General features: G+C 64.8%; 48 protein-coding genes and 4 tRNA genes (2 of these 52 cut by a window edge). 12 read left to right on the top strand and 40 right to left on the bottom strand.

The genetic code is table 11. The features are described from left to right. Nucleotides 1–638, top strand: the 3' portion of a protein-coding gene (locus ACAW63_RS13420; protein ID WP_371234271.1) for a diguanylate cyclase. It extends 430 nt beyond the left edge of the window; 638 of the gene's 1,068 nt are visible here — the last part of the coding sequence; its start codon lies beyond the left edge, outside the window; it ends in the stop codon at nt 636–638. Between the two features lie 67 nt (nt 639–705). On the opposite strand, the gene ACAW63_RS13415 is transcribed toward ACAW63_RS13420, so the two are convergent. Continuing rightward, a tRNA-Arg gene (locus ACAW63_RS13415) sits at nt 706–782 on the bottom strand. A 93-nt stretch (nt 783–875) separates the two neighbouring features. Here ACAW63_RS13415 and ACAW63_RS13410 point away from each other — a divergent pair. Beyond that, nucleotides 876–1,361 carry a GNAT family N-acetyltransferase gene (locus ACAW63_RS13410; RefSeq protein ID WP_371234269.1) on the top strand — a complete coding sequence of 162 codons (486 nt, stop codon included), beginning with the start codon at nt 876–878 and terminating at the stop codon, nt 1,359–1,361. A 3-nt stretch (nt 1,362–1,364) separates the two neighbouring features. Here the strand turns inward: ACAW63_RS13410 and phnN are convergent, their stop codons facing one another. After that, entirely contained in the window at nt 1,365–1,928 is a 564-nt protein-coding gene (phnN, locus tag ACAW63_RS13405; RefSeq protein WP_371234267.1) for a phosphonate metabolism protein/1,5-bisphosphokinase (PRPP-forming) PhnN, read from the bottom strand. Between the two features lie 482 nt (nt 1,929–2,410). On the opposite strand from phnN, the gene amrZ reads away from it, so the two are divergent. Then, the gene (gene amrZ / locus ACAW63_RS13400; protein ID WP_015476477.1) at nt 2,411–2,743 is read left to right on the top strand and encodes a transcriptional regulator AmrZ; all 333 of its coding nucleotides are present in this window, start codon (nt 2,411–2,413) and stop codon (nt 2,741–2,743) included. A 117-nt stretch (nt 2,744–2,860) separates the two neighbouring features. Here amrZ and mgtE read toward each other — a convergent pair whose 3' ends face one another. Then, the gene (gene mgtE, locus ACAW63_RS13395; protein ID WP_371234266.1) at nt 2,861–4,303 is read right to left on the bottom strand and encodes a magnesium transporter; all 1,443 of its coding nucleotides are present in this window, start codon (nt 4,301–4,303) and stop codon (nt 2,861–2,863) included. Nucleotides 4,304–4,627: 324 nt separating this feature from the next. Between mgtE and bamE the strand changes: the two genes are divergently transcribed. Beyond that, on the top strand, nt 4,628–5,137 hold the full coding sequence (gene bamE / locus ACAW63_RS13390; protein WP_371234264.1) for an outer membrane protein assembly factor BamE: 510 nt from the start codon (nt 4,628–4,630) through the stop codon (nt 5,135–5,137). 68 nt (nt 5,138–5,205) lie between these two features. Here bamE and ACAW63_RS13385 read toward each other — a convergent pair. The 25 genes from ACAW63_RS13385 to ACAW63_RS13265 all read right to left on the bottom strand — a co-directional run bounded on the left by ACAW63_RS13385 (nt 5,206) and on the right by ACAW63_RS13265 (nt 31,506). Then, nucleotides 5,206–5,282 (bottom strand) — tRNA-Arg (locus ACAW63_RS13385). A gap of 98 nt (nt 5,283–5,380) precedes the next feature. Further along, nucleotides 5,381–5,457 (bottom strand) — tRNA-Arg (locus tag ACAW63_RS13380). A gap of 109 nt (nt 5,458–5,566) precedes the next feature. Further along, nucleotides 5,567–5,657 (bottom strand) — tRNA-Ser (locus ACAW63_RS13375). Nucleotides 5,658–5,717: 60 nt separating this feature from the next. Beyond that, nucleotides 5,718–5,903: a carbon storage regulator CsrA gene (gene csrA, locus ACAW63_RS13370; RefSeq protein WP_003085981.1), complete on the bottom strand. Its 186-nt coding sequence runs from the start codon at nt 5,901–5,903 to the stop codon at nt 5,718–5,720. A 185-nt stretch (nt 5,904–6,088) separates the two neighbouring features. Next, nucleotides 6,089–7,324, bottom strand: coding sequence for an aspartate kinase (locus ACAW63_RS13365; RefSeq protein WP_371234262.1), 1,236 nt, complete (start codon nt 7,322–7,324; stop codon nt 6,089–6,091). Nucleotides 7,325–7,569: 245 nt separating this feature from the next. Continuing rightward, nucleotides 7,570–10,194: an alanine--tRNA ligase gene (gene alaS, locus ACAW63_RS13360; protein WP_371234261.1), complete on the bottom strand. Its 2,625-nt coding sequence runs from the start codon at nt 10,192–10,194 to the stop codon at nt 7,570–7,572. A 122-nt stretch (nt 10,195–10,316) separates the two neighbouring features. Continuing rightward, nucleotides 10,317–11,321: a low-specificity L-threonine aldolase gene (gene ltaE, locus ACAW63_RS13355; protein ID WP_371234259.1), complete on the bottom strand. Its 1,005-nt coding sequence runs from the start codon at nt 11,319–11,321 to the stop codon at nt 10,317–10,319. Between the two features lie 164 nt (nt 11,322–11,485). After that, nucleotides 11,486–12,484 (bottom strand): succinylglutamate desuccinylase, encoded by a 999-nt coding sequence (astE, locus tag ACAW63_RS13350; RefSeq protein ID WP_371234257.1) that lies wholly within the window; start codon nt 12,482–12,484, stop codon nt 11,486–11,488. 50 nt (nt 12,485–12,534) lie between these two features. Then, complete coding sequence (locus tag ACAW63_RS13345) at nt 12,535–12,816, bottom strand: GTPase (RefSeq protein WP_275607993.1); 282 nt, start codon at nt 12,814–12,816, stop codon at nt 12,535–12,537. 9 nt (nt 12,817–12,825) lie between these two features. Then, complete coding sequence (gene astB, locus ACAW63_RS13340; protein WP_371234255.1) at nt 12,826–14,172, bottom strand: N-succinylarginine dihydrolase; 1,347 nt, start codon at nt 14,170–14,172, stop codon at nt 12,826–12,828. After that, nucleotides 14,172–15,638, bottom strand: coding sequence for a succinylglutamate-semialdehyde dehydrogenase (gene astD / locus ACAW63_RS13335; protein ID WP_371234253.1), 1,467 nt, complete (start codon nt 15,636–15,638; stop codon nt 14,172–14,174). The genes astB and astD overlap by 1 nt, the downstream gene beginning before the upstream one ends. Nucleotides 15,639–15,663: 25 nt before the next feature. After that, entirely contained in the window at nt 15,664–16,683 is a 1,020-nt protein-coding gene (gene astA / locus ACAW63_RS13330) for an arginine N-succinyltransferase (RefSeq protein ID WP_371234251.1), read from the bottom strand. A gap of 11 nt (nt 16,684–16,694) precedes the next feature. Next, on the bottom strand, nt 16,695–17,711 hold the full coding sequence (aruF, locus tag ACAW63_RS13325) for an arginine/ornithine succinyltransferase subunit alpha (RefSeq protein ID WP_371234249.1): 1,017 nt from the start codon (nt 17,709–17,711) through the stop codon (nt 16,695–16,697). A gap of 152 nt (nt 17,712–17,863) precedes the next feature. Continuing rightward, complete coding sequence (locus tag ACAW63_RS13320) at nt 17,864–19,084, bottom strand: aspartate aminotransferase family protein (protein ID WP_275607998.1); 1,221 nt, start codon at nt 19,082–19,084, stop codon at nt 17,864–17,866. 339 nt (nt 19,085–19,423) lie between these two features. Beyond that, the gene (argR, locus tag ACAW63_RS13315; RefSeq protein ID WP_371234247.1) at nt 19,424–20,407 is read right to left on the bottom strand and encodes a transcriptional regulator ArgR; all 984 of its coding nucleotides are present in this window, start codon (nt 20,405–20,407) and stop codon (nt 19,424–19,426) included. Nucleotides 20,408–20,445: 38 nt separating this feature from the next. Beyond that, a complete protein-coding gene (gene aotP / locus ACAW63_RS13310; RefSeq protein ID WP_371234245.1) occupies nt 20,446–21,210 on the bottom strand; it encodes an arginine/ornithine transport ATP-binding protein AotP in 765 nt (254 codons plus the stop codon). A gap of 17 nt (nt 21,211–21,227) precedes the next feature. Further along, the gene (locus ACAW63_RS13305; protein ID WP_371234243.1) at nt 21,228–22,340 is read right to left on the bottom strand and encodes a succinylglutamate desuccinylase/aspartoacylase family protein; all 1,113 of its coding nucleotides are present in this window, start codon (nt 22,338–22,340) and stop codon (nt 21,228–21,230) included. 10 nt (nt 22,341–22,350) lie between these two features. Then, a complete protein-coding gene (locus ACAW63_RS13300; RefSeq protein WP_275608002.1) occupies nt 22,351–23,049 on the bottom strand; it encodes an ABC transporter permease in 699 nt (232 codons plus the stop codon). A gap of 16 nt (nt 23,050–23,065) precedes the next feature. Beyond that, nucleotides 23,066–23,755 (bottom strand): ABC transporter permease, encoded by a 690-nt coding sequence (locus ACAW63_RS13295; protein WP_152221871.1) that lies wholly within the window; start codon nt 23,753–23,755, stop codon nt 23,066–23,068. 141 nt (nt 23,756–23,896) lie between these two features. After that, nucleotides 23,897–24,676: an ABC transporter substrate-binding protein gene (locus ACAW63_RS13290; protein ID WP_371234239.1), complete on the bottom strand. Its 780-nt coding sequence runs from the start codon at nt 24,674–24,676 to the stop codon at nt 23,897–23,899. A gap of 576 nt (nt 24,677–25,252) precedes the next feature. Continuing rightward, entirely contained in the window at nt 25,253–27,208 is a 1,956-nt protein-coding gene (gene acs / locus ACAW63_RS13285) for an acetate--CoA ligase (RefSeq protein WP_371234237.1), read from the bottom strand. A 162-nt stretch (nt 27,209–27,370) separates the two neighbouring features. Next, a complete protein-coding gene (gene dctM, locus ACAW63_RS13280) occupies nt 27,371–28,651 on the bottom strand; it encodes a C4-dicarboxylate TRAP transporter large permease protein DctM (RefSeq protein ID WP_371234235.1) in 1,281 nt (426 codons plus the stop codon). Then, nucleotides 28,648–29,286 carry a TRAP transporter small permease gene (locus tag ACAW63_RS13275; RefSeq protein ID WP_371234233.1) on the bottom strand — a complete coding sequence of 213 codons (639 nt, stop codon included), beginning with the start codon at nt 29,284–29,286 and terminating at the stop codon, nt 28,648–28,650. The genes dctM and ACAW63_RS13275 overlap by 4 nt, the downstream gene beginning before the upstream one ends. A gap of 61 nt (nt 29,287–29,347) precedes the next feature. Further along, the gene (locus ACAW63_RS13270) at nt 29,348–30,364 is read right to left on the bottom strand and encodes a TRAP transporter substrate-binding protein (protein WP_371234230.1); all 1,017 of its coding nucleotides are present in this window, start codon (nt 30,362–30,364) and stop codon (nt 29,348–29,350) included. A gap of 194 nt (nt 30,365–30,558) precedes the next feature. Beyond that, nucleotides 30,559–31,506, bottom strand: a complete 948-nt coding sequence (locus ACAW63_RS13265; protein WP_371234228.1) for a LysR family transcriptional regulator — start codon at nt 31,504–31,506, stop codon at nt 30,559–30,561. A 348-nt stretch (nt 31,507–31,854) separates the two neighbouring features. Here ACAW63_RS13265 and ACAW63_RS13260 point away from each other — a divergent pair, with 348 nt between their 5' ends. Together ACAW63_RS13260 and ACAW63_RS13255 are read left to right on the top strand one after the other, a co-directional pair. Then, nucleotides 31,855–34,002, top strand: a complete 2,148-nt coding sequence (locus ACAW63_RS13260) for an FUSC family protein (RefSeq protein ID WP_371234226.1) — start codon at nt 31,855–31,857, stop codon at nt 34,000–34,002. A gap of 393 nt (nt 34,003–34,395) precedes the next feature. Continuing rightward, the gene (locus ACAW63_RS13255; RefSeq protein ID WP_371234224.1) at nt 34,396–34,659 is read left to right on the top strand and encodes a DUF2790 domain-containing protein; all 264 of its coding nucleotides are present in this window, start codon (nt 34,396–34,398) and stop codon (nt 34,657–34,659) included. Nucleotides 34,660–34,730: 71 nt separating this feature from the next. Here ACAW63_RS13255 and ACAW63_RS13250 read toward each other — a convergent pair whose 3' ends face one another. Continuing rightward, on the bottom strand, nt 34,731–36,038 hold the full coding sequence (locus ACAW63_RS13250; RefSeq protein ID WP_371234222.1) for a phospholipase: 1,308 nt from the start codon (nt 36,036–36,038) through the stop codon (nt 34,731–34,733). 220 nt (nt 36,039–36,258) lie between these two features. On the opposite strand from ACAW63_RS13250, the gene ACAW63_RS13245 reads away from it, so the two are divergent. Further along, complete coding sequence (locus ACAW63_RS13245; RefSeq protein WP_371234220.1) at nt 36,259–37,923, top strand: MFS transporter; 1,665 nt, start codon at nt 36,259–36,261, stop codon at nt 37,921–37,923. 58 nt (nt 37,924–37,981) lie between these two features. Here ACAW63_RS13245 and ACAW63_RS13240 read toward each other — a convergent pair whose 3' ends face one another. Continuing rightward, complete coding sequence (locus tag ACAW63_RS13240; protein WP_371234665.1) at nt 37,982–39,319, bottom strand: DEAD/DEAH box helicase; 1,338 nt, start codon at nt 39,317–39,319, stop codon at nt 37,982–37,984. A 157-nt stretch (nt 39,320–39,476) separates the two neighbouring features. Between ACAW63_RS13240 and ACAW63_RS13235 the strand changes: the two genes are divergently transcribed. The 4 genes from ACAW63_RS13235 to ACAW63_RS13220 all read left to right on the top strand — a co-directional run bounded on the left by ACAW63_RS13235 (nt 39,477) and on the right by ACAW63_RS13220 (nt 42,841). Then, nucleotides 39,477–40,841 carry an MFS transporter gene (locus ACAW63_RS13235; protein WP_371234218.1) on the top strand — a complete coding sequence of 455 codons (1,365 nt, stop codon included), beginning with the start codon at nt 39,477–39,479 and terminating at the stop codon, nt 40,839–40,841. Nucleotides 40,842–40,938: 97 nt separating this feature from the next. Further along, nucleotides 40,939–41,484, top strand: a complete 546-nt coding sequence (locus ACAW63_RS13230; protein ID WP_371234215.1) for a dihydrofolate reductase family protein — start codon at nt 40,939–40,941, stop codon at nt 41,482–41,484. Continuing rightward, entirely contained in the window at nt 41,481–41,888 is a 408-nt protein-coding gene (locus ACAW63_RS13225; RefSeq protein WP_371234213.1) for an NUDIX domain-containing protein, read from the top strand. The genes ACAW63_RS13230 and ACAW63_RS13225 overlap by 4 nt, the downstream gene beginning before the upstream one ends. 344 nt (nt 41,889–42,232) lie before the next feature. Next, the gene (locus ACAW63_RS13220) at nt 42,233–42,841 is read left to right on the top strand and encodes a C40 family peptidase (protein WP_371234211.1); all 609 of its coding nucleotides are present in this window, start codon (nt 42,233–42,235) and stop codon (nt 42,839–42,841) included. 39 nt (nt 42,842–42,880) lie between these two features. Here the strand turns inward: ACAW63_RS13220 and rarD are convergent, their stop codons facing one another. The 10 genes from rarD to mtnA form a co-directional block, all read right to left on the bottom strand. Continuing rightward, nucleotides 42,881–43,792, bottom strand: coding sequence for an EamA family transporter RarD (rarD, locus tag ACAW63_RS13215; protein ID WP_371234209.1), 912 nt, complete (start codon nt 43,790–43,792; stop codon nt 42,881–42,883). Further along, on the bottom strand, nt 43,789–44,658 hold the full coding sequence (locus ACAW63_RS13210) for a carboxylate/amino acid/amine transporter (RefSeq protein WP_371234207.1): 870 nt from the start codon (nt 44,656–44,658) through the stop codon (nt 43,789–43,791). The genes rarD and ACAW63_RS13210 overlap by 4 nt, the downstream gene beginning before the upstream one ends. A gap of 141 nt (nt 44,659–44,799) precedes the next feature. After that, the gene (gene rpsA / locus ACAW63_RS13205) at nt 44,800–46,482 is read right to left on the bottom strand and encodes a 30S ribosomal protein S1 (RefSeq protein WP_275608017.1); all 1,683 of its coding nucleotides are present in this window, start codon (nt 46,480–46,482) and stop codon (nt 44,800–44,802) included. Between the two features lie 398 nt (nt 46,483–46,880). Beyond that, a complete protein-coding gene (gene cmk, locus ACAW63_RS13200) occupies nt 46,881–47,570 on the bottom strand; it encodes a (d)CMP kinase (protein ID WP_371234205.1) in 690 nt (229 codons plus the stop codon). Next, nucleotides 47,570–49,795 carry a bifunctional prephenate dehydrogenase/3-phosphoshikimate 1-carboxyvinyltransferase gene (locus ACAW63_RS13195; RefSeq protein ID WP_370601030.1) on the bottom strand — a complete coding sequence of 742 codons (2,226 nt, stop codon included), beginning with the start codon at nt 49,793–49,795 and terminating at the stop codon, nt 47,570–47,572. Before ACAW63_RS13195 ends, cmk begins: the two co-directional genes overlap by 1 nt. After that, complete coding sequence (gene hisC / locus ACAW63_RS13190; RefSeq protein ID WP_371234203.1) at nt 49,788–50,900, bottom strand: histidinol-phosphate transaminase; 1,113 nt, start codon at nt 50,898–50,900, stop codon at nt 49,788–49,790. Before hisC ends, ACAW63_RS13195 begins: the two co-directional genes overlap by 8 nt. A gap of 70 nt (nt 50,901–50,970) precedes the next feature. Next, nucleotides 50,971–52,068 (bottom strand): prephenate dehydratase, encoded by a 1,098-nt coding sequence (pheA, locus tag ACAW63_RS13185; RefSeq protein ID WP_243808806.1) that lies wholly within the window; start codon nt 52,066–52,068, stop codon nt 50,971–50,973. Then, the gene (gene serC, locus ACAW63_RS13180; RefSeq protein WP_371234201.1) at nt 52,068–53,153 is read right to left on the bottom strand and encodes a 3-phosphoserine/phosphohydroxythreonine transaminase; all 1,086 of its coding nucleotides are present in this window, start codon (nt 53,151–53,153) and stop codon (nt 52,068–52,070) included. Before serC ends, pheA begins: the two co-directional genes overlap by 1 nt. Before the next feature lie 14 nt (nt 53,154–53,167). Continuing rightward, entirely contained in the window at nt 53,168–55,942 is a 2,775-nt protein-coding gene (gene gyrA / locus ACAW63_RS13175; RefSeq protein ID WP_371234199.1) for a DNA gyrase subunit A, read from the bottom strand. 233 nt (nt 55,943–56,175) lie between these two features. Then, entirely contained in the window at nt 56,176–57,252 is a 1,077-nt protein-coding gene (gene mtnA / locus ACAW63_RS13170; RefSeq protein ID WP_371234197.1) for an S-methyl-5-thioribose-1-phosphate isomerase, read from the bottom strand. A 154-nt stretch (nt 57,253–57,406) separates the two neighbouring features. Between mtnA and ACAW63_RS13165 the strand changes: the two genes are divergently transcribed. After that, nucleotides 57,407–57,671, top strand: the beginning of a protein-coding gene (locus tag ACAW63_RS13165; RefSeq protein ID WP_371234195.1) for a TRZ/ATZ family hydrolase. The gene runs 1,061 nt beyond the window's last position; the window shows 265 of its 1,326 coding nt (coding positions 1–265); the start codon lies at nt 57,407–57,409; its stop codon lies beyond the right edge, outside the window.

Genomic DNA, 57,671 nt, shown 5'->3' with positions numbered 1-57,671 from the left:
TGGTGACCTGGATATTGCTCAACCCGCTGCTGGGCGATGTGCCCGAGTTTGACGTACGGCGCAGCATGTTGATCTGCTATCCAGTCTTCATCAGCGCCCTGTCGGTCTACATCTTCCATCACCTCAGCCAGGCCAAGCTGTACAACTACGCCATGGCCCGCCTGCTGCTCGACCAGGCCTACCTCGACACCCTGACCAATATCCCCAACCGCCGGTCGTTCATGGCCCGTGTCGGCAAACGGCTGGCGGACGACGGCGAGCAGCGTTACCTGGCGATGGTCGACATCGATCACTTCAAACGGGTCAACGACACCTATGGCCACGACGTCGGCGACGAAGTACTGACCCGCGTGGCGCAGACGATCAAGAACGAGATGAAGGACTTCGAGTTCGCCCGCCTGGGCGGCGAGGAGTTCGGCCTGTACCTCTGGGGCATCAGCGCCGAGGAGGCCGGCCGGCACATGGACAAGCTGCGGCACGCCATCGCCGAACAGCCCGGCAACCCGTCGGTCACCATCAGTCTCGGCCTCGCCCACCTCGCCCTGGACGGCAGCCTGAGCCAGGCACTGATCAAGGCCGACCAAGCGCTCTACGACGCCAAGCACAACGGACGCAACCGGGTGAGCTACAGCCCCTGAGGGAGGCCGACAACGCCCGGGAGTCCCCGCAAAAACAAAAGGCCCGCGAGCGCGGGCCTGGGCATGCTGGTGTCCCGGAGAGGGGTCGAACCTCCAACCTTCCCCTTAGGAGGGGGACGCTCTATCCAATTGAGCTACCGGGACACGATCGGGTCGGCATGTTAACGAGCGATGGCGAATTTGTCATGCCGCTGCCACCGGACGGGCCCATAATTTTTTCAACAGGGGAGGAATACCGTGAACACCAGCTCACCGGACCACGAAGCGACACCCGATTCGCCCTTCGCCACCTTCGACGTGCGTGTTGCCACACCGGACGACGCCACCGCCCTTGCGCCCCTGCTGAAACAGCTGGGTCTCGAGGACCCTAGCCCGGACATCGCGCTGCTCGCGCTGGAACTCGGCAACCAGCGCCCGACACGGGTCACGCTGGTGGCCGAACGCGACGGCACCTTGCTGGGCACCTGCACCCTGCACCTCATCGAACACATCGCCCACGGTTTCGCCCGCTCGGCGATCCTCGAAGACATGGTGGTGGACAGCCGGGCCCGCGGCCAGGGCATCGGCCAGGCGCTGATCCGGCGCGCCGTGGAATGGGCCAACGGCTGGGGCTGCTACAAGCTGGCGCTGTCCAGTCACCAGGACCGGGAAATGGCCCACCGCTTCTATGCGGCGATGGGATTCGCCCCCCACGGCGTCAGCCTGTCGCTGCGCCTGGACTGACGCTCAGCTCGCCTCGGCATCCGGCGGATCGAGCAGGTCCAAAAGATGGCCGACAGTGACGTCGAGCGACACCGAGTTGTCCAGCTCCACCAGCGGTCCGGGCAAACCATCGGCGAAGTGCGCGTTGCGGGCCAGGCGCGCCTCGATCTCCGGCAGCGTCTCGCGTCCCCGCTTCAGCAGGCGCTGCCGCAGCACCTCGGGTTCGACCCGCAGCAATACCGCGATCAGCCACGGATAACGACGTCGCGCCTCGGGCAGGTACTTGCGCGAGCCATTGACCAGCACGTCGTGGCCCGCGGCGAGCCAGTCATCGATCTCGCGGGGGATGCCGTAGTGCAGGCCATTGGCGCGCCAGCTCATGGCGAAGGCGCCTGCCAGCTCCAGACGAGCGAACTCCTCGACAGTCACCGAATGCGCCTCTTCCCCGCGCGCCTCGGCGGAGCGGGTGATGACACGCCGGACGATCCGGCAATCCCGCGCCGCCAGGGGAGCACTGGCGGCCTGCAACAGGCTGTCCTTGCCGGAGCCCGAAGGGCCCATCAGGTAAATGAGTCTGCCTGGGGTCATGACACTCTCTGGAGGGGCCGGCGGCTCGGCGCTGCGTCGTTTCTGATCCGCGGGCCAGATAATACCGTCCGCCACGCAGGAGGTCAGGAGAATTGCTGTCGGAATATGCGGTTAACACCGGCCAATCCTGCACCTGGCCTGCCCGCTGTGCCATCATGCGCGTCCCCTCATCGGATACACGCCTCCCCCCGTCGCAGTGACGGAGCGGAGTCGCCCGCAGTTCGGCTACGCTGCCAACATCGGGCCTGACGTCACTTGAACCCGTCGAAAGGAAGGTCTGCCGAGGACGTCGCATTTCGGATGATTGGTGCTGGCATTTAGCCTTCACCCGAGCCACAATAAGTCGCAGATTTGACGTCAAGTTATTGGTTTTTTTTCAAAACCGCTGACGACGCGCTGAACGACCAACGGAAACTGCTGTCAAAGGGCCTGAACGAACGCTGACCCATGGCATCGGCCTCCCTGACTTACAGGTTTAATGTATGCGCCCATTGAAACAGGCAACCCCTACCTACTCCAGCCGCACCGCTGACAAATTCGTCGTACGTCTGCCGGAAGGCATGCGCGAGCGCATCGCTGAAGTCGCTCGTAGCCACCATCGCAGCATGAACTCCGAGATCATCGCGCGCCTGGAGCAGAGCCTGCTTCAGGAAGGCGCATTGCAGGACAATCTCGGCATTCGCCTGGACAGCCCGGAGCTGAGCCTGCACGAACGCGAACTGCTGCAACGCTTCCGCCAGCTGACCCACCGCCAGCAGAACGCGCTGATCGCTCTGATCGCGCATGACGCCGAAATGGCGCAGAACGACGCCTGAGTCGTACGCAGTACCGAAAACAGCCGGCCCTGAGCCGGCTTTTTCATGCGCGCAATTTCCAGGGAAATTCCGGGCACAAAAAAGCCGCCTCGCGGGCGGCCTTTTCGGCGGGGCGGCTTACATCAGGAACAACGTGGCCAACCCGAGGAAGATGAAGAAACCACCGCTGTCGGTCATGGCGGTGATCATCACGCTGGAGCCCATGGCAGGGTCGCGCCCCAGGCGCAGCAGCGTCATCGGGATCAGCACGCCCATCAGCGCCGCCAGCAGCAGGTTCAGGGTCATGGCGCCGGTCATCACCGCGCCCAGCTCCCAGTTGCCATACAGGTAGAAGGCGACCAGGCCGATCACGCCGCCCCATATCAGGCCGTTCACCAGGGCTACGCCCAGTTCCTTGCGCAGCAGGCGGTTGGCGCTGTTGGTCTGGATCTGGTCCAGCGCCATGGCGCGGACGATCATGGTGATGGTCTGGTTGCCGGAATTGCCGCCGATACCGGCGACGATGGGCATCAGCGCGGCCAGCGCCACCAGCTTCTCGATGGAGCCTTCGAACAGACCGATCACCCGCGAGGCGATGAAGGCAGTGATCAAGTTGGTGGCCAGCCAGGCCCAGCGGTTGCGCACCGACTTCCAGACCGAGGCGAAGATGTCTTCCTCTTCGCGCAGACCGGCCATGCTCAGCACTTCGCTCTCACTCTCCTCGCGGATCAGGTCGACCATCTCGTCGATGGTCAGACGGCCGATCAGCTTGCCGTTCTTGTCCACCACCGGGGCGGAAATCAGGTCATAGCGTTCGAACGCCTGGGCGGCATCGTAGCCGTCCTCGTCGGGGGTGAAGGTCACCGGATCGGTCGCCATGACCTCGGCCACGTCCTTGTCCGGATCGTTCACCAGCAGGCGCTTGATCGGCAGCACGCCCTTGAGCACGCCGTCATAGTCGACCACGAAGAGCTTGTCGGTATGACCCGGCAACTCCTTGAGACGACGCAGGTAACGCAGCACCACTTCCAGGCTGACGTCATCACGGATGGTGACCATCTCGAAGTCCATCAGCGCGCCGACCTGGTCTTCCTCGTAGGACAGCGCCGAACGCACGCGCTCGCGCTGTTGCGCATCGAGGCTCTCCATCAGCTCGTGGACCACGTCGCGCGGCAGCTCCGGTGCCAGGTCCGCGAGCTCGTCGGCGTCCATGTCCTTGGCCGCGGCGAGGATCTCGTGATCGTCCATGTCGGCGATCAGGGTTTCCCGCACGGCGTCGGAGACTTCGAGGAGGATGTCGCCATCGCGCTCGGCCTTGACCAGCTGCCAGACCGTCAGGCGGTCATCCAGCGGAAGGGATTCGAGGATATGGGCGATGTCGGCCGGGTGCAGCTCGTCCAGCTTGCGCTGAAGTTCGGCAAGGTTCTGGCGGTGGACCAGGTTTTCGACGAGATCGTGATGCTGGCCTTCCTGACGGTGCGTCAGGTCTTCCACCAGCTTGTGCTTGTGCAGCAGGTCGACCACCTGATTGAGGCGGTCCTGCAGGCTTTCCTGCGGCTTCTTGGCTTCTACTTCGGTCATAGCACGCTCCACCCCCAGTGGCAGAACGCGCCATTGGGGATCAATACATCAGGTCGTGTGTACGCAATCGGGGTTCTGAGTAACTACTGGGTAAGTCCATGGTGGTTGTCCCATGCGCCCATCAAGGGCAGATGCGGGAAATGATAACACTCCGAGGTGCAGTTCGCGTTACAAAATCGCGGCAAGAACAATCGCTTGCGCCCGAAATCTCAGCGCCGGTTCATCGCAGGGTTCGACGCGCGAAATCCCCGACAAGACACCCAGCACCGGACTACAAGTCCACGTCTTAGGCTGCTGGGCAGGCCCGCCGTCATGGAGGACATCATGCGTCTGCCCGCCCTGCTGCTTTCGACCCTGCTTCTACTACCGACCGGCGAAGCGGCAACGGTGTTCCGCTGCACATCCGCCACGGGGAAAGTCCTCTTCAGCCAGTATGGCTGCTCCAGCGATCAGCAGCAGGACAGACAGGAAGCCTCCAACCCCACGCCAGGCAGCAGCAAACCGGTGCCGCTGGCGAACCCCAGGCCCGCCGCGCAACCCCGTGCAGCGCGCGGAAAAGGCCGGGAAAGCGACGACGGCGTGGTGGTAGTGGGAGAGCAGCAGAACGGCTGTGGCAATCGCGTTACCGGCGCAGCCCGGCGCAAGGCAATTATCGAGGGCAGGATCAGGACCGGGATGACTCGCAGCGACGTGGAAAGCGCTCTCGGCAGGCCGGACAAGATCAGCCAGCACAACGGGACGCTGCGCTACCACTATGAAGCGCACAAGAAACATGGCGCGCGCAGCGTGACCTTCGACGAGGATGGCTGCGTGGTGGGCAAGGCGAAACGCTGAGAACCCTGGCGGGAAATTTTCGCCGCACAAAGAAAAAGGGCCTGCATTTCTGCAGGCCCTTTCGTATATGGCGCACTCAGGAGGATTCGAACCTCCGACCGCTCGGTTCGTAGCCGAGTACTCTATCCAGCTGAGCTATGAGTGCGTCGTCGGTAAAGTTTAACCAGATTCACCAACTGGTTGCAGCTATTGGCTTTTCAGCCTTTTCGCCACTGAAGCCCCGCTTTCGCGTTGCCTCGTATATGGCGCACTCAGGAGGATTCGAACCTCCGACCGCTCGGTTCGTAGCCGAGTACTCTATCCAGCTGAGCTATGAGTGCGCTGATGAGGGCGCAAATTCTAGAGCGATCTTTTTGAGCTGTCAACAAGATTTTTCAATCATTTCAGTTACTTACGCAACCTGACAACTCATCGCACCAGAGGATGCAATGGCGGAGAGGGGGGGATTCGAACCCCCGACACCCTTTTGAGGTGTACTCCCTTAGCAGGGGAGCGCCTTCGGCCACTCGGCCACCTCTCCGCAACACGGGGCGCATGATAACCATGTTTTCCCCGTTTGCAAAGAAAATTTTTAAGAAAATTAATGGTTTGGTTCTTGGTCTTTCTCTTTCTGGATGCGCTGGTAGATTTCCTCACGGTGCACAGCGACTTCCTTCGGCGCATTCACACCGATTCGCACCTGATTTCCCTTGACGCCCAACACAGTCACGGTGACGTCATCACCGACCATCAGGGTCTCTCCGACCCGGCGAGTCAGAATCAGCATTCCTTTCTCCTTACGAATTACGGATAAACAGTCTGCAAAAAAGAAATGGTGGCAGATTCGTGTAGATCAAGTGCGCGAATCCTTCACCCAAGTATTGACCAGTCCTGTCGGAATGAAAGTTCCTACCCGCCCAGTCAAAAACGACAAAAGGCGCGGGGTAGCCGCGCCTTTCGGTATATACCGCCTTACTCGCCCTGTCGGGCCGGGGCGTCGAGCTCAAACGCGGTGTGCAGGGCACGCACCGCCAGCTCCAGGTACTTCTCTTCGATGACCACGGAAACCTTGATTTCCGAGGTGGAGATCATCTGGATGTTGATGGATTCCTTGGCCAGCGCCTCGAACATGCGGCTGGCGACACCGGCGTGGGAGCGCATGCCGACACCGACGATGGAAACCTTGGCGATGTTGGTGTCGCCGGTGGCTTCGCGCGCACCGATGCTGGCGGCGGTCTGCTTGAGGATTTCCAGGGCGGCCTGGTAGTCATTGCGGTGCACGGTGAAGGTGAAGTCGGTGGTGTTATCGTGCGAAACGTTCTGCACGATCATGTCGACTTCGATGTTCGCAGCGCTGATCGGACCAAGGATCTTGAAAGCAACGCCGGGGGTATCCGGTACGCCACGGATGGTCAGCTTGGCTTCGTCGCGGTTGAAGGCGATGCCGGAGATGATCGGCTGTTCCATGGATTCCTCTTCATCAAGGGTAATGAGGGTGCCCGGACCCTCCTGGAAGCTGTGCAGCACGCGCAGCGGGACGTTGTACTTGCCGGCGAACTCGACCGAACGGATCTGCAGGACCTTGGAGCCGAGGCTGGCCATTTCCAGCATCTCCTCGAAGGTGATCTTGTCCAGGCGCTGCGCTTGCGGCACTACGCGCGGGTCGGTGGTGTAGACGCCATCCACATCAGTGTAGATCTGGCACTCGTCGGCCTTCAGCGCCGCGGCCAGGGCCACGCCGGTGGTGTCGGAACCGCCACGGCCGAGGGTGGTGATGTTGCCGTGCTCGTCCACACCCTGGAAGCCTGCGACCACGACGACGCGGCCGGCCTTCAGGTCTGCGCGAATGTTGGCATCGTCGATGCTCAGGATACGCGCCTTGGTGTGCGAGCTGTCGGTCAGGATGCGCACCTGGTTGCCGGTGTAGGACACCGCCGGCACGCCACGCTTGATCAGCGCCATGCTCAGCAGCGCGATGGTCACCTGCTCGCCAGTGGAAACCATGACGTCCAGCTCGCGCGGAATCGGCTGGTCCATGATCTGTTTCGCCAGGCCAATCAGGCGATTGGTCTCGCCGCTCATGGCGGACACCACCACGACGATGTCGTCGCCCGCCTCACGGAATTTCTTCACCTTCTCGGCCACCTGCTCGATTCGCTCGACGGTGCCGACGGAGGTCCCTCCAAACTTCTGTACGATCAAAGCCATTTCAAAAGCCGCCTGATTCCTGAAGGGCGCCCATTTAACATGCATCACCGCATGCTGCCAAGGCCCGCCGGACGCGCTGCGGACCCCGGTATTTCAGGGCCTTTAGAGCCTGTTTACGATATCGCGAGCTAGAGCAGAACAAGGCGAAATCGGTTGAGGGAGCGGAGTTTACACACAGTAAATGAGCATCCCGAAACCGATTTCAACGCCGTTATGCCGACGCGCAGCAGATCGTAAGCAGGTTCTTAGAGGCCCTGTTCGACAAATGTACGCGCCAGCGCCAGAGCCTCGTCCAGCTTGCCGGCATCGACGCCACCGCCCTGGGCCATGTCCGGGCGACCACCGCCCTTCCCGCCCACAGCCGCAGCGGCCTGCTTCATCAGATCGCCAGCCTTGAGCTTGGCGGTCAGGTCCTGGGTCACGCCGGCAACCAGCACGACCTTCTCCTCGAACACGCCGCCGAGCAGGATCACGCCGCTGCCGAGCTTGTTCTTGAGCTGGTCGACCAGCGCCAGCAGCGCCTTGCCGTCCACACCGTCGAGACGCGCGGCAAGTACCTTGGCGCCGCTGACCTCGATGGCCGAGGAAGCCAGGTCGTCACCGGCGGCGCTGGCGGCCTTGGCCTTGAGCTGCTCCAGCTCCTTTTCCAGCTGACGGTTGCGCTCGATCAGGCCGGACAGCTTGTCCAGCAGGTTGTCACGACTGCCCTTGACCAGGCCGGCCGCTTCCTTGAGCTGCTCTTCGGCACCGTTCAGGTAGGCCAGCGCTGCAGCGCCGGTAACCGCCTCGATACGGCGTACGCCGGAGGCCACGCCGCCTTCGCTGGTGATCTTGAACAGGCCGATGTCGCCGGTACGGGACACGTGGGTGCCGCCGCACAGCTCGACGGAGAAGTCGCCGCCCATGCTCAGCACGCGCACCAGGTCGCCGTACTTTTCGCCGAACAGCGCCGTGGCGCCCTTGGCCTTGGCGGTGTCGATGTCGGTCTCTTCGGTCTCGACTTCGGTGTTCTTGCGGATCTCGGCGTTGACGATGTCTTCCAGTTGCTTCAGTTGCTCGGGCTTGATCGCCTCGAAGTGGCTGAAGTCGAAGCGCAGGCGCTGGCTGTTCACCAGAGAGCCCTTCTGCTGGACGTGATCGCCCAGCACCTGGCGCAGCGCGGAGTGCAGCAGGTGGGTCGCGGAGTGGTTCAGCGCAGTGGCCTGGCGCACGGAAGCATCGACCTCGGCCTTCACCGCGGAACCGACGCTCAGGCTGCCCTGGGCAACCACGCCATGGTGCAGGTGCGCACCGCCGGCCTTGGTGGTGTCGCGCACGTCGAAGCGCACGCCGGCACCGGCGAGGTAGCCGCAGTCGCCGACCTGGCCGCCGGATTCGGCGTAGAACGGGGTCTGGTCGAGGACGACCACGCCCTCCTCGCCTTCGCCCAGCAGCTCGACGGCCTTGCCGTCCTTGAACAGCGCAATGATCTGGCCGGCGCCGGAAACGCCCTGGTAGCCGAGGAAGCGGGTATCGCCGTCGACTTTCACCAGGCTGTTGTAGTCCATGCCGAAGGCGCTGGCGGAGCGGGCGCGCTCGCGCTGGGCCTCCATCTCGCGCTCGAAGCCTTCCTCGTCGAGGGTCAGGCTGCGCTCGCGGGCGATGTCGTTGGTCAGGTCGACCGGGAAGCCGTAGGTGTCGTACAGCTTGAACACCACGTTGCCGGGGATGACGCTGCCCTTGAGCTCGGACAGGTCCTGCTCGAGGATCTTCAGGCCCTGCTCCAGGGTCTTGGCGAACTGCTCTTCCTCGGTCTTGAGCACGCGCTCGATGTGCGCCTGCTGCTGCTTGAGCTCGGGGAAGGCTTCGCCCATCTCGCCAACCAGCGCGGCGACGATCTTGTGGAAGAAGGTGCCCTTGGCGCCCAGCTTGTTACCGTGGCGGCAGGCGCGACGGATGATGCGGCGCAGCACGTAGCCGCGGCCTTCGTTGGACGGCAGCACGCCGTCGGCGATCAGGAAGCCGCAGGAACGGATGTGGTCGGCCACGACTTTCAGCGACGGAGCGCCGTCGTTGGCGCAGCCGATGGCGTCGGCGGAAGCCTTCAGCAGGCTCTGGAACAGGTCGATCTCGTAGTTCGAGTGGACGTGCTGCAGCACGGCACTGATGCGCTCGAGGCCCATGCCGGTATCCACGCTCGGCGCCGGCAGCGGGTGCATGACGCCGTCCGCGGTGCGGTTGAACTGCATGAATACGTTGTTCCAGATCTCGATGTAGCGGTCGCCGTCTTCTTCCGGCGAGCCGGGCGGGCCGCCCCAGATGTCCGCGCCGTGGTCGAAGAAGATCTCGGTGCACGGACCGCACGGACCGGTGTCGCCCATCGCCCAGAAGTTGTCCGACGCGTAGGGAGCGCCCTTGTTATCGCCGATGCGGACCATGCGCTCGGCGGGAATGCCGACTTCCTTGGTCCAGATGTCGTAGGCCTCGTCATCGGTGGCGTAGACGGTGACCCAGAGCTTCTCCTTGGGCAGGTTCAGCCACTTGTCGGAGGTCAGGAATTCCCAGGCGTAGGTGATGGCGTCGCGCTTGAAGTAGTCGCCGAAGCTGAAGTTGCCCAGCATTTCGAAGAAGGTGTGGTGGCGCGCGGTGTAGCCGACGTTTTCCAGGTCGTTGTGCTTGCCGCCGGCACGCACGCACTTCTGGCTGGTGGTCGCGCGGGTGTAGGCGCGCTTTTCCAGGCCCAGAAAGCAATCCTTGAACTGGTTCATGCCTGCGTTGGTGAACAGCAGGGTCGGATCGTTCGCGGGGATCAGCGAACTGGACGCAACGCGGGTGTGCCCCTTCTCTTCGAAGAAGCGGAGGAAGGCTTCACGGATTTCAGCGCTTTTCATAGATTCTTCCACGGAAAAATACGGCCACAAATCGCCGGCAAAGGGCCGCATTATGATCGGCCCTGCGTACTGGGTACAGAGTGTTTGTGCGATAGACGGCGCCTATTGCGCCTCACGCATGCTCAGTCGCGACGAAAGGCAGCGAAAGCTTCCACGATACGCGGAATATCCGCCGATTTCACGTCGAGGTGCGTGACCAGTCGAAGGCGCGCCGCCGGGCTGACGCGAATGCCGCGCTCGGCGAGATGGGCAGCCAGCGCACCGGCCTGCTCACCGATGCCGACGTAGACCATGTTGGTCTGTACCGGCTCGATGGCATAGCCCAGTTCGGCGAGGCCACGGCCCAGCGTTTCGGCGTTGGCATGGTCCTCAGCCAGACGCTCGACCTGATGGTCCAGCGCATACAGCGCCGCCGCTGCCAGGCCGCCGGCCTGGCGCATGCCCCCGCCGACCATCTTGCGCAGACGGCGCGCGCGGCCGATCAGCTCGGCGTCGCCGCAGAGTACCGAGCCCACCGGCGCGCCAAGCCCCTTGGACAGGCATACCGAGACGGAATCGAAGTGGCGGGTGATCTCGCAGGCGTCCACGCCCAGCTTGACCGCCGCGTTGTACAAGCGCGCGCCGTCCAGGTGCAGGGCCAAGCCACGGCGGCGGGTCATCTCCCGTGCGGCGGCGAGATAGGCCTGCGGCAGGACCTTGCCCTGCATGGTGTTTTCCAGCGCCAGCAGACGGGTGCGGGCGAAGTGGAAGTCGTCCTGCTTGATCGCCGCCTCGACCTTGGCCAGGTCCAGCGAACCGTCGGCTTCGCCGTCGATCGGCTGTGGCTGGATGGAGCCGAGGACGGCGGCGCCACCGCCTTCATATTTATAGGTGTGCGCCTGCTGGCCGACGATGTATTCATCGCCGCGGCCGCAGTGGGCCATCAGCCCCAGCAGGTTGCTCATGGTGCCGGTGGGCACGAAGAGCGCGGCGGCAAAGCCCAGACGCTCTGTCAGGGTCGCTTCCAGGCGGTTGACGGTGGGGTCTTCGCCATAGACGTCGTCGCCCAGTTCGGCACGCGCCATGGCCTCGCGCATCCCGGCGGTGGGCAGGGTGACGGTATCGCTGCGAAGGTCGATGGCAGACATGGCGGAGCTCCTCGGGCATCAGGCGGAAAGGACCGATGCTAAGCGCTCGCCAGTGGCGGAACAAGGGTTGGAATAACTGTAGGAGCGAGCTTGCTCGCGAACGCTTTTCCGGCGGCTTCGGCGTCGGGCGGTTCGCGAGCAAGCTCGCTCCTACGAAAATCCGGTCAGAGCTCGGTGGGGATGACCAGGATGCCGGCGCGCAGTCCGTTCTTCACCCGGGGGTTGGGGAAGATGATCCGCGCACCCTGCTCTTCCACGATCCAGCGAGTGCCACCGATGTCCTCGGCGAGCAGGTAGCCCTGGTCCAGCTCGGTGAAGTTATCCACCGCATCGTCCAGGTGCAGGCGGAAATGGTCGCTGTGCTTGATCACTTCGCGGGACACGGCGAACAGCTTGAGACCATCGAGCTGCGCGGCATCGGCCTCCGGCGCATCGCCACGGATCAGTCCCTGCAGCATGCCTTCCAGGCGATCGAGGTTGACCGCCTGGTTCTGCCCGAACGGCCGTGCCTTGCCCAGCTCCAGAGTGAAAGCTTCGGCGCCCAGGTGGCTGTAGGTGTAGGCACTGAAGGTGATGCCCGGCTTGCTCTGCAGCAGCACGGCGTCGATGCCGGCGCTGCGCAGGCGCGCCAGTTCGTCGCGGGAGTGCTGGCGACCCTCGCTCCAGGGGTAGAGCGCGAACTGCTCGATCTTCGAACCGCGAATGGCGGTGTGAAGGTCGTAGTGCAGACGGGTTCGCCCGTCGCGAGCGAAGAACGCTGCGGCCAGGCGCTCCAGCTCGGAGGCGCGCAGGGCTTCGTTGCCACTGCCCTCCTCGTGGCGACCGCAGAACAGGCGGTTGATGTCCTGTTCCAGGTAACGCTCGCCGCGGCGCATGGCTTCGGGGTTGCCCAGCAGGATCAGGATGCGCGCCGCCGGCTTCAGCTCGCCACGAGCGATGCGCTGCACCAGGCGGTCGAGCAGCTCGATGGGGGCGGTCTCGTTGCCGTGGATACCAGCCGAAAGCAGCAGGTCACGGCCCTGGTCACGGAGGGTGGACGGGGTGATTTCCAGTGCGCCTTCCGCCAGCCAGTGCAGACGGGTACCGTCCGCGGTGAGCTGGATCTTTTCCGTCGGCTCACGGCCGGCGAGGGTCAGTTCGAGCAGTTTGCCCAGGGCTAGCATGCGGACGCCTCCATCATTCCCAGCGGCCGGATGGGCCGTGGACTCCGCGATCAGTGGTGATGGTCACATCCACAGTCTGGACCATGTTCGTGGACTTCGGCGGCTTCCAGCTCCAAAGTCAGGCCCAACTGGTTCACCGCCTGGGGGCGCACCACCAGCAGCGGGATCTCGGCGTCGTCCTCATGGGAGTCGGCGTAGATCGTAAGGCCGCCCTTGCCGTCGGCCTCCAGCCACAGCTCGCGCCCTTCCAGGCGGATGGCCAGGCGCGCGGTGTGGGTCTCGCGGCGCTCGCCCTTGTTGTCTTCGAGAATCAGCGGGAGGCTTTCGGTCATGTCGGTCACTCAGTTTTGCTGGAAGGGATAAACCGAGCCCAGTTTAAGGATCTGGCTCAATTCATCCAACGCCGTACGGCATTCCACCAGCAGTTGCGGATCGGCGAGGTCGGATTCGGACAGGCGATCGCGGTAGTGCTTGTCGACCCAGGTGACCAGGGTGTCGTGCAGGGTCGGGGTCATGATCACGCCCGGGTTGACCGCCGCCAGCTCGCTGTCGGTCAGCGCCACGCGCAGGCGCAGGCAAGCGGGGCCACCGCCGTTCTGCATGCTCTGCTTGAGGTCGAACACCTTCACCTCGCGGATCGGGCCGTCCTCGGCGGTCAGGCGCGACAGGTAGTTCCACACGCGCTCGTTCTTGCGGCACTCCTCCGGGACGATCAGCAGCATGCTGCCGTCGGCGCGGGTGAGCAGCTGGCTGTTGAACAGGTAGGACTTCACCGCGTCCTCGACCGTGACCTGGTCGCGCGGCACGCACACGGCCTGGAAGCGACCGCCACGGCGGCCCAGCTTGTCGTGCAGCTCGGCCAGCACGCGCTCGGTGTCGAGGAAGGCGTCTTCATGGTGGAACAGCACTTCGCCGTTGCCCACGGAGATCACGTCGTTGTGGAACACGCCCTGGTCGATCACCGCCGGATTCTGCTGGGCGTAGACCACGCCGTCGTCCGTCAGGCCGTGCAGGCGGGCGACCGCCTGGCAGGCTTCCAGGGTCTGCCGGGCCGGGTAGCGCTGCGGCGCCGGGAAGCGGCTGTCGAAGGCGCTGCGGCCGAACACGAAGAACTCGACGCCGGCTTCGCCGTAGGACTTGCAGAAGCGCGTGTGGTTGGCCGCGCCTTCGTCACCGAACTGCGCCACTGCCGGCAGCGCGGCGTGGTGGGCGAAGTGCTGCTCGTCGCGGAACATCGCGCCGAGGATGCGGCTGGTGACCGGGTGCTCGATGGAGCGGTGGAACTTGCAGTTCAGGTTGGCGGCGGTGAAGTGCACGCGGCCATCGGCGGTGTCGGCGCTGGGGCTGACGGTGGCCGCGTTGGCGGTCCACATGCAGGACGCCGAGCTGACCGCGGCCAGCAACGGCATGGCCTCCTTGGCGGCCTTGGCGATCACCTCGGCATCGGTGCCGGAGAAGCCCAGGGCGCGCAGCGAGGCGACGGCCGGGCGCTCCTGCGGGGCCAGCACGCCCTGCTTGAAGCCCATCTCCATCAGCGCCTTCATCTTCGCCAGGCCCTGCTTGGCAGCTTCGCGCGGGTTGGACGCAGCCTGGCTGTTGCTCTGCGAGGCGACGTTGCCGTAGGACAGGCCGCCGTAGTTGTGCGTCGGTCCGACCAGACCGTCGAAGTTCATTTCATAGGCGGTCATCACAGGCTCACTCCCGGGGTCAGGGTTGCAGGCAGGCTCAGGCTCTCGCTTTCCAGCGAGGCGACCGGATAGGCGCAGTAGTCGGCGGCGTAGTAGGCACTCGGGCGATGGTTGCCCGAGGCGCCGATGCCACCGAAGGGTGCGCTGCTGGCAGCGCCGGTCAGTTGTTTGTTCCAGTTGACGATGCCGGCGCGGCTTTCGATGAGGAAGTCCTCATAGCGCTCGCGGGAATCCGACAGCAGGCCGGCGGCCAGGCCGTATTGGGTGGCGTTGGCTTCGCGCACGGCGGCGTCGAAGTCGGCGTAGCGGATCACCTGCAGCAGCGGGCCGAAGAATTCTTCGTCCGGGCGCTCGGCCACGGCGGTCACGTCGAGGATACCCGGGGTCAGCAGCGCGGCGCTGGCCAGCGGCTGGGTCATCGCCAACAGCGGCTTGGCGCCCTTGGCCAGCAGCTGTTCCTGTGCCTTGATCAGGTGTTCGGCGGCGGCCAGCGAGACCACCGAGCCCATGAAGGGCGCCGGCTGTTCGTCGAAGCGGCCGACCTTGATGGTCGAGGCCACGGCCACCAGGCGCTCGATCAGCGCATCGCCCCAGGCGCCCTGCGGCACCAGCAGGCGGCGGGCGCAGGTGCAGCGCTGGCCGGCGGAAATGAAGGCGGACTGGATGATGGTGTAAACGGCGGCGTCGACGTCTTTCACCTCATCGACGATGAGCGGGTTGTTGCCGCCCATTTCCAGCGCCAGGATCTTCTGCGGGCGACCGCCGAACTGGCTGTGCAGCAGGTTGCCGGTGCGGCTGGAGCCGGTGAAGAACAGGCCGTCGATGTCGTCGTTGCCAGCCAGCGCCACGCCGGTGTCGCGGGCGCCCTGCACCAGGTTGATCACGCCGGCGGGAATGCCGGCGTCGATCCAGGCCTGCAGGGTCAGCTCGGCGACCTTCGGGGTCAGCTCGCTGGGCTTGAACACCACGGCGTTGCCCGCCAGCAGGGCCGGCACTATGTGGCCGTTGGGCAGGTGGCCGGGGAAGTTGTAGGGGCCGAACACGGCGACCACGCCGTGGGGCTTGTGACGCAGCACGGCCGTGGCGTCGGCCAGCGGGCCGCTCTTCTCGCCGGTACGCTCACGGAAGGCCTGGACCGAGATGGCGACCTTGTTGACCATGCTGGTCACTTCGGTGGCGGCTTCCCACAGCGGCTTGCCGGTTTCCTCGCCGATAGCACGGGCCAGTTCCTCGGAACGGCCCTTGAGGGTGGCGGCGAAGCGTTCCAGCACGGCGATACGCTCTTCCACCGGGCGACGGGCCCAGGCCGGGAGGGCGGCACGTGCGGCGGCAACGGCGGCGGCGACCTGCGCGGCCGAGGCGGCGCGACCGCTCCAGACCACGGCCTGGCTGACCGGGCAGAGGGACTCCAGCGGCTCGCCTTCGCCCGCCAGCCACTGGCCGGCAATGTAGTGGGTATTCATCATCAGGCTCCCCTGACGCCTCGCGGCGTCAGTTGCGTTTTCCGGAGAGAGGTACCGCGCGGACCGAAGCGCCGGCGGACAGGCGCAGGCGCTTGGCGGTCAGCGCGTCGACCACCAGCGAGCCGGCGGCCACCCGCGCCGGCGCCGCGGTGATGCGGCATTCCTCGCGCTTGCGGTTGTGGATCAGGAAGGGTTCGGCGTCGTCGCCCGGCGTGCCAATGGCCAGCACCAGGGTCTGACTGTCGGCGATCGGGCGGATCTTGTCGGTCGGCGCCTCGATGGCGGGGCCGGCGTCGAAGATGTCGACGTAGCCCTGGTAGCTGAAGCCTTCGGCCTTGAGCATGGCCAGCGCGGGCTCGGTGTCCGGATGCACACGGCCGATTACCGCCCGCGCCTCTTCCGAGAGGAAGCAGGTGTAGAGCGGGAACTTGGGCATCAGCTCGGCGATGAAGGACTTGTTGCCCACGCCGGTCAGGTAGTCGGCCTGGCTGAACTCCATCTTGAAGAAGTGCCGGCCCAGGCTTTCCCAGAACGGCGAACGGCCGTCGCCATCGGACATGCCGCGCATCTCGGCGATCACCTTGTCACCGAACAGTTCGCGGAACTCGGCGATGAACAGGAAGCGCGCCTTGGACAGCAGGCGGCCGTTGAGGCCGGTGCGATGGTCGGCATGCAGGAACAGCGAGCACAGTTCGGACTGGCCGGTGAGGTCGTTGGCCAGGAACAGCGTGGGAATCTCGCGGTGGATACCCAGTTCCTGGGAGGCGCTGACGGTCAGGCCGACGCGGTAGTTGTACCAGGGCTCGCGCAGGCCGACGGCGCCGGCCACAGCGGAAATCCCCACCACCTTGCCGTCATCATCTTCGAGGACGAACAGGTAGTCGGCGTCGGCGCGTTCGGCCTCGCCTCGGAAGGCCTTCTCGGCCCAGCTGACGCGGTGCTGCAGGCGCTGCTCGTTGGCCGGCAGCGTGGTCAGGCCGGTGCCGGTGCTACGGGCCAGGTCGAACAGGGCCGGAAGGTCGGCGCTGGTTACGGGACGGACGATCATGCTCTCTCCCCTCAGATCGCGACCAGGCGCACGCTGGCGCCGTCGCCGACGCCCAGGGCGTCGGCGGCTTCCTGGTTCAGGGTCACCGGCTTGCCGGGTGCCCAGTCGAGTTCCGCGACAATGGCGCGGAAGTCCTGCAGCTGGCCATTGGTGACCAGGTAGCCACGGTTGCCCCTGCCCCCCTCGCCGATGCGTACCGGCACCTGCCGGCTCTGGGCGATCGAGCGGATGCTGGAGATCGGCGCATGCAGGGTCGGGCCGCCGTCGAAGATGTCGATGTAGTTGTCGGATTCGAAACCGTCGCGCATCAGGATGTCGAAGGTGATCTGCGCACGCGGGTGCACCTGGCCCATGGACTCCTGCGCCTCGTCCGGCAGCAGCGGTACATAGATCGGGTAGTGCGGCATCAGCTCGGCGAGGAAGGTGCGGCTCTTCAGGCCCGAAAGCCTCTCGGCCTCGGAGTAGTCGAGGTCGAAGAAGTTGCGCCCGATGGCGTTCCAGAACGGCGATTGGCCCTGGTCGTCGCTGTAACCGACGATCTCCACCACCACCGCGTCGGCGAAGCGCTCCGGGTGGCTGGCCATGAACAGCAGGCGGCCACGGGAGTTGAGCTCGGCGATCGGCGTGTTCACCAGGTCGCGCTCGACGTAGAAGCTGGTCAGCAGGCTGTTGCCGGTGAGGTCATGGCACAGCGAGAGGACGTGAATCTTGTTGTGGATCTTCAGCTCGCGGGAGGCGTGCACGAAGGTCTCGTTACGGAAGCTGTAGAAGGGCTCGGAGAAACCAGCCGAAGCGACGATCGCCGAGCAGCCGACCAGGCGGCCGCTCAGGCTGTCTTCCAGCACGAAGAAATAGCTTTCCTCACCGTTGAAGCTCACTTCGGCGGCGAACGAGGCCTCCGAGGCGAGAATCTTTTCCCGCAGACGTTCCGCGTCGTCCGGCAGCGACGTGACGCCGACCGGGCTGTCCGCGGCGAGACGCTGCACTTGCTGCAGGTCGGCCACTTGGGCGGGGCGCATCACCAGCATGGCGTCACTCCTCTAACCAGACAAAGTTCATGATTCGTGGGCGCGACACGGCCTGTGCCGCACTCACCAGGGCATTCGGAAGGCCGGCCGGAGTAGCCCGGCCGGCGAAGCGGCGAAATCGCTTCGCCGCTGATTCAGCTTAGTCGCAGCTGTTAGCCGCGGGTCAGCTTGGCGATGGCGCGCTCCAGGCGATCCAGGCCTTCGTCGATGTCCGCATCCGGGATCACCAGGCTGGGCGCGAAGCGCACCACGTCCGGGCCGGCCTGCAGGACCATCACGGCCTCTTTCTCGGCCGCGTTCAGCACGTCCTTGGCCTTGCCCTTCCAGGCGTCGGCCAGCACGGCGCCGATCAGCATGCCCATGCCGCGAACCTGGGTGAAGATGCCGTACTCGGCGGCGATCTTCTCCAGGCGGACCTTGAAGCGCTCATGCTTGGCTTTTACGCCTTCGAGCACTTCCGGGGTGTTGATCACGTCGAAGGCCGCACCGGCCACGGCACAGGCCAGCGGGTTGCCGCCGTAGGTGGTGCCGTGGGTGCCGACCACCAGGTGTTCGGCGATCTTCGCGGTGGTGAGCATGGCGCCGATCGGGAAGCCGCCGCCCAGGCCCTTGGCGCTGGACAGGATGTCCGGGTTCACGCCGTAGTACTGGTGGGCGTAGAGGTAGCCGATACGGCCGAAACCGCTCTGCACTTCGTCGAAGATCAGCAGTGCGTTGTTCTCGTCGCACAGCTTGCGCACGCCTTCCAGGTAGGCCTTGTCGGCCGGCAGCACACCGCTCTCGCCCTGTACCGGCTCGATGATCACGGCGCAGGTCTTGTCGGAGATGGCGGCTTTCAGCGCGTCCAGGTCATTGAACGGAATGTGGGTGATGCCCTGCACTTTCGGGCCGAAGCCATCGGAGTACTTGGCCTGGCCACCGACGTTGACGGTGAACAGGGTACGGCCGTGGAAGCTGTTGACCATCGAGATGATCTCGTACTTCTCGGGGCCATAGACGTCGTGGGCATAACGGCGGGCCAGCTTCAGTGCGGCCTCGTTGGCCTCGGCGCCGGAGTTGGCGAAGAACACGCGCTCGGCGAAGGTCGAGTCGATCAGTTTCTTGGCCAGGCGCAGGGCCGGCTCGTTGGTGAACACGTTGGAGACGTGCCAGATCTTCCCGGCCTGCTCGGTCAGCGCCTTCATCAGCGCCGGGTGGGCGTGGCCCAGGGAATTCACTGCGATGCCGCCGGCGAAGTCGATCAGCTCTCGGCCGCTCTGATCCCAGACTCGGGAACCCTCGCCACGCACCGGAATGAAGGCAGCCGGCGAATAGTTGGGAACCATGACCTGGTCGAAATCGGAACGTTGGACCTGAGCTTGCGGAGCGGACATCGGTGTTCTCCTGCCTGGTTGAGGCGGCTATCGATGGAAGGATTGTAGGGACGATTGTCAGGCCGGCATTGTCGCCATGCGACAACTTGTTATAGCGCCAACCCACGGATTGCCGAGCTTTACGGAAATGCGACAGAAAGCGTCGGGAAGGCGCAGTGTAAGGCCTGCGGACTGCTGCGGGTACAAGTGGGCGTGGAATTTGTTCGCGTGGCGAACGAGGGGAAAAGGAATAAGGCGGGAGGAGCTTCCACTGTAGGAGCGAGCTTGCTCGCGAACCGCTTTAAACCGGCGCATCCGGCAAGATCGTTCGCGAGCAAGCTCGCTCCTACATAAGAGCAGTCAACCGCGCTCCGCGATCACCGGAGCAGCCTCCGCAGCACCCTGGCCGCGGCGCTGGTTACGGTCTTCGCGCGGGGTCACGCCGAAGAAGTTGCGGTAGGCGCTGGAGAAGTGCGGGCCGCTGGAGAAGCCGCAGGACAGGCCGATCTGGATGATCGACTTGCTGGTCTGCATCAGCATCTGCCGCGCGCGGTTCAGGCGCAGTTCCAGGTAGTACTGGCTGGGCACGCGGGTCAGGTACTGCTTGAAGATGCGCTCCAGCTGACGGCGCGAGACGCACACGTGCTGGGCGATTTCGTCGGTGGTCAGCGGCTCCTCGATGTTCGCCTCCATCAGCAGCACCGCCTGGGTGAGTTTCGGGTGGCTGGAGCCGAGGCGGTTCTTCAGCGGGATGCGCTGGCGTTCGGAACCTTCGCGAATGCGCTCCACCACCAGCTCCTCGGACACCGCACCCGCCAGCTCCGCACCGTGATCGCGGGAGAGCACGGCCAGCAGCAGGTCGAGCACGGCCATGCCGCCGCAGGCGCTGAGACGGTCGCGGTCCCATTCGAACAGGTGGTTGGTGGCTATGACCTTGGGGTAGCGCTCGGTGAAGTCGTCATGCCAGCGCCAGTGCACCGCGGCGCGGTAACCATCGAGCAGGCCGAGCTGTGCCAGCGGGTAGATGCCGGCGGACAGCGCGCCGATGCTCACGCCGCTGCGCGACAGCTGCTTGAGCGCGGCGGCCAGCGGCGCCGAGACCGGCTGGGGAACCTCGTCGGCGACCAGGAAGATGCGCTGGCACTGCTCCAGCGCGCCATTCCAGGGCTGCCCCGGCAGGCGCCAGCCATCGGCCTCGGCGACCGTTTCCGCACTCATGAACACCGGATCGTAGAGCGCCTCCGGATGCAGCCGGCGGGCGACCCGCAGCGCCTCCTCGGCCAGTGCCAGGGTCAGCGCACGGGTGTGCGGCCAGAGGAGGAATCCGATGCGTTGTGCGGTCATGCGACTAGGTCACCAGGCGACACGGGATGACAGACAGCTTACTTCAAGCTGCCGGAAAGGAACTGCTTCAGGCGATCCGATTGCGGATTGGCCAGAACTTCCTTCGGACAGCCCGCCTCTTCCACCAGGCCCTTGTGCAGGAACACCAGCTGGTTGGAGACCTCGCGGGCGAAGCCCATCTCGTGGGTCACCACCACCATGGTGCGGCCTTCCTGGGCCAGATCCTGCATCACGCGCAGCACTTCGCCGACCAGCTCGGGGTCGAGCGCCGAGGTCGGCTCGTCGAACAGCATGACTTCCGGCTCGACCGCCAGGGCGCGCGCGATGGCCACGCGCTGCTGTTCGCCACCGGACATGTGCGCAGGGTAGGCATCCTTGCGGTGCGCCACGCCGACTTTCGCCAGGTAGTGCTCGGCCTTTTCCAGCGCCTCTTTCTTCGACACGCCCAGCACATGGACAGGCGCTTCGATGACGTTCTCCAGGGCGCTCATGTGCGACCACAGGTTGAAGTGCTGGAACACCATCGACAGGCGCGAGCGCATGCGCTGCAGCTGCCTGGCGTCGGCGGCCTTGAGCGCGCCGTCCTTGTTCGGGGTGAGCTTGAGCTCTTCACCGTTGAGCAGGATCTTGCCGGCGTGGGGCTGCTCCAGCAGGTTGATGCAGCGCAGGAAAGTACTCTTGCCCGAGCCGGAGGAGCCGATGATGCTGATCACGTCGCCCGCCTTCGCCGCCAGGGAGACGCCCTTGAGCACCTCATGATTGCCGTAGCGCTTGTGCAGGTCCTGGATTTCCAGTTTGTACATGGTGTCGGTTCTCGAATTCAGTCGTTGATCAGCCGGCCCTTGCGGAACGGCTCACGCCCGGCCACCTTGGCCAGCCAAAGCCCTGGCTGGGCATAGCGCCCACGCTCGATGGCGAACAGCACGCCGGAAGTCCCGGCGCAAACGGTGCTGACCTTGTCGTTCAGCGGGTCGACCACCTCGAACAGCGCGTCGCCCTTCTCCACCCACTCCCCCGCCTTGCGCAGGAAGCTCACGACACCGGCATGGGGCGCGTGGAGGTATTCGGTGCCTTCGAAAGGCATGCCTTCGCAGCACTCGGCCGGAGCCGCCGGCCAGTCGCCATCGATCAGACCTTGCTCGGCGAGGAAGCCGAGGATGGCTTCGGCGTTGGCCTGGGCCTGGTCGACGCGGGTATCGCCCACGCCGCCCAGTTCGACGGTGGTCGCCAGGCAGGCCAGCGGAATCGCTGCCTTCGGGAAGGTTTGCGACAGGCGCAGCCACGGCAGCGAGCAGGACTCGTCGAAGGAGCTGCCGCCGGAATCTTCGGCCAGCAGCGCGACGCCGGCCTTCAGGCGTGCGGCAAGGGACTTCCAGCGCGGCCAGTGCTGCGGGATCGCATAGACATGGATGGCGGCGTCGAAGTCGCAATGCAGGTCGAGCACCACTTCGGCGTCGCAGGCGTGACGCAGCAGGATGCGCTGCATGCCCTGCAGCTCGGACGAGGCCGGCGGCAGTGCGTCGAGACCGTCACGCATGGCCTGGCGGATCAGCTCGACATTCGCGGCCTCATCGGCACCCAGTTGGCTGCCGACGCGCTCGGCGACCAGCGCCGACAGCTCGACGAAATCACGGTTGAAGTTCTTCCCGCTGCCGAACTCGAAACGGCCCAGATGGCTGGCCTGCAGGGTCTGCCCGAGACCGATGGGGTTGGCTACCGGCACCAGTTCGACGAGGCACTTGAGCTGCCCGCGCGACTCGAGGTCGGCCAGGCGCTGCTTGAGCTCCCAGGCGGTACGCATGCCCGGCAATTCGTCGGCGTGCAGGCTGGACTGGATGTAGACCTTGCGCGGCCCCTTGCCGTAGCGGAACACGCTCAGGCGGCGCTCGCTACCCAGGCTGCTCCACGGCAACAGATGATCGATACGTTCCACAGTCGACTCCTCAGTGCTTGCGCGGCGCGAGATAGGCCAGCCAGCGGCGCTCGGCGGCCTTGAACAGGCGCACCAGGGTGAAGGTCATGATCAGGTAGAAGATGCCGGCGGTGATGAACGCCTCGAACGGCAGGTAGTACTGCGAGTACACGGTGCGCGCGGCGCCGGTGATGTCCACCAGGGTGACGATGGACGCCAGGCTGGTGGTCTGCAGCATCATGATCACTTCGTTGCTGTACTGCGGCAGCGCGCGGCGCAGGGCCGAGGGCAGCAGGATGCGGCGGTACATCTTGATCCGCGACATGCCCATGGCCTTGGCCGCTTCGATCTCGCCATGCGGGGTGGCGCGGATGCTGCCGGCGAGGATCTCGGCAGTGTAGGCGCTGGTGTTGATGGCGAAGGCCGCGCAGGCGCAGAAGGTCGCGTTGGACAGCAGCGGCCACATCGCGCTTTCACGCACGAACTCGAACTGCGCCAGGCCGTAGTAGATGAGGAACAGCTGCACCAGCATCGGGGTGCCGCGGATCACGTAGGTGTAGAGCCAGGCCGGCAGGTTCACCGCCGGGTTCTTCGAACAGCGCATCAGCGCCAGCGGCACCGCCGCCACGAGGCCGAAGAACAGGGAGATCGCCAGCAGCTTGAGGGTTACCAGCAGGCCGCTGAAGTAGAGCGGCAGGCTGTCCCAGATGACGGAGAAGTCGAATATCACGATAGCGTCCTCTGACTCAAAGCTCGGCGACTTTCACGCCGACCGAATAGCGACGTTCGAGCATGCGCAGCAGTACCAGGGAGACGGTGGTGACCACCAGGTACAGCGCCGCCACGGCGAGGAAATAGGTGAAGGGTTCGCGGGTGGCATCCGAGGCCTGCTTGGCCTTGAACATCATGTCCTGCAGGCCGACCACCGAGATCAGCGCGGTGGCCTTGACCAGCACCAGCCAGTTGTTGGTGAAGCCGGGGATGGCCAGGCGGATCATCTGCGGCACCTGGATGCGGAAGAACACCTGCAGCGGGCTCATGCCGTAGGCGAAGCCAGCCTCGCCCTGCCCTTTCGGGATGGCCATGAAGGCGCCACGGAAGGTCTCGGACAGGTAGGCGCCGAAGATGAAGCCCAGGGTGCCGACGCCGGAGGCGAAGGGATTGAGGTCGATGTAGTCCTCATAGCCGACCATGGGCGCGACCCAGTTCACCGCTGCCTGGCCGCCGTAGAAGATCAGCAGGATCAGCACCAGGTCCGGCACGCCGCGGATCACGGTGGCATAGAGGTCGCCACACCAGGCCAGCCACTTGACCGGCGACAGGCGGATGGCGGCACCGAGCAGCCCCAGCGCGATCGCCAGGGCCATCGACAGCAACGACAGCTGAAGCGTCAGCCAGGCACCATCGACGATGGTAGCTCCGTAGCCATTGAACATAGTTTCTACCTCTAGACCGGACGCCGTCCGCAACCGCACGGACGCTGCAGGGCGATCACCCGACGCGGGATCGCACCCAATAAAAAAGTGGCACAAACTTCAGGAAAGGACCCGGGTTTGCGCCACTTTCGTGGACGTTGATCAGTTCCCGCCGTAGACGTCGAACTTGAAGTACTTGTCCTGTACCTGCTTGTACTTGCCGTTGGCACGGATGCCGGCGATAGCCGCATTGAATTTCTCGACCAGGGCGGTATCACCCTTGCGCACAGCGATGCCGGCGCCACCACCGAAGTACTTCGGATCGTTGTATTCCGGGCCTACGAAAGCGTAGCCCTTGCCGGCGTCGGTCTTGAGGAAGCCGTCGTCGAGGTTGACGGAGTCGGCCATGGTCGCGTCGATACGGCCCGAAACCAGGTCCATGTTGGCCTCTTGCTGCGAGCCGTAGCGCACCACTTCGATACCAGCCGGGGCCAGCACATCGGTGGCGTAGCGGTCATGCACGCTGGCGCGCAGGACGCCGACCTTCTTGCCCTTCAGGTCCACCAGCGGATCGTTCAGGGTCGCGCCTTCCTTCATCACGAAGCGTGCGGGGGTGTGGTAGTACTTGTTGGTGAAGTCGACGGACTTCTTGCGCTCGTCGGTGATGGTCATGGACGAGAGGATGGCGTCGATCTTGCGAACCTTCAGTGCCGGGATCAGGCCGTCGAACTCCTGCTCGACCCAGGTGCACTTGACCTTCATCTCTTCGCACAGGGCGTTGCCGATATCCACGTCGAAACCGGCGAGCTTGCCATCGGGCGTCTTGAAGGAGAACGGTGGGTAACCGGCTTCGATGCCGATGCGGACAGGCTTGTCGTCAGCGTGGGCAACCAGGGAAAGCGCGGACAGGGCCAGCGCACCGAGAAGTGCAAACTTCTTCATCAGTAACTCCTTCGAGGGTAAGACTTCGATTGGCAGGAGAGAGGGGTTGGCCCAGGCTGCCCGGCAGAAGTGAAGGTTATTGTTCGTCTGCGCATTGCCGGCGTGTTCCTCGTGGAAAAGCACGCCTACCGGGGTGATCGGCATTCTAGCGACAGCCCCTGAGCGGTTATTTCTTCAATGCGACAAGTAATTATAGAAGCGCTAGAGACAGAGCCCCTGCGGCTTGACGGCGCGGATATTAAGTGATCCGGAAGCGAGTAGTAAAACCAATTTTACCTGCAGTTATCAGGCCAAAAATTTAACGACTCACTATTCATGCGGGCTCCGGAATATTAGCCCACTCGAAGTCGACAAAAAATGCGCACCAAGGCTGTGCGAATTGTTTCCTGACGCCTCAATTTGCTGCGCGAAAATGTTACCGGGGAGCACGACGCACACTGTAGCAGCGAGCTTGCTCGCGAACAGAGTTACCCGGCACGTCGGCGTTAAGCGGTTCGCGAGCAAGCTCCTACGAAAAGCCAAAGCCCCAAAAAGAAAAACGCCCCGGCAAGCGGGGCGTTTTTCATGGGCCAAGGATCAGGCCGCGCGCATGGACTGGTGCGTCTCCACCAGATGCTGCACCACCCCCGGATCGGCCAGGGTGGAGATGTCACCCAGAGCATCGTACTCGGCTGTGGCGATCTTGCGCAGGATGCGGCGCATGATCTTGCCCGAGCGGGTCTTCGGCAGGCCGGGCGCCCACTGGATCACGTCCGGAGTGGCGATCGGGCCGATTTCCTTGCGGACCCAGGCCTTCAGTTCCTGGCGCAGCTGCTCGCTGGATTCCTCACCGGCATTCAGGGTGACGTAGACATAGATACCCTGCCCCTTGATGTCGTGCGGCACGCCAACCACCGCGGCCTCGGCCACTTTCGGATGGGCGACCAGGGCGCTCTCGATCTCGGCGGTGCCCATGCGGTGGCCGGAGACGTTGAGCACGTCATCCACGCGGCCGGTGATCCAGTAGTAGCCGTCCTCGTCGCGACGGGCTCCGTCGCCAGTGAAGTACATGCCCTTGAAGGTCTTGAAATAGGTGTCCACGTAGCGGTCGTGGTCGCCGTACAGGGTGCGCGCCTGGCCCGGCCAGGAGTCGAGGATCACCAGGTTGCCCTCGGTGGCCCCTTCCAGGATGTTGCCCAGGTTGTCCACCAGCGCCGGCACCACGCCGAAGAACGGCTTGGCGGCGGAGCCCGGCTTCAGGCCATGGGCGCCCGGCAGCGGGGTCATCAGGCAGGCGCCGGTTTCGGTCTGCCACCAGGTGTCGACGATCGGGCAGCGCGACTGGCCGACGGTCTCGTAGTACCACTGCCAGGCTTCCGGGTTGATCGGCTCGCCCACCGAACCCAGCAGACGCAGGCTGGAGCCGTTGGCGCCTTCGACCGCGGCCTTGCCTTCGGCCATCATGGCGCGGATGGCGGTCGGCGCGGTGTAGAGGATGTTGACCTTGTGCTTGTCGACGATCTTGGCGACACGGGTGATGTCCGGGTAGTTCGGCACGCCTTCGAACAGCACGGTGGTCGCGCCGTTGGCCAGCGGGCCGTAGACGACGTAGGTGTGACCGGTGACCCAGCCGATGTCGGCGGTGCACCAGAAGACTTCGCCCGGGCGGTAGTCGAACACGCGCTCGTGGGTCAGCGAGGCGTAGACCAGGTAGCCACCGGTGGTGTGCAGCACGCCCTTGGGCTTGCCGGTGGAGCCGGAGGTGTAGAGGATGAACAGAGGGTCCTCGGCGCCCATTTCCTTCGGCGCGCAGGTGGTGCCGGCAACCTTCATCAGGTCCTCGAACCACACATCGCGGTGCTGGTTCCACTTGATGTTCGCGCCAGTGCGCTTGCAGACGATGATCTTCTGCACGCTGCTGGTTTCCGGGTTGGTCAGGGCGTCATCGACGTTGGCCTTGAGCGGGGTCTTCTTGCCGCCGCGCACGCCTTCGTCGGCGGTGATCACCACCTTGGAGCGGCAGTCGATGATGCGGCCGGCCAGGGCTTCAGGAGAGAAGCCGCCGAACACCACGGAGTGGATCGCGCCAATGCGGGCGCAGGCCAGCATGGCAACCACGGCTTCCGGGATCATCGGCATGTAGATGGTCACCACGTCGCCGCGGTGCACGTCCTGTCCGCGCAGGGCGTTGGCGAACTTGCAGACCTGCTCGTGCAGTTCGCGGTAGGTGATTTCCTTGTGATCCGCCGGATCGTCGCCTTCCCAGATGATGGCGACCTGGTCGCCGCGTTCGGCGAGGTGGCGGTCGAGGCAGTTGTAGGAGAGGTTCAGGGTGCCGTCGGCGAACCACTTGATGTCCACGTGGTGGTCGTCGAAGGAAGTCTGCTTGACCTTGGTGAACGGCTTGATCCAGTCGATGCGCTGGGCCTGTTCGCGCCAGAAGCCGTCGGGGTTGACCACCGACTGCTGGTACAGCTTCTTGTAGGTGGCCTCGTCGGTCAGAGTGGTCGCGGCCACTTCGGGACGCACGGGGTACACGGATGCCGCAGTCATGGCGTTCTACCTCGGTGAAGAGTGTTGTTTTTGTTGCCGTCAGTTGTAACGGCGACACCCTCCTCCGGGCCATTCGACCATGGTCTTACCAATCCTTAGTCTTAATGATGAGCCCCATAAGCCGTTGTTTTGGCAACGGACTCATGGGGCCGCGACAACCTGTCACATGCCAAGGGCGTGGGGAAGCGCCAGCGAGATAAAGGGCACGTAGGTCACCAGGATCAGGAACAGCAGCAGGATCATCAGCCACGGCAGTGCCGCGCGGATGGTCGAGCCCAGCGGCAGGCCGGTGACCGCCGAGGTGACGAACAGGTTGAGCCCTACCGGCGGGTGCACCAGACCGATTTCCATGTTCACCACCATGACGATGCCCAGGTGGATCGGGTCGATCCCCAGGCGCATGGCGATGGGGAAGAAGATCGGCGCGAGGATCAGCACTATGGCCGAGGGCTCCATGAAGCTGCCGGCCACCAGCAGCACCACGTTGACCATCAGCAGGAAGCCGATCGGCGTCAGCCCCTCCTGCATCACCCACTCGGTGATCTGCTGAGGGATCTGCTCGGTGGTCAGCACATGGGCGAAGAGCATGGCGTTGGCGATGATGAACATCAGCATGATGCTCAGCCGCCCGGACTCCACCAGCACCTTGGGACAGTCGCGCAGGCGCATGTCCTTGTAGACGACCAGCGCGACGAAGGCCGAGTACACCGCCGCCACCGCCGCCGCCTCGGTGGGCGTGAACAGCCCGGAGTAGATGCCGCCGAGGACGATCACCAGCAGGAGCAGCCCCCAGATCGCCCGGCGCGCGGCGGACAGCCACTCGCGCAGGCTGGCACGCGGTTGCGCCGGCAGTTTCTTGACCCGCGCGACGATGTAGATCACCACCATCAGGATCACGCCCAGCAGCAGGCCGGGCACCACGCCGGCGACGAACAGCTTGCCCACCGAGGTCTCGGTGGCGGCGGAGTACACCACCATGACGATCGATGGCGGAATCAGGATGCCCAGGGTCCCGGCGTTGCAGATGATCCCGGCGCCGAACTCGCGCGGGTAGCCCGAACGCAACATGCCGGCCACGGCGATCGAGCCCACCGCCGCCACGGTCGCCGGCGAGGAACCGGACAGCGCAGCGAACAGCATGCACGCCAGCACCGCGGCAATCGCCAGGCCGCCACGGATGTGGCCGACGCAGGCGTTGGCGAAGTCGATCAGCCGCCGCGCCACGCCGCCGGTGGTCATGAAGGCGCCGGAGAGCAGGAAGAACGGGATCGCCAGCAGCGTGTAGGCCTCGGACGTCTCGAACAGCTTGATCGCCAGCGAGCGCACCGAATCCGGGCTGAACAAGAGAATCGTCAGCGCGCCGGACAGGCCCAGGGATATCGCGATTGGCACGCCGATGAACATGAAGACGAACAGCAGGAGGAACAGGATCATCACGGTCATGGACGATTCTCCGCGGCTTCTTCGCCGGCCAGCTTGGAGGCTTCCGCGGCCTCGTCGGCGAGGCCCAGGCCGAGCTGGCGGCCGTGCAACAGGTTGACGAGGATTTCCAGGTAGCGCAGGAGCACCAGGCCAAAGCCGATAGGCACGATCACCGCGATGTAGGCCTGGAGGATGCCGAAGTGGTCGAGGTCTTCGGCGCCAATGCCGGCGATGAACAGGGTCTTCACCCAGTCGAAGCTAGCGACCATGAACAGCCCGGCGTAGCCCAGGCAGCAGAGGCAGGCGAGCACGCCGATGCCGCGCTGTATCCGGCGCGGCGCCAGCTTCACCAGCGCGTCTACCCCCAGGTGGCCGGCGGTGCGCACGCCATAGGCGATGCCGAAGAAGATCAGCCAGCCGAACAGCGCCTTGGTCAGCGCGTTGCTCCAGGACATGTCCTGCGCCACCCCGAGTATCGAGTCGCCGATTGCGTAGAACGGCCCCTCCAGCGACGGCAGGCGGTCGCCCAGGTCATAGAACAGGGTGAAGACGTTGGTCAGCACCACGTAGACGAAGGTCACCAGCGTCATCGCCGCCAGCAGGAAGGCGATAGCGCCCTCCTCGAAGTGGTTCCAGACGCGCACGAGTCGGTTCATCGAAAGTTCTCCACAACGGAAAACCCGCACGACGCCCCGCCGGCCGGCGGGGCCGGACGGATCAATGGGGACGGTTGGAGGCTTCGGCGGCCTGGAGGAAATCAGCGCCGACGTTGTCGCGGAATTTCTGCCACACCGGCTGCATCGCCTCGCGCCAGTCGGCGCGCTGCTGCGCGGTGAGCGGATGGATCTCGCTGGTGCCGCTGGCAAGGATGCGCTGGCGGGCGTCGCGGTTCAGGCGTTCGGCTTCCTGGTTCACCTTCACGGTGACCTCGGCCATGATCTTTTCCAGCTCGGCGCGCAGGTCCGGCGGCAGCCCGTTCCAGAACTTGGCGTTGGTGATCACCATGTAGTCCACCAGGCCGTGGTTGGACTCGGTGAAGTACTTCTGCACCTCGTTGACCTTCTGGCTCTCGTAGTTCGACCAGGTGTTCTCGGTGCCATTCACCACGCCGGTCTGCAGGCCCTGGTAGACCTCGGCGAAGGACATCTTGCGGGAGATCGCGCGCAACGTACGGAACTGTTCGTTGAGCACGTCGGAGGCCTGCACGCGGAACTTCAGCCCGCGCGCATCGCTGGGCTCCAGCAACGGGCGGTTGGCTGACAACTGCTTCATCCCGTTATGCCAGTAGGCCAGGCCGAGGATGTCCTTGCCCTGCATGCTGGTCAGCAGGCTCTGGCCCTGCGGGCTGCGCTGGAAGTTGTCGACGGCGTCGATGTCGTCGAAGAGGAACGGCAGGTCGAATATCTGCACCTTCTTCGTGTACTGCTCGAACTTGGCCAGGGACGGCGCGAGCATCTGCACGTCGCCCAGCAGCAGCGCTTCCATTTCCTTGCCGTCGCCGTACAGCGAGGAGTTCGGGTAGACCTCCACGCGCACCCGGCCGGGCAGGCGCTCTTCGGCCAGGCGCTTGAACATCAGCGCCCCCTGCCCCTTGGGCGTGTTCTCCGCGACCACGTGGGCGAACTTGATCACTATGGGTTCTTTGGCAGCCTGCGGTCCATCTGCAGCCTGAATGGCAGAAGCGCAGGCCAACGCCAGCACGGCGAGCAACGCCCGCCCCATGGTTGTAAACATCGCGTCACCCTCAATTTGTTCTTGTGTTTGCGAGGTGAGCCTGGCGACAGGCCCGTCACGAGACTGACGCAAATAGTCGCGTTCGGAGAATTCGTCTTTTCCCAAAGCGGCGTTCGACACAGCGGAACGCAAGGTACGAAAAAGCGCGCCCGGCAGATGCCGGGCGGTGAGGTTCAAGACAGCGGAATGGCGCGTCAGCCGGGCACTTTGGTGCGATGCTCGAGCATCATCCGTTCGTGCTCCTCGAGCATGCCGGGCACGCAATCGCGGAGGAATTCCACCCAGGTGCGGATCTTCGCGTCGAGGTACTGGCGTGACGGATACAACGCATAGACGTTGAGGTGGAACAGGCTGTAGTCCGGCAGCACGCGCACCAGGCTGCCGTCCTTGAGGCCCTGCACGGCGGAGTACACCGGCAGTGCGCCGATGCCCATGCCGGCGCGCACCGCCTCGGTCATGGCGTCGGCGGTATTGACCTGGAAATGGCTGTGGTTGACGCCGACCAGCTCCTGGCCGTCCGGGCCGTCGAACAGCCACTTGTCCAGGGACATCACCGAGTTCACCAGGCGCAGGCAGCGATGCTCGGTCAGTTCCGCGAGCTTCTTCGGCATGCCATGGCGCGCCACGTACTCGGGTGATGCGCAGAGCACGCTGTAGGTCTTGCCGATGCGCTTGGAGACGAAGCCCGAATCCGGCAACTCCTGGGCGATGACCACGGAGATGTCGTAGCCCTCGTCGAGGATGTCGGTGATGCGGTTGGCCAGGGTCAGGTCGAAGCTGACCTCCGGATAGATCTCGCAGTACTGCGAGATCGCGCGGATCAGGTAATGCTGGCCGATGCCGGTCATGGCATGGACCTTCACCTTGCCGTGGGGCCGGGCATGGGCGTCGCCGGCTTCGGCCTCGGCCTCCTCGATGTAGCCGAGGATCTGCTGGCAGCGCTGCAGGTAGCGCTGGCCGGCCTCGGTGAGGGCGATGCGGCGGGTGGTGCGGTGCAGCAGGCGGGTGCGCAGGTGCGCTTCGAGTTTGGCCACCGTCCGCGAGACGTACGCGGTGGTGAGGTCCATGCGCTGGGCGGCAGCGGTGAAGCTGCCGGTCTCGGCGACACAGACGAAAGCACGCATATTGTGCAGCAGGTCCATCATTTCTCCTGAAGAGCCTGTCAGACGCCACGGCGGGCGGTCTCTGCAACGCCGCTCGACCGAGCAACGCCTTGTTACAGATTCATGACAGGCGGCGAATTGTCGCACAGGTGCCGGGCGGGGATTATTGTACTTTCAGGTAACAATAATTCGCCCATCCGTCAGCTTATCCTGCCCCTGGCGCACTTCTAGAATCGCCGTCCCCAACGCGGTCTCCCGCAATCTCCCAGGACAAGCAGCCGTGCTCCGCCTTTCGTGCAACGTGCTTCCACCCCTTCGCTCCACTTTCGAGTTACAGGGTTATCAAAACCCGATCCGCCCCGAACAACGCCTGCCGAGATAAGCCTGATGAGCAGTCTCTCCGTGCGCCTGCCCAAGGCTGCCGCGCTGCGCTTCGCCCTGTCCGACTGGGCGCACACCGACGGCGTCACCTGGATGTTCATCCTCAAGACGCTGATCACTGCCTTCACCGCGCTGTGGCTGGCCTACCGTCTGGAACTGCCGCAGCCCAACACCGTGCTGGTGAGCGCCTTCATCGTGCTGCAGCCGCAAAGCGGCCAGGTGCTGGCGAAGAGCTTCTACCGCATCCTCGGCACCCTCGCCGGGCTGACGGTGATGGTCACCTTCATCGCCCTGTTCGCCCAGGAGCGCGTGCTGTTCCTGCTCTGCGTGGCGATCTGGGTCGGCCTGTGCACGGCGGGCGCCGCGCGCTACCGGGATTTTCGTGCTTACGCCTGCCTCCTCGCCGGCTACACGGCGGTGATGATCGGCATCCCCGCCACCCTGCACCCCGAGGGCGCCTTCATGCAGGCGCTGTGGCGGGTGCTGGAGATCAGCCTGGGGATTCTCTGCACCGGCGTGGTCAGCGCCATCGTCCTGCCGCAGACCAGCACCGCCGCCCTGCGCAACGCGCTGAACACCCGCTTCGGCGACTTCGCCGGGCTCGCCAGCGCGGGCCTCAATGGCACGCTGGAGCGAGAACGCTTCGAGCAGGCCAGCGCGCGCATCGCCGCGGAAGTGGTGGGCCTGGAAAGCCTGCGCAACGTCACCGCCTTCGAGGACCCGCACATGCGCCTGCGCAGCGGCCGCCTGGCGCGGCTGAACAGCGAGTTCATGCAGTTGACCACGCGCTTCCACGCCCTGCAGCGCCTGCTCGACCGCCTGCGCGAGCGCCAGGCCAGCAACGTGCTGGAAGTGCTGATGCCCTGCCTGATCGACGTCAGCGAACTGCTCGCCAGCTGGCACGGCCGGCCGCTCAGCGAAGCGGACGCCGAGCGCCTGAGCGTGCAGCTGGAACTGTGCAAGCACCATCTGATGCCGCGTATCCGCGAGGCCCGCGCCACGCTCGGCCACACCTGCCCGCGGGAAGCCGACCAACTGGATTTCGAGACCGCCGCCGAGCTGCTCTACCGCTTCGCCGACGACATGCACAACTATGCCCAGACCCACGCCTCGCTGGCCGCCCACAAGCACGAGCGCGAGCAGTGGAAGGAGCGCTTCACGCCCAAGGCCAACGCCCTCGCCGCTGCCGTCGCGGGCTTCCGTTGCGCGCTGCTGGTGATCGTCGGCGGGGTATTCTGGATCGAGACGTCCTGGCTCAGCGGCGCCACCTTCGCGCTCACCTCGGTACTGATCGCCGCGCTCTCCTCCGCCTCGCCCAACCCCAAGCGCCTGTCGCTGCAACTGACCCTCGGCACCCTGCTGGGCGCAACCCTCGGCTTCATCCTCACCTTCCGCGTGCTGCCGCACATCGATGGCTTCCCGCTGCTGTGCTTCGTGCTCGCACCGGTGTTCGCCCTCGGCGCCTTCCTCATCTCCCGGCCAAAGTGGAGCGGCTATGGCGTCGGCCTGCTGGTGTGGTTCTGCATCGCCTCGCTGCCCGCCAACGTCGCCCGCTACGACGCCTACACCTTCATCAACGAATACCTGGCGATGCTGCTGTCGATGGGCATGGCGGTCGTCGCGGCGATCGTCATCCTGCCGCCGAACCGGCCGTGGCTGTGGGAGCGCCTGGAAGCCGAGCTGCGTCTGCGCGTGGTGCGGGTCATCAGCGATCCGCTGAAAGGATTGTCGTCCGGTTTCGAGAGCGGCACCCGCGACCTGCTGAACCAGGCCTACGGGTTATCCACAGGCCGCCCGGATGTGCAGCGCCGACTGCTGCGCTGGACTTTCCAGGTGCAGGAGATCGGCCTGTCGATCATCGAGTTGCGCCGTGAGCAGGAGGCATTGCCGAAGGAGCCCTGGTACGCCGAGCGCATGCCCTGGCGGCGGGCGATTCGTGCGTTGGGCCGCGCACTGATCCGGCTGTTCATCCAGCCCAGCGAGAGCAATCGCCAGCGGGCACTGGCGGCGGTGGAGCACGCCATCCATGCGACGCGCTCCACCGATGATCGCCGGCCACCGCACTTCGACTCCTCGCCGCTGCGGCGGGTGTGCAGCTACCTGCACTTCATCCGCACCTCGCTGCTCGATCCGCAGTCGCCGTTGCGCGATTGAGTTACGCGGGTTCGCGAGCAAGCTCGCTCCTACGAAGAGCATCAGGCGTTCCCTGTAGGAGCGAGCTTGCTCGCGAACCGCACGGCACAATATTTCAGATTGCTCGTAGGAGCGGCAGCCACATCGCGAACCCGGGCCAAGCTGCGACCACCCACCGCAGAACCTGCCCTGCAACCCGCGTCAATCCTGGATTATTGCCTCTGAGTACGAAGTCTTGTTGGCACCTGGATATATGACTCAGATCAGGCAGATCCTATTATTTCCGTGCTGTTACAGCGCGCGCCGCAACACCACTCGACACCCGTAATCATCCCCCAACGCTTCCCGATGCAGCTCCGGCTCAGCGTCACGGACGAGTCACGTCCGGACAGCGGGAACAAGGCAGGTAAATTCATGAAAGCTGTAGTCATCCTGGCCATGCTGGGCTTCTCCTCGCTCGCCCTGGCCGAGCAGGCGAATGCCGGCGACCAGGCGCAAAGCGCGGCCGTGGAGCAGTACACCTACGACATGAAGCTGGACGTCGCCCATGTGATCTCCACCACCGACGTGTCCAGCCAGTGCGGCATCGTGCCGGCGCGCATGACCTACGAGGATTCCCAGGGTCTGCGCCACACCGTCGAATACCAGGTGTGGGGCAACGGCTGCTCCGGCGGCTGATCAGGCTTGTGCATTCCCGGCGCGGCTCCACGCCGCCGCGCCGGGAGTGCCCTGGATTCCAGCCGTGGAAACTACGGCTGCAGGGCCGCCTTCGCGATGTTGCGACTGTGCGCGCCGAAATGCCGGATCAATTGCAGAATCTGCTCATCCAACGCCTCATCGTGGCGGAACGGCGCCGGTGAGTTCCCCGCGCTGAAATCCCCCGCCGGCTTCTCTTCACTCTCCAGCCAATGGCCGATGGCCGCGTCGAACGCCGCCGCATGGGCATGGGACTCGCTCGCCACCACCTCGCGCAGATACTCCGTCGAGTACGGTGGATAACTTCCATCGGTGCTGACATCCGCATAGGCCGCCACGAGCGGCGACTGCCCGCCCTGGCGCAGCGTCTCGCGCAGCCAGTCCACCTGATAACGCTCAACTCCCGTATGCCGGTCCGCCACGCGCTGGATCGCCGCCTGCTTGTCGGCATCGAAGCCGGCCATGGACTTGCCCGCTGTCCACAGCATGCTGGTGGTGGTTTCGCCCGGCAGCGGCGTCGAGTGGTACGGCTGGGTCATGTCCTGGATGTAGTGCATCGCCCAGCCGAGAAAGCGGTAGCCCCAGTACGGATGGCCCTGGTCAAAGGCGAAGCGCGCCAGGCCGTAGAACTGGTAGGCGCGCCATTCCGGCCAGTTGCGCTCCAGGTACGGCGCGCCGGTGAAGATGATCGCATCCTCGTGGTAGAAGCCCATGTGGAACGGCGCCTGGGAGCTGAACTCGTAGCGCGGGTCGCCGAACGGCTGCGGGCCGAAGCCGTAGCGCTGGCCGACTTCGCCGGGGTTGTCGCTGAACAGGTTGATGTCGTGACCGAAGTCCGGCTCGTCGGCGGCGCTGGCCAGCACGTCCAGCGCAGGAATCTTCTCCCCCGCCTGCAACTGCACGAAGCGCCACTGATTCCAGCCGGACAGATTGTGGAACACCAGCACATCGGCCGGCTTGAGCGCCACATGGCCCGGCAGTTCGCCACCCGGCGGCGGCTGCACGGCGGTGGCCAGCTTGATCTCCGGATTCAGGCGCAGCGCCATGAGGAAGGCTTTGCCCAGGTCGTCGCGGTCATCCTCGCTCAGACGCAGGTCATCCGGACGCGGCGGGTACTGGCGGAAATGTTCGCGGGCATAGGCTTCCTGCTCATCCAGCAGCTTCACCAGGCCGGCCCGTTGCTGGCTGATGAAGCTCTCCAGCGGCTCCACTTCTACCTCAGGCGCCTGGACGATCGCCGGCAGTTGCTGCAGGGCGATGTAGCTGCCCAGGGTGTGATTGGACCAGGCCCAGAGGCTTTGCGGCAGCGCCAGCAGGCCGGCCAGCAGGCAGGTGGGCAGACAGGTGGAGAGTCGCTTCATCGGCTTTTCGCTCTTATTGGGCAATGCAGAAGAAAAATTCGGACGCAGCCTAACAATCCGGAGCCACGACGGCACTGTCGAAGTTGGCCAGCGTATGTCACCGATAACGCCACGGCTGACCATCATCAATGGCGCGAAGCGCCTCAGCCACTACACTTGCCCGGCATGGAAAGACACCGGCGCGGCCTGATCGCCGGTCACTCGAAATAAGGGCGTTCCCATGCTGCAGTCCGTTTCACCCAAGCACGACCTTCCCCTCAAACCCGATCCAGCCGACTCCCGCAGCGGCGTCCTCGCCCCCTTCAGCATCGCCGCGTTCCGCATCATCTGGATCTGCAACCTGTTCGCCAACCTCGGTACCTGGGCGCAATCGGTAGCGGCCGCCTGGGTGGTCACGGAAGCTCACGCCAGTCCCTTGATGGTGGCGATGATCCAGGTTGCCTCGGCGCTGCCGCTGGTGCTGCTGTCGATCATGTCCGGCGTGCTGGCCGACAACCACGACCGGCGCAAGATCATGCTGGTGGGGCTCTCGGTCGAACTCTCCGGCGCCGCGCTGGTGACGGTACTGGCGTTCCTCGGCTACCTCGACCCGCTGCTGTTGATCGTGTCGATCCTCTGGCTCTCGCTGGGCAGCTCGATCACCATCCCCGCCTGGCAGGCGGCGGTCAACGAGCAGGTGCCGCCGCGCATGGTCGGCGATGCGGTGCTGCTCAACAGCGTCAACTACAACGTCGCCCGCGCCGTCGGCCCGGCCATTGGCGGCCTGCTGCTGTCGGCCACCGGGCCGTCGTGGGTGTTCCTGTTCAACTGCATCTGCTACGCCGCGCTGATCTGGGCGATCTGGCAATGGCGCCGCGAGGTGCCCAAGCGCACCCTGCCGCCGGAGCACATCTTCGAGGGCGTGATCGCCGCACTGCGCTTCACCCAGTATTCCAGCGTCACCCGCCTGGTGATGATGCGCTCCTTCGCCTTCGGCCTGTCCGCCAGCGCCATCTGGGCACTGCTGCCGCTACTGGCGCACCGCAATCCGGACGGCAACGCCTCGGTGTACGGCTACATGCTCGGCGCCCTGGGCCTGGGCGCCATCGTCGCCAGCACCATGGTGAGCAAGGCCCGGCTGCTGCTCGGCAGCAGCCGGCTGATCAGTTTTTCCGCCGCCACGCTGGCGCTGGTGATGCTGACCCTGGGCTGGATCGACAACCTCTGGGTGATCTTCCCCGCCCTGATCCTAGGCGGCGCCTGCTGGATCGCCGCCGTGGCGACCTACAACTCCGCGGTGCAGATCCTCGTGCCCGACTGGGTCAAGGCGCGGGCGCTGGCGCTGTACCAGACCGCGTTGTACGGCGGTCTCGCGGCGGGCTCGTTCCTCTGGGGGCATTTCGCCGAGACACTGGGCGTGCAAGGGGCGCTGATCGCCGCCGGCTGCCTGCTGCTGGTGTCGGTGGCGGTGCTGTACAACTCGCGCCTGCCGGAGCTGGACGCCAGCAACATCGCTCGCGCGCCGAGCGGAATGCCGGGCCAGCCGACCTTCGTGTTCAACCCCGAGCGGGGTTCAGTGCTGGTCTCCATCGAGTACCGCATCCCGGCCGAGCGCACCCGCGACTTCGTCCGCGCCGCCAAGCCGCTACGCCGCCTGCGTCTGCGCAACGGTGCGGAGCGCTGGGCGCTGTATCGCGATGTGAGCAACCCGGAGATCTGGCAGGAGCTGTTCCTGGTGGACAACTGGATCGGCCACCTGCGAATGCTCGACCGTCTAACCATCGAGGACAAGACCATCATCGACAACGTCACCAGCCTGCACGCGGGCGACGCGCCGCCGGTGATCCGCCACGGGGTGAGCTACGAGTCCGGCAGCTACGAGGCGCCGCCGGAGACGCTGGGCTAACCGAGCACAAACAAAAACGCCTCCCGGTCAGGGAGGCGTTTCGGGTGACGCGGAAGGCTTACTCCGCCGCCGGCTTCTTGCGCTTGAGCGGTGCCATGCCGTCCTGGCTCACGACCTTCGACGGGCCGGCCTTGGGCTTGGCAGCGGGTTTCTTCTTCGCCGGCGCCTTGCTGCCGGTCTTCTTCACATCATCCTTTTTCTTCTTGGTGCCGGCGGCCTTGCCGGACGCCTTGACCTTCTTCGGCCCCTTGTAGGTGCCCTTCAGCTCCTTGATGGTGCGCAGCTCGAAACGCAGCTTGAGGTAGCGCTCGATGCTCGACATCAGGTTCCAGTCGCCATGGCCGACCAGCGAGATCGCGGTGCCGGCGGCGCCGGCACGGCCGGTGCGGCCGATGCGGTGCACGTACTCGTCGCCACGACGCGGAATGTCGAAGTTGATCACCAGGTCCAGGCCGTCGACGTCCAGGCCACGGGCGGCCACGTCGGTGGCGACCAGTACCTTCACCGCGCCCTGCTTCAGGCGCTCGATGGCCAGCTTGCGGTCCTTCTGGTCCTTCTCGCCGTGCAGCACGAAGACCTTGTGCCCGGCGGCGATCAGGCGGCCAGTCAGGCGGTCGGCGGCGACGCGGGTATTGGTGAAGATGATCGCCTTGTCGTAGGTCTCGTTGCCGATCAGCCAGTGCACCAGGGCTTCCTTGTGCGCGACGTCGTCGGTCAGGATCACCTGCTGGCTGACGTCCTCGTTCAGCTCGCTGACGCGGTTGAGCTGCAGGTTTTCCGGCTCGCGCAGGACCTTCTCGACCATCTCGTGCAGACCGCTGCCGCTGGTGGCGGAGAACAGCAGGGTCTGGCGCTCGGCCGGGCACTGCGCGGCGAGCTTGAGCACATCCTCGGAGAAGCCCATGTCGAGCATGCGGTCGGCTTCATCGAGCACCAGCACTTCCACATCACCCAGCGGCAGGTTGCCGGCGTTGAACTGCTCGTTCAGGCGGCCCGGAGTGCCGATGATGATTTCCGGGTTCTTGCGCAGACGCGCGCCCTGCACCTTGAAGTCTTCGCCGCCGGTGATCAGGCAGGCCTTGATGAAGGTGAACTGGGCGAAGCGCTCGACTTCCTTGAGGGTCTGCTGGGCCAGCTCGCGGGTCGGCAGCAGGATCAGCGCGCGGGCGCCGCTCTTGGGCTTGTCCTCGGCGAGCAGGCGATGCAGCAGCGGCAGCACGAAGGCGGCGGTCTTGCCGCTGCCTGTCTGCGCCGTCACCCGCAGGTCGCGTCCCTCCAGGGCCTTCGGGATGGCCGCCGCCTGGACCGGAGTCGGCTCGGAGAAGGACAACGAATCGAGCGCCTTGAGCAGGCGTTCGTGCAGGGCGAATTGGGAGAACAAGGCAGACCTCGATATCACGTAAAGACCAAATAGCTGCATAGCGTAACCGATGCGCGGGTTTTATTCGCCGGTCGCAATCGGCATGGCCCACGTCGCGTGCGGGACAGACGCGTCCGCAAGGCGCTCCCAGACTGGCCGCACTGCTCAAGAACGCCGCACAAGGAACGCCGCGATGACGCACCGCCCAACCGCCGCCGAACGTCTGGAGCGCTTGCCGCTGAGCCCGTACCACCGGCTGATCTTCGTGATCATTGCCCTGGCGTTCTTCTTCGACTCCATGGACCTGGCGATGATGACCTTCCTGCTCGGCTCGATCAAAGCCGAGTTCGGCCTCTCCAGCGCCCAGGCCGGGCTGCTGGCCAGCTCCAGCTTCGTCGGCATGGTGGTCGGTGCGGCGCTGTCCGGGTTGCTCGCCGACCGCTTCGGACGCAAGCCGGTGTTCCAGTGGAGCATCGTGCTCTGGGGCATCGCCAGCTACCTCTGCTCCACCGCCGGCGACGTGCAGCAACTGACCCTCTACCGCGTGCTGCTGGGGATCGGCATGGGCATGGAGTTCCCCATCGCCCAGTCGCTGCTCTCGGAAATGATCCCGGCGCACAAGCGCGGCAAGTACATCGCGCTGATGGACGGCTTCTGGCCGCTGGGCTTCATCGCCGCCGGCTGCCTGTCCTACTTCATCCTACCGGTGGCCGGATGGCGCAGCCTGTTCCTGCTGCTGGCGTTCCCGGCGATCTTCGTCCTGGCCATCCGCTTCATGATCCCCGAATCGCCACGCTGGCTGGAGCAGGCCGGATTGCTCGATCAGGCCGAGCGCTCCCTGCAACGCATCGAGGCCCGGGTGATGGCCTCGCTCAAGCTGAGCAGCCTGCCGGAGCCACGCCCGCTGGCGCGCCCGGAGCCGAGTGCGCCGGGCTTCTTCCGCGCCTTCGCCGAACTCTGGTCGCCGGCCTACCGGCGTCGCACCCTGACGGTCTGGAGCCTGTGGTTCTTCGCCCTGCTCGGTTTCTACGGCCTCACCTCCTGGCTCAGCGCCCTGCTGCAGCAATCGGGCTTCGCCGCAACCCAGTCGGTCTACTACACGGTGCTGATTTCCCTGGCCGGCATTCCCGGCTTCCTCTGCGCGGCCTGGCTGGTCGAGCGCTGGGGCCGCAAGCCGAGCTGCGTGCTGATGCTCCTGGGCGGCGGTGCGATGGCCTACGCCTACGGACAGACGGCGGTATTCGGCGGCAGCCTGGCCCTGCTGATCGGTTTTGGCCTGGCCATGCAGTTCTTCCTGTTCGGCATGTGGGCGGTGCTCTACACCTATACGCCGGAGCTCTACCCGACTTCGGCGCGCGCCACCGGGTCGGGTTTCGCCTCGGCGGTCGGCCGCATCGGCTCGCTGCTCGGCCCCACCGTCAGCGGCGTGATCCTGCCGGTGGCCGGCCAGGGAGGCGTGTTCAGCCTCGGTGCGCTGTGCTTCCTGCTCGCCGCCGGAGTGGTCTGGGCCTTCGGCATCGAGACCCGCGGCCGAACCCTGGAAGAGCTTGCTGGATGACACGCCGCCCAACGTAGGCAGGAATCGGACGAACGTATCAGCACCCCGCAGTCGCCGTGCCATGCTCTGATCGAGCTTTCCGCAACGGAGAAACAGGGTGCAATCGACTCTCGTTTATTTCGTGGCCGCCAGTCTGGACGGCTACATCGCCCGCCCCGACGGCAGCGTCGACTGGCTGCTGGGCTATGACAGCGCGACCGACGACCACGGCTACAGCGCCTTCTATGCGGGTATCGACGGCCTGCTGATGGGGCGGACCACCTACCTGCACTGCCTGACCCAAGGCGACTGGCCCTATCCGGACAAGCCAACCCTGGTCCTGACCCGCGCCAACCACCTGCCGCTGGCAGGCCCCCAGATCGAGCTGATGCATTGCCCACCGAGCGAAGCCCTGGAAACCCTCCAAACCAAGGGCTGCAAGCGCGTCTGGTTGGTTGGCGGAGGGAGTCTGGCAGGAAACTTCCTCGCCGCAGGGTTGCTCGACGAGTTGATCGTCAGCATCATTCCGCACCTGCTCGGGGCCGGTATTCCACTGTTCAGCATCGGACTCGAGCAACGTCTGCAACTATTGGAACAACGCAGCTTTCCCAGTGGAATCGTGCAACTGCGTTACCAGGTCCTCAAGGAAATTCTCTCATCATGACCCGCGCCACCATCAGCATCGCCGCCGCCTGCCTGCTCGACGACTCCGGCCGCCTGCTGCTGGTACGCAAGCGCGGCACCCAGGCATTCATGCTACCCGGCGGCAAGCACGAGCCCGGCGAAACCTCGGTACAGGCGCTGCTGCGCGAACTGGATGAAGAACTCAATCTGCGCCTGACGGAAAACGCCCTGACGCCCCTGGGCCATTTCCAGGCCGACGCCGCCAACGAACCCGATACCCGGGTCGACGCGCAGGTCTATGTCGCCGCCCTGCCCCACCCGGTAAGCCCGGCGGCAGAACTGGAAGAACTGGCCTGGCTGGCTCCCGTCGCCAACACCCCGCACAAGCTCGCACCGCTCCTGCGCGAACAGGTACTGCCCGCCCTCCTCCAGCACCTGGGCTGATTCCGCCCCTAAAAACCTGCATTTCGTCGGGTTTCTACCTGCGACAGCGCGCCTCGCCTGGCTTTGCGCCATCAGAGCCACAGCGCCCCGCCATCACTGCCGAAACCCGCATGCTATAGGGCTTCGAGCTATAAGCCATGGTCGTGACCAATGGGTCAGTTCACATGTCACGCAACGTCCGGCAAGTCACATGACAATCGCCAGAGTCGACAGACGGTAAAAACTGTCATGAAAACTCGTTCAAAATGCCCCGAATTTTTGAACGGACAAAAAGGAAACCACGCCGAAAGCAACGGCGATCCAGCGGAGTCTGGGTGACATCAACCAGCAAGAAGACATGCCGAATGCGACGTAACATTTTGACATGCCTTTCCATAGGCTTGGCGACCCTCTTGGCCGCCACCGAGGCAACCGCCTCCTCCAAGGTCTCACGCACCTACCACCCAGCTCCGGTCGACCTGCGCGTCCCGGTCCAGGGCAGTGCCCTGCTGACCATGACGCCCCAGACCGAGAAGCCGGCCAAGAGCGAGGCGCACCAGGTCACTCAGCGCGCCTACAGCATGATCGGCACGCCCTATCGCTGGGGCGGCACCTCGCCCAAGCGCGGCTTCGACTGCAGCGGCCTGGTCAACTACGTGTTCCAGAACATCGATGAAGTCGACCTGCCGCGTACCGCACGCGAAATCTACAGCATGCGCGGCAACCCGAAGGTAGCACGCGATGACCTTCAGCCCGGCGACCTGGTGTTCTTCCGCATCCACAACCGCCGCAATGTCGACCACGTTGGCATCTACGTCGGCGACAACCAGTTCGTCCATGCGCCGCGCCGCGGCCAGAAGGTCCGCGTTTCCGACCTCAATGGCGACTACTGGAAGCGCCATTACACCTCCGCCCGCCGCATCCTGCCGGAAACCCTGGCCAAGGCCGACGTCGGCGGCCATCGCTTCGACTGACGGCCTGCGCTCTCCCCTTGCGGGAGAGCGCTTCCCTTCCTAGCGTTTCACCTCGAAGGCCTCGCGACGCGCCTGTCGGCGCAGCAATCGCGCGCTATCCCACCCGGTCAACAGCACGGCGATCCAGATCGGCCCGTAGGTCCAGATCTGCGCCGGATTGAACGCCTCGCCCAGGAACAGCACGGCAATGGCGAACAACAGTACCGGCTCGACATAGCTGAGAATCCCGAACAGCCCCATCGGCAGCAGCCGGCTGGACGCCATCATGGCGCCGAAGGCCAGCGCACTGATCAGCCCCAGAATCGGCAATAGCACCCACAGCCGTGGCGTCTCCTCCAGCACCTGCCCGCTACCGGTCATCCACAGCGCCAGGAAGGCGAATGGCAGCAACACGACCATCTCGAAGACGAAGCCGGACAACGCATCCACGCCCATCCTGCGGCGCAGCATGAAATACGGCGGATACCCCAGCGCAGTGATCATGGAGAACCAGGAAAACGCCCGGGTCAGCCACAGTTCATGCAGCACACCCGCGACGGCGAAGGCCACCGCGATGGCCTGCAAAGGCGTCAGTCGTTCGCCGTAGAACACTCGACCGCAGAGCACCATGGTCAGGGGCAGCAGGAAATAGCCCAGCGACAGCTCCAGGGTGCGCCCGACCATGGGCGCCCAGATGAACACACCCCACTGCACCAACATCATCGCCGCCGTCAGCGGGAAACACGCCAGCAGCCAGGGCTCGCGCAGCAGGCGCCGCCCCGCGTCACGCAACACCCCGCCCTGGCGGGTGAACCACACCAGCAACAGCACCATGGGAATCGACCAGACCACCCGGTGAGCGATCACCTGGATGCTGGTCAGCGGCTCCAACGCATGGATATAGCCCGGCAAGGTCACGAACAACACGGACGACGCCAGGGACAGCGCCACACCACGTCCGGAGATATTCATGCGAAGCGCTCCTTGTGACGACGCAAGCCGAAGCGATTGACGCCCAGGGACGCGACGATCACCGCACCACCCAGCGCCAGGCGGGGCAGATCGGCCTGCTCACCCCAGATCAGCAGATTGATCAGCAACCCCACCGGCACGTGCAGGTTATTCATCACCGCCAGGGTACCGGCATCCACCAGGGTGCCGCCCTTGTTCCACCAGAACTGCCCCAGCGCAGTGGCCAGCAGCCCCATCCATACCAGCACGCCCCATTGCACCTCGGTGCTCGGCAGCTTCTGCGGATTGCCGAACAACAGCCAGCCCGGCAGCGCGATCAACAGCGCCCCGACGAAGAAGTAACCGAAGCGGCGGAACTGCGGGATATCCGAGGGATAGCGCTGCACCAGATGCTTGTAGAGCACCTGGCCGGCGGCAAAGGTGGCATTGGCCAGCTGCAACAGCAGGAAACCTTCGATGTAGTCGCCGCTCACCCCGTCGTAACGAATGATCCCGGCCCCCAGCACCGCCACTGCGGCAGCCAGCAGCGCCCAGGCATTGAAGCGACGGTTCAGCGCATCATCGATCAGCGCCACGTGCAGCGGCGTCAGCACGGTGAACAGCAGCACCTCGGGCACCGTGAGCACCCGGAAGCTCTGATACAGGCAGACATAGGTAATGCCGAACTGCAGCGCACCTACCAGCATCACGCCGGCGACGAAGCGCGGATGTACGCCGCGCCAGCGAGTCAGCGGCAGGAACACCAGCCCGGCGAGCACGACACGGGTCAGCACCGCGAAATAGCTATCGACCTGCCCAGCGAGGTACTCGCCGATCAGGCTGAAGGAAAACGCCCAGAGGACGGTAACGAAAAGCAGGTATGGCATGAGGGATGCGACCGGAACGGGGCAAGCACCATAGCGCCAGTCTCACTCTGGAGAAAAGGGCTGCGCGCCCGCCGCCTGCGAAAGGCAGAAACGAAAAAGGGCGACCGAAGTCGCCCTTTTCCTTGGATGAGGAAGCAGGGATTAGCCCTGGTTCTCCATCTGAGCACGGATCAGATCACCGATGGTGGTCGGACCAGTGCTTTCTGCGTCTTGCTTGCTACGCAGTTCTTTCATCGCATCCTTCTCGTCATCAACGTCCTTGGACTTGATGGAGAGGGAAATGACGCGGCTCTTACGGTCGATGCTGATGATCTTGGCTTCGACTTCTTCGCCTTCTTTCAGAACGTTGCGAGCGTCTTCAACGCGGTCACGGCTGATTTCGGAGGCTTTCAGGATGCCTTCGATTTCGCCGGCCAGGGTGATGACAGCGCCCTTGGCGTCAACTTCCTTCACGGTGCCGCGAACGATGGTGCCCTTCTCGTGCATCGAGGCGTAGTTGGAGAACGGATCGTCTTCCAGCTGCTTGATGCCCAGGGAGATGCGCTCACGCTCCGGATCAACGGAGAGGATGACGGTTTCCAGCTCGTCGCCCTTCTTGAAGCGGCGAACGGCTTCTTCGCCAACTTCGTTCCAGGAGATGTCGGACAGGTGAACCAGACCGTCGATGCCGCCTTCCAGGCCGATGAAGATACCGAAATCGGTGATCGACTTGATGGTGCCGGAGATCTTGTCGCCCTTGTTGAAGCGGCCGGAGAAGTCTTCCCACGGGTTGGACTTGCACTGCTTGATGCCCAGGGAGATACGACGACGCTCTTCGTCGATGTCCAGAACCTGAACTTCCACTTCGTCGCCAACCTGAACGACTTTCGACGGGTGGATGTTCTTGTTGGTCCAGTCCATTTCGGAGACGTGTACCAGGCCTTCCACGCCCTCTTCCAGCTCGGCGAAGCAGCCGTAGTCGGTGAGGTTGGTGACGCGCGCGGTAACGCGGGTGCCTTCCGGGTAACGAGCCTTGATAGCAACCCATGGGTCTTCGCCCAGCTGCTTCAGACCCAGGGATACGCGGTTGCGCTCGCGGTCGAACTTCAGAACCTTGACATCGATCTCGTCGCCAACGTTGACGATTTCCGACGGATGCTTGATACGCTTCCAGGCCATGTCGGTGATGTGCAGCAGACCATCGACACCGCCCAGGTCAACGAACGCACCGTAGTCGGTGAGGTTCTTGACGATACCCTTGACCTGCTGACCTTCCTGCAGGGATTCCAGCAGAGCTTCACGCTCGGCGCTGTTCTCGGCTTCCAGGACGCTGCGGCGGGAAACGACAACGTTGTTGCGCTTCTGGTCCAGCTTGATGACCTTGAACTCGAGCTCTTTGCCTTCCAGGTGAGTGGTGTCGCGTACCGGACGCACATCCACCAGGGAGCCCGGCAGGAACGCGCGGATACCGCTGACGTCGACGGTGAAACCGCCTTTGACCTTGCCGTTGATGACGCCCTTGACCACTTCGTCAGCGTTGAAGGCAGCTTCCAGAACCAGCCAGGATTCTGCACGCTTGGCTTTTTCGCGGGACAGCTTGGTCTCACCGAAGCCATCTTCAACCGCGTCCAGCGCAACGTGGACTTCGTCACCCACCTTGATGGTCAGCTCGCCCTGTTCGTTGTAGAACTGCTCGACCGGGATGACGCCCTCGGATTTCAGACCGGCATGAACGGTAACCCAGTCACCGTCGATGTCGACCACCAGGCCGGTGATGATGGCACCGGGCTGCATGTCGAGGGATTTCAGACTTTCTTCAAAGAGTTCTGCGAAGCTTTCGCTCATGTCTATACCTGTAGTCAAAGGCTTGTAAGCCCGATTCCGCGTCACCAGCAAACACGGTCAAGTGATGAAAAAGAAGCCAGCAGGATCAAGACTGGTATCCTGCCGGCCCCCTGTTGCACCCGCCGAAACGGGCACTCCACATTCAGATTTTAAGGGAACGCTTCGCTCAATATGGGCGAAACCCTCCCGATACAAGGTCTGGAATGGTAGCAATGCTTGCAGACCGCGTCAATTGAGCGAGTCTGGCTACTGAGATACGACGCTCTTTTGTGAGCACCAGCCTTGGTCTGTCAGTTTCGCGCGAAGCGGGGCAAGCGGCTTCACCGCTTGTCAGATCCACCCCGCCCTTGAAAGGAAAATCCCCCGGCGCTGCCGAGGGATTTCTGTGTCCAAGCCGATCAGTCGGCCAGTCCCAACCGTGAAACTTCGGCGAGGATACTTTCCACCACTGCATCGATGCTCATCTCGGTGGAGTCCACCAGAATTGCACCCCTGGCCGGCTTCAGCGGCGCCACGGCGCGTTGGCTGTCGCGCTCGTCGCGGGCGCGGATTTCTTCCGCCAGCTGTGCCTGGTCGCTTTCGATGCCCTTGCCCTTGAGCTGCAGGTAGCGACGGCGGGCGCGCTCTTCGGCCGAAGCGGTGAGGAATATCTTCAGTTGGGCGCTGGGGAAGACCACGGTGCCCATGTCGCGGCCGTCGGCCACCAGGCCGGGCGCTTCGAGGAAGGCGCGCTGGCGTTGCAGCAGCGCATCGCGCACCGCCGGCAGCGCGGCGACTTGCGAGGCGCCGGCGCCGACCTGTTCGGTGCGGATGGTGTCGGTGACGTCTTCGCCTTCGAGGATGATGTGCTGGCCCTGCCCGCCCTTGGCGTGGGTGAACTGGACGTCCAGGTGCGCCGCCAGGACCTTGAGGGCTTCCTCGTTGGTCAGGTCGATGCCGTGGTTACCGGCGGCGAACGCCAGCAGGCGGTACAGCGCGCCGGAGTCCAGCAGGTTCCAGCCCAGGCGCTTGGCCAGCAGGCCGGCGACGGTGCCCTTGCCGGAACCGCTGGGGCCGTCGATGGCGACGACCGGCCATTCAGCGTTCATCAGTTCTTCTCCTCGGCGACGCGGATGCCCGCGCCGGAGGCCAGCCCGAGGAAGTTCGGGAAGGAGGTCGCGACGTTGGCGCAGTCGTGGATGCGGATCGGCGCGCCGGCACGCAGGGAGGCCACGCTGAAGGACATGGCGATGCGGTGGTCGCCGTGGCTCCAGACTTCGCCGCCACCGTAGGCGCCGCCTTCGATGATGATGCCGTCCGGGGTCGGTTCGGCTTTCACGCCCAGGGCGATCAGGCCGTCGGCCATGACCTGGATGCGGTCGGATTCCTTCACCCGCAGCTCTTCCGCGCCGCGCAGTACGGTGCGGCCTTCGGCGTTCGCGGCGGCGACGAAGAGTACCGGGAACTCGTCGATGGCCAGCGGCACCAGGTCTTCGGGGATGTCGATGCCCTTGAGCTTGGCCGAACGCACGCGGATGTCGGCGACCGGTTCGCCGCCCACTTCACGCTGGTTTTCCAGGGTGATGTCGGCGCCCATCAGCTTGAGGATGTCGATGACACCGGTGCGGGTCGGGTTGATGCCGACGTGTTCCAGCACCAGGTCGGAACCTTCGGCGATGCTCGCGGCCACCAGGAAGAAGGCGGCGGAGGAAATGTCCGCCGGGACTTCGATCTGGGTGGCGGTCAGCTTGTGGCCGGACTCGACCTTGGCGGTGGCGCCTTCCACGTCGACCGGGTAGCCGAAGCCGCGCAGCATGCGCTCGGTGTGGTCGCGGGTCGGGGCCGGCTCGGTGGTGGAGGTGCTACCGGCGGCGTAGAGGCCGGCGAGCAGCAGGCAGGATTTGACCTGGGCGCTGGCCATCGGCATGTCGTAGTGCATGCCGGTGAGTTTCTTGCCGCCACGAATGGTCAGCGGCGGACGGCCTTCCGGACCGGTCTCGATCACCGCGCCCATTTCGCGCAGCGGCTTGGCCACGCGATTCATCGGACGCTTGGACAGCGAGGGGTCGCCAGTCAGGGTCGAGTCGAACGGCTGGGCCGCCAACAGGCCGCTGAGCAGGCGCATGGAGGTGCCGGAGTTGCCCAGGTAGATCGGGCCGGGCGGCGGCTTCAGACCATGCAGGCCGACGCCATGAACGGTGACGCGACCGTGGTGCGGGCCTTCGATGACCACGCCCATGTCGCGGAACGCCTGGATGGTGGCCAGGGCGTCTTCGCCTTCGAGGAAGCCTTGCACCTCGGTCGTGCCTTCGGCCAGGGAGCCGAGCATGATCGAGCGATGGGAAATGGACTTGTCGCCCGGTACGCGAACACGTCCGGACAGGCGGCCACCCGGCTGGGCCAGGTAAATCAGGTCATTGTTGTGCATGGCGTCCACATAGGCCCGTTGGGCCAGGATTTTGCTGAAATGCTCGCGGGCAACCCGGGCGCGGGTGAAGACGCCCATCAATTGCTGCCCGTCCCCCTTGTCGACGGCCTCGCGCAGCGCGTCGAGGTCGTCACGGAATACGTCGAGGATGCGCAGCACCGCCCCGCGATTGGCGAGGAAGATGTCGTGCCACATCACCGGGTCGCTGCCGGCGATCCGCGTGAAGTCGCGGAAGCCGCCAGCGGCATAGCGGAAGATTTCCAGATTCTCGCTGCGTTTGGCCAGCGAGTCGACCAGCGTGAAGGCCAGCAGGTGCGGCAGGTGGCTGGTCGCCGCCAGGACTTCGTCGTGGTGCTCCACGTCCATCTGCTCGACATCCGCGCCCAGCCCGCGCCAGAGGCTCTCGACGCACTGGACCGCGTCCGCGTCTGCATTATCCAGCGGCGTGAGGATGACTTTATGACGGCGGAACAGTTTCGCGTTGGCCGCTTCCACCCCGCTCTGCTCGGAGCCGGCGATGGGATGGCCAGGGATGAAGCGCGCCGGCATTCCGCCGAACACCGCTTTCGCGGCACGCACCACGTTACCCTTGGCGCTGCCCACGTCGGTGAGGATGGCGTTGCCCAGGTCGAAGGTGGCGAGTTCGCCGAGGACCTTCTCCATGGCCAGGATCGGCACGGCGAGCTGGATCACGTCGGCATCGATGCAACCGGCGGCGAGGCTTTCCTCGCAGCGGTCGACCACGCCCAGCTCCACCGCGAGGCGGCGGGTTTCCGGATCACGATCGACGCCGACCACTTCCTCGAACAGCCCCTTCTCGCGGATACCCTTGGCGAAGGAGCCGCCGATCAGGCCGAGCCCCACCACGACGAGGCGGCGGAGCTTGTGCGGCAGGACATCAGGCACGGGCAAGCACCTTGGCCAGCGCTTCGAGGAAGCGGGCGTTCTCGGCCGGCAGGCCGATGGAGATGCGCAGGTGCTGCGGCATGCCGTAGCCACCGACCGGGCGAACGATCACGCCTTCGGCGAGCAGGGCCTGGTAGACCGGGCCGGCGTCACGCTTGAGGTCCACGGCGATGAAGTTGCCCTTGGAAGGAATCCACTGCAGGTCCAGTGCGCGCAGGCCGTTTTCCAGCTGGGCCATGCCTTCGTCATTGATGCGTTTGCCTTCGGCCAGGTACTCGACGTCGTCCAGTGCGGCGCAGGCGGCGGCCAGGGCCAGGCTGTTGACGTTGAACGGCTGGCGCACGCGGTTAAGCACGTCGGCGACCTGCGCCGAGGAGATCGCGTAGCCGACACGCAGCGACGCCAGGCCATAAGCCTTGGAGAAGGTGCGCGAAACCAGCAGGTTCGGGTAGCGGGCCAGGTACTTCAGGCCATCCGGCAGTTCCTCGCCTTCGGCGTACTCGATGTAGGCCTCGTCCAGCACCACCAGGACGTTCTCCGGAACCTGCGACAGGAAGCGCTCCAGCGCATCCGGGCCGAACCAGGTGCCGGTGGGGTTGTTCGGGTTGGCGATGAAGACCACGCGGGTGTTGGCATCGATGGCCGCCAGCATGGCTTCCAGGTCATGGCCCCAGTCCTTGGCCGGCACGACCTTGCCCTGGGCGCCGACGGCCTGGGTGGAGATCGGGTAGACGGCAAAGGCGTACTGGCTGAACACGGCGTTCAGGCCGGGCGCGAGATAGGCGCGGGCGACCAGATCGAGGATGTCGTTGGAGCCGTTGCCCAGAGTCACCTGCGCGGTGCCGACGCGACAGCGAGCGGCCAGGCGGCTCTTCAGCTCGAAGCCGTTGCCGTCGGGATAGCGGGTCAGCTCGGCCAGTTCAGCGCGGATCGCTTCGAGCGCCTTCGGGCTCGGGCCCAGCGGGTTCTCGTTGCTGGCCAGCTTGATGATGCCGGCGGGATCGAGCTTCAGCTCACGGGCCAGCTCATCGACCGGCTTGCCGGGCACATAGGGGGAAAGCTTCTGCACGCCCGGCTGAGCCAGGGCAAGGAAATCACACGACATCGCTAAAAGCCTCAAGCTATGGGCCGCAAGCCGTTCCCCGGCGCACCGGTGGCTTGCGGCTCGCGGTTTCTCAGAGAACCGCTTTGGGGTAGGAACCCAGCACCTTCAGGGCAACGGCTTCGCTGCTGATCTTTTCCAGCACGTCCTTGATCAGCGGGTCCTTGTGGTGGCCGACGAAGTCGATGAAGAACACGTAGGTCCACTTGCCGCTGCGCGACGGGCGGGTCTCGATGCGGGTCAGGTCGATGCCGTTGGTGTGGAACGGCACCAGCAGCTCATGCAGCGCGCCCGGCTTGTTGCGCATGGAGACGATGATGGAGGTCTTGTCGTCGCCGGTGGGCGGCACTTCCTGGTTGCCGATCATGAGGAAGCGCGTGGAGTTGTCCGGGCGGTCCTCGATCTTCTCGTGCAGCTTGTCCAGGCCGTACAGGCTGGCGGCCATGTCGCCGGCGATGGCTGCGCTGTTCCACTCGCTCTTCACCCGCTTGGCGGCGTCGGCGTTGCTGGAGACTGCTACGCGCTCGACGTTCGGGTAGTGCGCGTCCAGCCACTTGCGACACTGGGCCAGGGACTGGGCGTGGGAGTAGATGCGGGTGATGTTGTTGGTCTTGGTGTTCTCGCCCACCAGCAGGTGGTGGTGGATGCGCAGCTCCACCTCGCCGCAGATCACCAGGTCGTGCTCGAGGAAGCTGTCGAGGGTGTGGTTGACCGCGCCTTCTGTGGAGTTTTCCACAGGCACCACGCCAAAGTTCACCGCACCGGCGGCGACTTCACGGAACACTTCGTCGATAGCGGCCATCGGGGTGCTGATCACCGCGTGGCCGAAGTGCTTGAGCGCCGCGGCCTGGGTGAAGGTGCCTTCCGGGCCGAGGTAGGCCACTTTCAGCGGCTGTTCCAGGGCGAGGCAGGAGGACATGATCTCGCGGAACAGACGAGCGACTTCCTCGTTGTCCAACGGCCCCTTGTTCAGCTCCATGATGTGCTTGAGCACCCAGGCCTCGCGCTCGGGCCGGTAGAACACCGGCTTCTCGCCTTCGGCCAGGGAGGCCATCTTCACGCGCGCCACGTCGGTGGCGCAGCGGGCACGTTCGCTGATCAGCTCGAGGATCTTCTCGTCGAGGCTGTCGATGCGTACGCGCAAAGCCTTGAGCTGGTCAGCGTCGCTCATCAGCCGTGCTCCTTCTCGAACTCGGCCATGTAGCCGACCAGGGCTTCGATGGCGTCCAGGCCCAGGGCGTTATAGATGGAGGCACGCATGCCGCCCACCGAACGGTGGCCTTTCAGGTTGAGCAGGCCGCGCGCGTCGGCACCGATGAGGAAGGCCTTGTCGAGCTTCTCGTCGGCCAGGCGGAACGGCACGTTCATCCAGGAGCGGGCGCTGGGCTGGATCGGGTTGGTGTAGAAGTCGCTGCTGTCGATGAAGGAATACAGCATGTCCTTCTTCGCGCGGTTGCGCTTCTCCATGGCGTCGACGCCGCCCTGTTCCTTCAGCCACTGGAAGACCAGGCCGGAGAGGTACCAGGAGTAGGTCGCCGGAGTGTTGTACATGGAGCCGTTATCGGCGGCGACCTTGTAGTTGAGCATGGTCGGGCAGATGCTGCGGGCGCGGCCCAGCAGGTCTTCGCGCACGATGACCACCACCAGGCCGCTGGGGCCGATGTTCTTCTGCGCGCCGGCGTAGATCAGGCCGAACTTCGACACGTCGATCGGGCGGGAGAGGATGTCCGAGGACATGTCGACCACCAGCGGGACGTCGCCGACTTCCGGAATCCAGTCGAATTCCAGGCCACCGATGGTCTCGTTGGACGCGTAGTGCAGGTACGCGGCGTCCTTGGACAGGTTCCACTCGTTCTGCCCGGGGATGGCGAAGTAGTCGTACTTGGACGCGCTGGCAACCACGTTGACGTTGCCGAAGCGGCGAGCCTCTTCGATGGCCTTCTTCGACCAGATGCCGGTTTCCACATAGTCCGCCACGCCGTCTTCGGGCAGCAGGTTCAGCGGGATCTCGGCGAACTGCTGGCTGGCGCCGCCCTGCAGGAACAGCACCTTGTAGTTCGACGGCACGCCCATCAGGTCGCGCAGGTCCTGCTCGGCCTTCTCGGCGATGGCCACGTAGTCGTCGCTACGGTGGCTCATCTCCATGACCGACAGGCCCTTGCCCTGCCAATCCAGCAGTTCGGCGCGGGCGCGCTCCAGCACCTCGGTGGGAAGCGCCGCGGGACCGGCGCAGAAGTTAAAGGCTCGCTTGCTCACATCCACTCTCGCTTTCAGTCTTCGCTGGCCTGCGGGGCTTCTTCAGCCGCAGCTTCGCCTGCTTCTTGGTTCTCGTCCGACACGTCGCCTTCGACGATCTCGCCATCGATGACGTCGTCTTCCACGACGGTAGGCTCCTGCACCCGCTCTAGGCCCACGACGGTCTCGTCGGCAGCCAGCTTGATGAGGATCACGCCCTGGGTGTTACGGCCAGCGCCGCGAACTTCGTCGACACGGGTACGCACCAGGGTGCCCTGGTCGGAAATCAGCATGATTTCCTCACCGTCCAGTACCTGCACGGCGCCGACCAGGTTGCCGTTACGCTCGTTGATCACCATGGCGATCACGCCCTGGCCACCACGGCCGCGGCGCGGGTAGTCGGCCAGCGGGGTGCGCTTGCCGTAACCGCGCTCGGAAGCGGTGAGGATCTGCGCCTCGCGGCACTCCGGAATCAGCATGGAGATGATGCGCTGGTCTTCGGCCAGGCGCATGCCACGCACGCCACGGGCGTTACGGCCCATGATGCGCACCTTGCTTTCCTTGAAGCGGATCACCTTGCCGGCGTTGGAGAACATCATCACGTCCTTCGAACCGTCGGTGATGGCGGCGGCGATCAGCGAGTCGCCCTCTTCCAGCTTCAGGGCGATCAGGCCGTTGGAGCGCGGCTTGGTGAACTGGATCAGCGGGGTCTTCTTCACGGTGCCTTTCATGGTGGCCATGAAGATGTACGCGCCGGTCGGCTCGTCCTGGCTGAAGTCGGCGTCGTCGCCCTCTTCGGCCTCTTCGGCTTCCACCACTTCGGCGACCTGTTCGGCAACCACGTCGTCGTCATCGCCTTCTTCACCGGCGAACTGGGCGCGCACGGCTTCCAGGTCGATCTGCAGCATCGCGGTGATGCGCTCGCCTTCGTCCAGCGGCAGCAGGTTCACCAGCGGACGGCCACGGGCGGTACGCGAGGCCTCCGGGATCTCGAAGGTACGCAGCCAGTAGACCTTGCCCTTGCTGGAGAACAGCAGCAGGGTGGCGTGGCTGTTGGCGACCAGCAGGTGCTCGATGTAGTCCTCGTCCTTCACGCCGCTGGCGGACTTGCCCTTGCCACCGCGACGCTGGGCCTCGTAGGCGGCCAGCGGCTGGGACTTGGCGTAGCCGCCGTGGGAGATGGTCACCACACGCTCTTCTTCGGTGATCAGGTCGGCGATGGTCAGGTCCATCTGCGACGCGACGATCTCGGTGCGGCGGGCGTCGCCGAACTCCGCTTTCACCTTCTCCAGCTCTTCGCGAATGACTTCCATCAGGCGCTCGGGGCTGGTCAGGATGCGGATCAGCTCGCCGATCAGGGTGAGGATTTCCTGGTACTCGGACAGGAGCTTCTCGTGCTCCAGGCCGGTCAGGCGGTGCAGGCGCAGTTCCAGGATGGCCTGGGCCTGTTCCGGCGACAGGTAGTACTTGCCGTCGCGCAGGCCGTACTGCTCGTCCAGGTCTTCCGGACGGCAGGAGTCGGCGCCAGCGCGCTCGACCATGGCTTCCACGGCGCTGGATTCCCAGGCGGTGGCGATCAGGCGTTCCTTGGCTTCGGCCGGGGTCGGCGAGGTCTTGATCAGCTCGATCACCGGGTCGATGTTCGACAGGGCAACGGCCTGACCTTCCAGGATGTGGCCGCGTTCGCGAGCCTTGCGCAGCTCGTAGACGGTCCGGCGGGTCACCACTTCACGGCGGTGGCGGATGAAGACCTCGAGCATTTCCTTGAGGTTCATCGTGCGCGGCTGGCCGTCGACCAGGGCCACCACGTTGATGCCGAAGACGCTCTGCAGTTGGGTCTGGGCGTAGAGGTTGTTCAGCACGACCTCGCCCACTTCGCCACGGCGCAGCTCGATGACCACGCGCATGCCGTCCTTGTCGGACTCGTCGCGCAGCTCGGTGATGCCTTCGATCTTCTTCTCTTTCACCAGCTCCGCGATCTTCTCGATCAGGCGGGCCTTGTTCAGCTGGTAGGGCAGCTCGGTGATGATGATCTGCTGGCGGTTGCCGCCCTTCTCCATGTCCTCGATGGTGGCGCGGGCACGGATATAGATGCGGCCACGACCGGTGCGATAGGCCTCGATGATGCCCGCACGGCCGTTGATGATGCCCGCCGTCGGGAAGTCCGGGCCGGGGATGTAGTTCATCAGGTCGTCGATGGACAGCTCGGGGTTGTCCATCAGCGCCAGGCAGCCGTCGATCACCTCGGAGAGGTTGTGCGGCGGGATGTTGGTCGCCATGCCCACGGCGATGCCGCTGGAACCGTTGACCAGCAGGTTCGGGATCTTGGTCGGCATGACCGCCGGGATCTGCTCGGTGCCGTCATAGTTGGGCACCCAGTCGACGGTTTCCTTGTCCAGGTCGGCGAGCAGCTCATGGGCGAGCTTGGCCATGCGCACTTCGGTGTATCGCATGGCCGCGGCGTTGTCGCCGTCCACCGAACCGAAGTTGCCCTGGCCGTCGACCAGCATGTAGCGCAGCGAGAAGGGCTGGGCCATGCGGACGATGGTGTCGTACACCGCGGTGTCACCGTGCGGGTGGTACTTACCGATCACATCACCGACCACACGGGCGGATTTCTTGTAGGGCTTGTTCCAGTCGTTGCCCAGTTCGCTCATGGCGTACAGGACGCGGCGATGCACGGGCTTCAAGCCGTCGCGCGCATCGGGCAGGGCACGACCGACGATCACGCTCATGGCGTAATCGAGGTAGGACTGTCGGAGTTCGTCTTCGATGTTGACCGGGAGGATTTCTTTGGCCAGTTCGCCCATGAGAAGCCTGGTTCCTTTTTCAAATGGGACTCCGCCACGCTCGTCCTGAGCCCGACGGAGCGCGGTGCGCCATCAAAGCGCCACCGACTCTCTACAAATCAACGACTTATTGCGCTGATTCGCGATGCTGAAGGGGGTGCGAAAACGCCCCCCGAAGAACCGTCGGAGCTTACCACAAGCCAGGGTGAAGACCTACCCTCGCCCAGCCCCCACGATGAATTGCCGCAGCCCTGTCAGTGCAGGCGCTTGCGGCTCATCAGCTGGGCCATGCGCTCGGCGTCCGGGCGTTCGACCACGCCACGCTCGGTCACGATCGCGTCGATCAGGTCCGCCGGAGTCACATCGAACACCGGATTGAAGGCATCTACCTCGGCAGCGACCCGTTTGCCGCCGATCTCCAGCAGTTCGCGGCCGTCGCGCTCCTCGATCGGGATGTCCTCGCCGCTTTCCAGGCTCATGTCGATGGTCGAACTGGGCGCCACCACCATGAAGCGCACGCCGTGGTGCATGGCATTGACCGCCAGCTGGTAGGTGCCGATCTTGTTGGCCACGTCACCGTTGGCGGTGATGCGGTCGGCCCCGACTATGACCCAGGTGATGCTTTCGGTCTTCATCAGGTGCGCGGCGGCGGCGTCTGCGTTGAGGGTGACCGGTACGTTCTCGTTGGCCAGCTCCCAGGCGGTCAGCCGCGCGCCCTGCAGCCAGGGGCGGGTTTCGTCGGCGTAGACGCGCTCGATCAAGCCTTCCAGGTGCGCGGCACGGATCACCCCCAGCGCGGTGCCGAAGCCGCCGGTGGCCAGGGCGCCGGTGTTGCAGTGGGTGAGGATCTTCTGCGGACCGCTGTGCTGCTTGCGGATCAGCTCCACGCCCAGCTGGGCCATGGTCAGGTTGGCCTCGCGATCGCTTTCATGGATGGCGATGGCTTCCGCTTCCAGTACCGGCATCGGGTCCTCACCCGGCTTCAGGCGCTCCAGGCGGTCGCGCATGCGGTTCAGCGCCCAGAACAGGTTGACCGCGGTCGGCCGCGACTCGGCCAGTAAGGTGAAGTCCTCTTCCAGCGCCGCACGCCAGTCGCCGCCAGCGGCCAGGCGGGCGCGCAGGCCCAGGACCACGCCATAGGCGGCGGCAATGCCGATGGCCGGCGCGCCACGCACCACCATCTGGCGGATGGCGTCGGCCACGCCTTCGGCGCTTTCATAGGTCAGCCAGGTTTCTTCCAGCGGCAGCAAGCGCTGGTCCAGCAGGCGGAGGGTCCCCTTGCGCCAATCAATGGCCGTAACCCGTTCGGCCGCCAACAGTCGCTCACGCATGGAACACCTCGTCATTCGAATGGAATCGCGGACCAATCCCGGCCCCCAGGAATCTTCCCGCACCAGCGGGTAAAAGCGCGGAGTATACCGAGCCGGAGGCGCAGGCGCTCGGCTATACTCCGACCCACTTTCCGCCGCGCCCAGGATGCGCTTCATGCCCACTGCCAAAGCCCCGCTCGACCTGCTTCTGCTCCCCACCTGGATCGTCCCCGTGGAACCCGCCGGCATCGTCCTGCGCGATCACGGCCTGGGCATCCGCGACGGCCGCATCGCCCTGCTCGCCCCGCGCGCCGAGGCAATGCAGCATCCGGCCACGGAGACCCGCGAACTGCCGGGCATGCTGCTCGCCCCCGGCCTGATCAATGCCCATGGCCACGCGGCGATGAGCCTGTTCCGCGGCATGGCCGACGATCTGGCGC

The sequence above is a fragment of the Pseudomonas sp. QE6 genome (genome assembly GCF_041379005.1).
Classification (GTDB): domain Bacteria; phylum Pseudomonadota; class Gammaproteobacteria; order Pseudomonadales; family Pseudomonadaceae; genus Pseudomonas.
Note: the sequence above shows the minus strand (reverse complement) of the source record. Positions and strands in the feature narration are given on the sequence as shown.

Bases quoted from the DNA above. Each gene is read 5' to 3' on its own strand.
- phnN (WP_371234267.1), bottom strand. From the start codon at position 1,928: ATGACCCCAGGCAGACTCATTTACCTGATGGGCCCTTCGGGCTCCGGC.
- amrZ (WP_015476477.1), top strand. From the start codon at position 2,411: ATGCGCCCATTGAAACAGGCAACCCCTACCTACTCCAGCCGCACCGCT.
- mgtE (WP_371234266.1), bottom strand. From the start codon at position 4,303: ATGACCGAAGTAGAAGCCAAGAAGCCGCAGGAAAGCCTGCAGGACCGC.
- bamE (WP_371234264.1), top strand. From the start codon at position 4,628: ATGCGTCTGCCCGCCCTGCTGCTTTCGACCCTGCTTCTACTACCGACC.
- csrA (WP_003085981.1), bottom strand. From the start codon at position 5,903: ATGCTGATTCTGACTCGCCGGGTCGGAGAGACCCTGATGGTCGGTGAT.
- ACAW63_RS13365 (WP_371234262.1), bottom strand. From the start codon at position 7,324: ATGGCTTTGATCGTACAGAAGTTTGGAGGGACCTCCGTCGGCACCGTC.
- alaS (WP_371234261.1), bottom strand. From the start codon at position 10,194: ATGAAAAGCGCTGAAATCCGTGAAGCCTTCCTCCGCTTCTTCGAAGAG.
- ltaE (WP_371234259.1), bottom strand. From the start codon at position 11,321: ATGTCTGCCATCGACCTTCGCAGCGATACCGTCACCCTGCCCACCGCC.
- astE (WP_371234257.1), bottom strand. From the start codon at position 12,484: ATGCTAGCCCTGGGCAAACTGCTCGAACTGACCCTCGCCGGCCGTGAG.
- ACAW63_RS13345 (WP_275607993.1), bottom strand. From the start codon at position 12,816: ATGACCGAAAGCCTCCCGCTGATTCTCGAAGACAACAAGGGCGAGCGC.
- astB (WP_371234255.1), bottom strand. From the start codon at position 14,172: ATGACCGCCTATGAAATGAACTTCGACGGTCTGGTCGGACCGACGCAC.
- astD (WP_371234253.1), bottom strand. From the start codon at position 15,638: ATGATGAATACCCACTACATTGCCGGCCAGTGGCTGGCGGGCGAAGGC.
- astA (WP_371234251.1), bottom strand. From the start codon at position 16,683: ATGATCGTCCGTCCCGTAACCAGCGCCGACCTTCCGGCCCTGTTCGAC.
- aruF (WP_371234249.1), bottom strand. From the start codon at position 17,711: ATGCTGGTGATGCGCCCCGCCCAAGTGGCCGACCTGCAGCAAGTGCAG.
- ACAW63_RS13320 (WP_275607998.1), bottom strand. From the start codon at position 19,084: ATGTCCGCTCCGCAAGCTCAGGTCCAACGTTCCGATTTCGACCAGGTC.
- argR (WP_371234247.1), bottom strand. From the start codon at position 20,407: ATGACCGCACAACGCATCGGATTCCTCCTCTGGCCGCACACCCGTGCG.
- aotP (WP_371234245.1), bottom strand. From the start codon at position 21,210: ATGTACAAACTGGAAATCCAGGACCTGCACAAGCGCTACGGCAATCAT.
- ACAW63_RS13295 (WP_152221871.1), bottom strand. From the start codon at position 23,755: ATGTTCAATGGCTACGGAGCTACCATCGTCGATGGTGCCTGGCTGACG.
- ACAW63_RS13290 (WP_371234239.1), bottom strand. From the start codon at position 24,676: ATGAAGAAGTTTGCACTTCTCGGTGCGCTGGCCCTGTCCGCGCTTTCC.
- acs (WP_371234237.1), bottom strand. From the start codon at position 27,208: ATGACTGCGGCATCCGTGTACCCCGTGCGTCCCGAAGTGGCCGCGACC.
- dctM (WP_371234235.1), bottom strand. From the start codon at position 28,651: ATGACCGTGATGATCCTGTTCCTCCTGCTGTTCGTCTTCATGTTCATC.
- ACAW63_RS13275 (WP_371234233.1), bottom strand. From the start codon at position 29,286: ATGAACCGACTCGTGCGCGTCTGGAACCACTTCGAGGAGGGCGCTATC.
- ACAW63_RS13270 (WP_371234230.1), bottom strand. From the start codon at position 30,364: ATGTTTACAACCATGGGGCGGGCGTTGCTCGCCGTGCTGGCGTTGGCC.
- ACAW63_RS13265 (WP_371234228.1), bottom strand. From the start codon at position 31,506: ATGGACCTGCTGCACAATATGCGTGCTTTCGTCTGTGTCGCCGAGACC.
- ACAW63_RS13260 (WP_371234226.1), top strand. From the start codon at position 31,855: ATGAGCAGTCTCTCCGTGCGCCTGCCCAAGGCTGCCGCGCTGCGCTTC.
- ACAW63_RS13255 (WP_371234224.1), top strand. From the start codon at position 34,396: ATGAAAGCTGTAGTCATCCTGGCCATGCTGGGCTTCTCCTCGCTCGCC.
- ACAW63_RS13250 (WP_371234222.1), bottom strand. From the start codon at position 36,038: ATGAAGCGACTCTCCACCTGTCTGCCCACCTGCCTGCTGGCCGGCCTG.
- ACAW63_RS13245 (WP_371234220.1), top strand. From the start codon at position 36,259: ATGCTGCAGTCCGTTTCACCCAAGCACGACCTTCCCCTCAAACCCGAT.
- ACAW63_RS13235 (WP_371234218.1), top strand. From the start codon at position 39,477: ATGACGCACCGCCCAACCGCCGCCGAACGTCTGGAGCGCTTGCCGCTG.
- ACAW63_RS13225 (WP_371234213.1), top strand. From the start codon at position 41,481: ATGACCCGCGCCACCATCAGCATCGCCGCCGCCTGCCTGCTCGACGAC.
- ACAW63_RS13220 (WP_371234211.1), top strand. From the start codon at position 42,233: ATGCGACGTAACATTTTGACATGCCTTTCCATAGGCTTGGCGACCCTC.
- rarD (WP_371234209.1), bottom strand. From the start codon at position 43,792: ATGAATATCTCCGGACGTGGTGTGGCGCTGTCCCTGGCGTCGTCCGTG.
- ACAW63_RS13210 (WP_371234207.1), bottom strand. From the start codon at position 44,658: ATGCCATACCTGCTTTTCGTTACCGTCCTCTGGGCGTTTTCCTTCAGC.
- rpsA (WP_275608017.1), bottom strand. From the start codon at position 46,482: ATGAGCGAAAGCTTCGCAGAACTCTTTGAAGAAAGTCTGAAATCCCTC.
- cmk (WP_371234205.1), bottom strand. From the start codon at position 47,570: ATGAACGCTGAATGGCCGGTCGTCGCCATCGACGGCCCCAGCGGTTCC.
- hisC (WP_371234203.1), bottom strand. From the start codon at position 50,900: ATGTCGTGTGATTTCCTTGCCCTGGCTCAGCCGGGCGTGCAGAAGCTT.
- pheA (WP_243808806.1), bottom strand. From the start codon at position 52,068: ATGAGCGACGCTGACCAGCTCAAGGCTTTGCGCGTACGCATCGACAGC.
- gyrA (WP_371234199.1), bottom strand. From the start codon at position 55,942: ATGGGCGAACTGGCCAAAGAAATCCTCCCGGTCAACATCGAAGACGAA.
- mtnA (WP_371234197.1), bottom strand. From the start codon at position 57,252: ATGCGTGAGCGACTGTTGGCGGCCGAACGGGTTACGGCCATTGATTGG.